Origin of the sequence: Sporolactobacillus sp. STSJ-5 (genome assembly GCF_024385605.1) — a bacterium.
GTDB lineage: Bacteria > Bacillota > Bacilli > Bacillales > Sporolactobacillaceae > Sporolactobacillus.
In genome coordinates this window covers 1-57,671 of the sequence record NZ_JANFOJ010000013.1, presented here as the reverse complement: position 1 = coordinate 57,671, position 57,671 = coordinate 1, and the positions used below count along the sequence as shown (strand labels likewise).

The 57,671-nt window shown below is 44.9% G+C and carries 58 protein-coding genes; 12 read left to right on the top strand and 46 right to left on the bottom strand.

Going from position 1 to position 57,671, the window contains the following annotated elements:
• Positions 1–142: 142 nt before the first annotated feature.
• The 28 genes from murA to rpoE all read right to left on the bottom strand — a co-directional run bounded on the left by murA (position 143) and on the right by rpoE (position 26,515).
• Entirely contained in the window at positions 143–1,474 is a 1,332-nt protein-coding gene (gene murA / locus NOM01_RS12395; RefSeq protein WP_255748799.1) for a UDP-N-acetylglucosamine 1-carboxyvinyltransferase, read from the bottom strand.
• A gap of 110 nt (positions 1,475–1,584) precedes the next feature.
• The gene (locus NOM01_RS12390; protein WP_255748798.1) at positions 1,585–2,352 is read right to left on the bottom strand and encodes a YwmB family TATA-box binding protein; all 768 of its coding nucleotides are present in this window, start codon (positions 2,350–2,352) and stop codon (positions 1,585–1,587) included.
• 100 nt (positions 2,353–2,452) lie between these two features.
• Positions 2,453–2,689, bottom strand: a complete 237-nt coding sequence (locus NOM01_RS12385; protein WP_255748797.1) for a DUF1146 family protein — start codon at positions 2,687–2,689, stop codon at positions 2,453–2,455.
• Between the two features lie 695 nt (positions 2,690–3,384).
• Positions 3,385–3,813, bottom strand: coding sequence for a F0F1 ATP synthase subunit epsilon (locus tag NOM01_RS12380; RefSeq protein ID WP_255748796.1), 429 nt, complete (start codon positions 3,811–3,813; stop codon positions 3,385–3,387).
• A 45-nt stretch (positions 3,814–3,858) separates the two neighbouring features.
• Positions 3,859–5,268, bottom strand: coding sequence for a F0F1 ATP synthase subunit beta (gene atpD / locus NOM01_RS12375; RefSeq protein ID WP_255748795.1), 1,410 nt, complete (start codon positions 5,266–5,268; stop codon positions 3,859–3,861).
• 35 nt (positions 5,269–5,303) lie between these two features.
• Entirely contained in the window at positions 5,304–6,173 is an 870-nt protein-coding gene (gene atpG, locus NOM01_RS12370; RefSeq protein WP_255748794.1) for an ATP synthase F1 subunit gamma, read from the bottom strand.
• A gap of 127 nt (positions 6,174–6,300) precedes the next feature.
• Positions 6,301–7,815 carry a F0F1 ATP synthase subunit alpha gene (gene atpA / locus NOM01_RS12365; RefSeq protein ID WP_255748793.1) on the bottom strand — a complete coding sequence of 505 codons (1,515 nt, stop codon included), beginning with the start codon at positions 7,813–7,815 and terminating at the stop codon, positions 6,301–6,303.
• 7 nt (positions 7,816–7,822) lie between these two features.
• Positions 7,823–8,368: a F0F1 ATP synthase subunit delta gene (locus NOM01_RS12360; protein ID WP_255748792.1), complete on the bottom strand. Its 546-nt coding sequence runs from the start codon at positions 8,366–8,368 to the stop codon at positions 7,823–7,825.
• The gene (gene atpF / locus NOM01_RS12355) at positions 8,365–8,853 is read right to left on the bottom strand and encodes a F0F1 ATP synthase subunit B (protein ID WP_255748791.1); all 489 of its coding nucleotides are present in this window, start codon (positions 8,851–8,853) and stop codon (positions 8,365–8,367) included. Before atpF ends, NOM01_RS12360 begins: the two co-directional genes overlap by 4 nt.
• 66 nt (positions 8,854–8,919) lie before the next feature.
• Complete coding sequence (atpE, locus tag NOM01_RS12350; RefSeq protein ID WP_255748790.1) at positions 8,920–9,147, bottom strand: F0F1 ATP synthase subunit C; 228 nt, start codon at positions 9,145–9,147, stop codon at positions 8,920–8,922.
• Positions 9,148–9,220: 73 nt separating this feature from the next.
• The gene (gene atpB, locus NOM01_RS12345; protein ID WP_255748789.1) at positions 9,221–9,961 is read right to left on the bottom strand and encodes a F0F1 ATP synthase subunit A; all 741 of its coding nucleotides are present in this window, start codon (positions 9,959–9,961) and stop codon (positions 9,221–9,223) included.
• Positions 9,918–10,370, bottom strand: coding sequence for an ATP synthase subunit I (locus NOM01_RS12340; RefSeq protein ID WP_255748788.1), 453 nt, complete (start codon positions 10,368–10,370; stop codon positions 9,918–9,920). The genes atpB and NOM01_RS12340 overlap by 44 nt, the downstream gene beginning before the upstream one ends.
• A gap of 6 nt (positions 10,371–10,376) precedes the next feature.
• Positions 10,377–10,598 (bottom strand): AtpZ/AtpI family protein, encoded by a 222-nt coding sequence (locus tag NOM01_RS12335; RefSeq protein ID WP_255748787.1) that lies wholly within the window; start codon positions 10,596–10,598, stop codon positions 10,377–10,379.
• 446 nt (positions 10,599–11,044) lie between these two features.
• Positions 11,045–11,674 (bottom strand): uracil phosphoribosyltransferase, encoded by a 630-nt coding sequence (gene upp / locus NOM01_RS12330; RefSeq protein ID WP_255748786.1) that lies wholly within the window; start codon positions 11,672–11,674, stop codon positions 11,045–11,047.
• Between the two features lie 99 nt (positions 11,675–11,773).
• Complete coding sequence (locus tag NOM01_RS12325; RefSeq protein ID WP_255748785.1) at positions 11,774–13,030, bottom strand: serine hydroxymethyltransferase; 1,257 nt, start codon at positions 13,028–13,030, stop codon at positions 11,774–11,776.
• 324 nt (positions 13,031–13,354) lie between these two features.
• A complete protein-coding gene (locus tag NOM01_RS12320; protein WP_255748784.1) occupies positions 13,355–13,915 on the bottom strand; it encodes a TIGR01440 family protein in 561 nt (186 codons plus the stop codon).
• Positions 13,916–14,080: 165 nt separating this feature from the next.
• A complete protein-coding gene (locus NOM01_RS12315; RefSeq protein WP_255748783.1) occupies positions 14,081–14,650 on the bottom strand; it encodes a manganese efflux pump MntP in 570 nt (189 codons plus the stop codon).
• 259 nt (positions 14,651–14,909) lie between these two features.
• The gene (locus NOM01_RS12310) at positions 14,910–15,953 is read right to left on the bottom strand and encodes an L-threonylcarbamoyladenylate synthase (protein ID WP_255748781.1); all 1,044 of its coding nucleotides are present in this window, start codon (positions 15,951–15,953) and stop codon (positions 14,910–14,912) included.
• Positions 15,954–16,095: 142 nt separating this feature from the next.
• A complete protein-coding gene (spoIIR, locus tag NOM01_RS12305; protein ID WP_255748780.1) occupies positions 16,096–16,848 on the bottom strand; it encodes a stage II sporulation protein R in 753 nt (250 codons plus the stop codon).
• 64 nt (positions 16,849–16,912) lie between these two features.
• Positions 16,913–17,797: a peptide chain release factor N(5)-glutamine methyltransferase gene (prmC, locus tag NOM01_RS12300; RefSeq protein ID WP_255748779.1), complete on the bottom strand. Its 885-nt coding sequence runs from the start codon at positions 17,795–17,797 to the stop codon at positions 16,913–16,915.
• Positions 17,794–18,867 carry a peptide chain release factor 1 gene (gene prfA, locus NOM01_RS12295; RefSeq protein ID WP_255748778.1) on the bottom strand — a complete coding sequence of 358 codons (1,074 nt, stop codon included), beginning with the start codon at positions 18,865–18,867 and terminating at the stop codon, positions 17,794–17,796. The genes prmC and prfA overlap by 4 nt, the downstream gene beginning before the upstream one ends.
• Positions 18,868–19,060: 193 nt before the next feature.
• A complete protein-coding gene (locus NOM01_RS12290) occupies positions 19,061–19,636 on the bottom strand; it encodes a thymidine kinase (RefSeq protein ID WP_255748777.1) in 576 nt (191 codons plus the stop codon).
• 176 nt (positions 19,637–19,812) lie between these two features.
• Positions 19,813–20,058, bottom strand: a complete 246-nt coding sequence (locus tag NOM01_RS12285) for a type B 50S ribosomal protein L31 (protein WP_255748776.1) — start codon at positions 20,056–20,058, stop codon at positions 19,813–19,815.
• 186 nt (positions 20,059–20,244) lie between these two features.
• Entirely contained in the window at positions 20,245–21,516 is a 1,272-nt protein-coding gene (gene rho, locus NOM01_RS12280; protein ID WP_255748775.1) for a transcription termination factor Rho, read from the bottom strand.
• Between the two features lie 505 nt (positions 21,517–22,021).
• Positions 22,022–23,317, bottom strand: a complete 1,296-nt coding sequence (locus NOM01_RS12275) for a UDP-N-acetylglucosamine 1-carboxyvinyltransferase (protein ID WP_255748774.1) — start codon at positions 23,315–23,317, stop codon at positions 22,022–22,024.
• Positions 23,318–23,564: 247 nt separating this feature from the next.
• The gene (locus tag NOM01_RS12270; protein ID WP_255748773.1) at positions 23,565–23,966 is read right to left on the bottom strand and encodes a response regulator; all 402 of its coding nucleotides are present in this window, start codon (positions 23,964–23,966) and stop codon (positions 23,565–23,567) included.
• A 188-nt stretch (positions 23,967–24,154) separates the two neighbouring features.
• Positions 24,155–25,756 (bottom strand): CTP synthase, encoded by a 1,602-nt coding sequence (locus NOM01_RS12265; RefSeq protein WP_255748772.1) that lies wholly within the window; start codon positions 25,754–25,756, stop codon positions 24,155–24,157.
• 300 nt (positions 25,757–26,056) lie between these two features.
• A complete protein-coding gene (gene rpoE / locus NOM01_RS12260) occupies positions 26,057–26,515 on the bottom strand; it encodes a DNA-directed RNA polymerase subunit delta (protein WP_255748771.1) in 459 nt (152 codons plus the stop codon).
• 329 nt (positions 26,516–26,844) lie between these two features.
• Here rpoE and NOM01_RS12255 point away from each other — a divergent pair, with 329 nt between their 5' ends.
• Entirely contained in the window at positions 26,845–28,059 is a 1,215-nt protein-coding gene (locus NOM01_RS12255) for a phospholipase D-like domain-containing protein (protein ID WP_255748770.1), read from the top strand.
• A gap of 197 nt (positions 28,060–28,256) precedes the next feature.
• On the opposite strand, the gene argS is transcribed toward NOM01_RS12255, so the two are convergent.
• Positions 28,257–29,927, bottom strand: a complete 1,671-nt coding sequence (gene argS / locus NOM01_RS12250) for an arginine--tRNA ligase (protein WP_255748769.1) — start codon at positions 29,925–29,927, stop codon at positions 28,257–28,259.
• A gap of 88 nt (positions 29,928–30,015) precedes the next feature.
• A complete protein-coding gene (locus NOM01_RS12245) occupies positions 30,016–30,471 on the bottom strand; it encodes a YwiB family protein (RefSeq protein WP_255748768.1) in 456 nt (151 codons plus the stop codon).
• 233 nt (positions 30,472–30,704) lie between these two features.
• Here NOM01_RS12245 and NOM01_RS12240 point away from each other — a divergent pair, with 233 nt between their 5' ends.
• The 3 genes from NOM01_RS12240 (at position 30,705) to NOM01_RS12230 (ending at position 33,942) form a co-directional block, all read left to right on the top strand.
• Positions 30,705–32,747 (top strand): transglycosylase domain-containing protein, encoded by a 2,043-nt coding sequence (locus NOM01_RS12240; RefSeq protein WP_255748767.1) that lies wholly within the window; start codon positions 30,705–30,707, stop codon positions 32,745–32,747.
• A gap of 208 nt (positions 32,748–32,955) precedes the next feature.
• A complete protein-coding gene (locus NOM01_RS12235; RefSeq protein ID WP_255748766.1) occupies positions 32,956–33,405 on the top strand; it encodes a DMT family transporter in 450 nt (149 codons plus the stop codon).
• Between the two features lie 69 nt (positions 33,406–33,474).
• Positions 33,475–33,942, top strand: a complete 468-nt coding sequence (locus NOM01_RS12230; protein ID WP_255748832.1) for a DMT family transporter — start codon at positions 33,475–33,477, stop codon at positions 33,940–33,942.
• Positions 33,943–33,954: 12 nt separating this feature from the next.
• On the opposite strand, the gene NOM01_RS12225 is transcribed toward NOM01_RS12230, so the two are convergent.
• The gene (locus NOM01_RS12225; RefSeq protein ID WP_255748765.1) at positions 33,955–34,485 is read right to left on the bottom strand and encodes a YwhD family protein; all 531 of its coding nucleotides are present in this window, start codon (positions 34,483–34,485) and stop codon (positions 33,955–33,957) included.
• 250 nt (positions 34,486–34,735) lie between these two features.
• Here NOM01_RS12225 and NOM01_RS12220 point away from each other — a divergent pair, with 250 nt between their 5' ends.
• The 3 genes from NOM01_RS12220 to NOM01_RS12210 all read left to right on the top strand — a co-directional run bounded on the left by NOM01_RS12220 (position 34,736) and on the right by NOM01_RS12210 (position 36,629).
• Positions 34,736–35,935, top strand: coding sequence for a glutathione synthase (locus NOM01_RS12220; RefSeq protein WP_255748764.1), 1,200 nt, complete (start codon positions 34,736–34,738; stop codon positions 35,933–35,935).
• A gap of 183 nt (positions 35,936–36,118) precedes the next feature.
• Positions 36,119–36,349 carry a hypothetical protein gene (locus NOM01_RS12215; RefSeq protein WP_255748763.1) on the top strand — a complete coding sequence of 77 codons (231 nt, stop codon included), beginning with the start codon at positions 36,119–36,121 and terminating at the stop codon, positions 36,347–36,349.
• A 52-nt stretch (positions 36,350–36,401) separates the two neighbouring features.
• On the top strand, positions 36,402–36,629 hold the full coding sequence (locus NOM01_RS12210; RefSeq protein ID WP_255748762.1) for a YdbC family protein: 228 nt from the start codon (positions 36,402–36,404) through the stop codon (positions 36,627–36,629).
• A 94-nt stretch (positions 36,630–36,723) separates the two neighbouring features.
• On the opposite strand, the gene NOM01_RS12205 is transcribed toward NOM01_RS12210, so the two are convergent.
• The 4 genes from NOM01_RS12205 to NOM01_RS12190 form a co-directional block, all read right to left on the bottom strand.
• Positions 36,724–37,245, bottom strand: coding sequence for a YwgA family protein (locus NOM01_RS12205; protein WP_255748761.1), 522 nt, complete (start codon positions 37,243–37,245; stop codon positions 36,724–36,726).
• A gap of 62 nt (positions 37,246–37,307) precedes the next feature.
• On the bottom strand, positions 37,308–38,606 hold the full coding sequence (locus tag NOM01_RS12200; RefSeq protein ID WP_255748831.1) for an HD domain-containing protein: 1,299 nt from the start codon (positions 38,604–38,606) through the stop codon (positions 37,308–37,310).
• Positions 38,607–38,728: 122 nt separating this feature from the next.
• Complete coding sequence (locus NOM01_RS12195; RefSeq protein ID WP_255748760.1) at positions 38,729–39,520, bottom strand: PHP domain-containing protein; 792 nt, start codon at positions 39,518–39,520, stop codon at positions 38,729–38,731.
• Complete coding sequence (locus NOM01_RS12190) at positions 39,510–40,193, bottom strand: YczE/YyaS/YitT family protein (protein WP_255748759.1); 684 nt, start codon at positions 40,191–40,193, stop codon at positions 39,510–39,512. The genes NOM01_RS12195 and NOM01_RS12190 overlap by 11 nt, the downstream gene beginning before the upstream one ends.
• A gap of 516 nt (positions 40,194–40,709) precedes the next feature.
• Between NOM01_RS12190 and ilvD the strand changes: the two genes are divergently transcribed.
• The 3 genes from ilvD to NOM01_RS12175 all read left to right on the top strand — a co-directional run bounded on the left by ilvD (position 40,710) and on the right by NOM01_RS12175 (position 44,867).
• Positions 40,710–42,437: a dihydroxy-acid dehydratase gene (gene ilvD / locus NOM01_RS12185; RefSeq protein WP_255748758.1), complete on the top strand. Its 1,728-nt coding sequence runs from the start codon at positions 40,710–40,712 to the stop codon at positions 42,435–42,437.
• A gap of 85 nt (positions 42,438–42,522) precedes the next feature.
• Entirely contained in the window at positions 42,523–43,500 is a 978-nt protein-coding gene (locus NOM01_RS12180; protein WP_255748757.1) for a bile acid:sodium symporter family protein, read from the top strand.
• A 395-nt stretch (positions 43,501–43,895) separates the two neighbouring features.
• Positions 43,896–44,867, top strand: a complete 972-nt coding sequence (locus tag NOM01_RS12175) for a bile acid:sodium symporter family protein (protein ID WP_255748756.1) — start codon at positions 43,896–43,898, stop codon at positions 44,865–44,867.
• 63 nt (positions 44,868–44,930) lie between these two features.
• On the opposite strand, the gene NOM01_RS12170 is transcribed toward NOM01_RS12175, so the two are convergent.
• The 10 genes from NOM01_RS12170 to NOM01_RS12125 all read right to left on the bottom strand — a co-directional run bounded on the left by NOM01_RS12170 (position 44,931) and on the right by NOM01_RS12125 (position 55,433).
• Positions 44,931–46,904, bottom strand: a complete 1,974-nt coding sequence (locus tag NOM01_RS12170) for a beta-glucoside-specific PTS transporter subunit IIABC (protein WP_255748755.1) — start codon at positions 46,902–46,904, stop codon at positions 44,931–44,933.
• A gap of 307 nt (positions 46,905–47,211) precedes the next feature.
• Positions 47,212–48,216, bottom strand: coding sequence for an NAD(P)/FAD-dependent oxidoreductase (locus tag NOM01_RS12165; RefSeq protein WP_255748754.1), 1,005 nt, complete (start codon positions 48,214–48,216; stop codon positions 47,212–47,214).
• Entirely contained in the window at positions 48,213–49,025 is an 813-nt protein-coding gene (locus NOM01_RS12160) for an ABC transporter ATP-binding protein (protein ID WP_255748753.1), read from the bottom strand. Before NOM01_RS12160 ends, NOM01_RS12165 begins: the two co-directional genes overlap by 4 nt.
• 340 nt (positions 49,026–49,365) lie before the next feature.
• Positions 49,366–50,157 carry a GNAT family N-acetyltransferase gene (locus tag NOM01_RS12155; protein WP_255748752.1) on the bottom strand — a complete coding sequence of 264 codons (792 nt, stop codon included), beginning with the start codon at positions 50,155–50,157 and terminating at the stop codon, positions 49,366–49,368.
• A gap of 577 nt (positions 50,158–50,734) precedes the next feature.
• On the bottom strand, positions 50,735–51,400 hold the full coding sequence (locus NOM01_RS12150; protein ID WP_255748751.1) for a DNA-binding response regulator: 666 nt from the start codon (positions 51,398–51,400) through the stop codon (positions 50,735–50,737).
• Positions 51,401–52,071: 671 nt separating this feature from the next.
• Positions 52,072–52,761, bottom strand: coding sequence for a 7-cyano-7-deazaguanine synthase QueC (gene queC, locus NOM01_RS12145; protein ID WP_255748750.1), 690 nt, complete (start codon positions 52,759–52,761; stop codon positions 52,072–52,074).
• 30 nt (positions 52,762–52,791) lie between these two features.
• Positions 52,792–53,280 carry a preQ(1) synthase gene (queF, locus tag NOM01_RS12140; RefSeq protein ID WP_255748748.1) on the bottom strand — a complete coding sequence of 163 codons (489 nt, stop codon included), beginning with the start codon at positions 53,278–53,280 and terminating at the stop codon, positions 52,792–52,794.
• A gap of 12 nt (positions 53,281–53,292) precedes the next feature.
• The gene (locus NOM01_RS12135) at positions 53,293–53,964 is read right to left on the bottom strand and encodes a queuosine precursor transporter (RefSeq protein ID WP_255748747.1); all 672 of its coding nucleotides are present in this window, start codon (positions 53,962–53,964) and stop codon (positions 53,293–53,295) included.
• A 139-nt stretch (positions 53,965–54,103) separates the two neighbouring features.
• The gene (locus tag NOM01_RS12130; protein WP_255748746.1) at positions 54,104–54,730 is read right to left on the bottom strand and encodes an NUDIX hydrolase; all 627 of its coding nucleotides are present in this window, start codon (positions 54,728–54,730) and stop codon (positions 54,104–54,106) included.
• Positions 54,723–55,433 carry an HD domain-containing protein gene (locus NOM01_RS12125; RefSeq protein ID WP_255748745.1) on the bottom strand — a complete coding sequence of 237 codons (711 nt, stop codon included), beginning with the start codon at positions 55,431–55,433 and terminating at the stop codon, positions 54,723–54,725. Before NOM01_RS12125 ends, NOM01_RS12130 begins: the two co-directional genes overlap by 8 nt.
• A 245-nt stretch (positions 55,434–55,678) precedes the next feature.
• On the opposite strand from NOM01_RS12125, the gene NOM01_RS12120 reads away from it, so the two are divergent.
• Together NOM01_RS12120 and NOM01_RS12115 are read left to right on the top strand one after the other, a co-directional pair.
• Positions 55,679–56,509, top strand: coding sequence for a lipoate--protein ligase family protein (locus NOM01_RS12120; protein WP_255748744.1), 831 nt, complete (start codon positions 55,679–55,681; stop codon positions 56,507–56,509).
• A 120-nt stretch (positions 56,510–56,629) separates the two neighbouring features.
• Entirely contained in the window at positions 56,630–57,208 is a 579-nt protein-coding gene (locus NOM01_RS12115; RefSeq protein WP_370646103.1) for a L,D-transpeptidase, read from the top strand.
• A 67-nt stretch (positions 57,209–57,275) separates the two neighbouring features.
• Here NOM01_RS12115 and NOM01_RS12110 read toward each other — a convergent pair whose 3' ends face one another.
• Positions 57,276–57,527 carry a hypothetical protein gene (locus NOM01_RS12110; protein WP_255748742.1) on the bottom strand — a complete coding sequence of 84 codons (252 nt, stop codon included), beginning with the start codon at positions 57,525–57,527 and terminating at the stop codon, positions 57,276–57,278.
• Positions 57,528–57,671 lie beyond the last annotated feature (144 nt).

The window sequence follows — 57,671 nt, the reverse complement described above, 5'->3', positions numbered from 1 at the left end:
TAGATTTGGCCAATGGGCATATAATTTTTTTAAAGACTTTTGTATCACTTTATTTATCAGAAGATTTAAAATGATACATTTAATTACAAATTAAAATAACTCGGTCAACGGACCGAGTTATAGGTAAAGTCTTATTATTAAATTAGGCGAACTTAGGATTGATGCTCAAAGCACCGCGCAGATCATCAGCAGCGGCAACAGGTTGTTCCTCCTCGTTGCTGCTCACGCGTTCAATATCAGCACCGAGCGCCCGCAATTTGCCTGCAAGATCTACATAACCGCGATCAATATGATGCAGACGGTTGATTTTCGTATACCCCTTAGCCACGAGTCCGGCAATAACAAGTGCAGCCCCCGCTCGAAGATCTGTAGCAGCCACTTCTGCGCCTTGCAAGTCACATGGTCCGCTGATAATTGCTGAACGTCCGTCAATTTTGATCATCGCGTTCATTCTGCGAAATTCTTCAACATGCATGAAACGATTTTCAAATACTGTCTCCGTAATGACAGAGGTACCCTTGGCTTTAAGCAATAGTGCCATCATTTGTGCCTGAAGATCTGTTGGGAAGCCGGGATGCGGCATTGTCTTAACATCGACCGCTTGCATGTGATCGGTTCCGATGACACGAACTCCGTCTGCTTCTTCTTCAATGATGACACCCATATCACGCATTTTGGCAATTAAGGGGCGAAGATCTTCAATATCCGCATCTTCAATCAGCACATTACCTCCCGTAATGGCTGCAGCAATCATATAGGTTCCTGCTTCAATCCGATCGGGAAGGATGGAGTGTTCCGCACCGTGCAACTTTTCAACACCTTCAATTGTGATTCTGCCGGTTCCGGCACCACTGATCTTTGCACCCATCGCATTGAGATATTGCGCCAAGTTTACGATCTCCGGTTCACAAGCCGCATTTTCAAGTACGGTCTCGCCTTCAGCAAGCGAAGCAGCCATGATTATATTTTCCGTTGCGCCAACGCTCGGAAAATCTAAATAAATGACTGTCCCCTTCAATTTTCCATCGACACTTGCTTCAATGGATCCATTGCCGATCGTGACTTTTGCACCCATTGCTTCGAAACCCTTAAGATGCTGATCGATAGGACGGGATCCAATCGCACAGCCGCCGGGAAGCGCAATCTTCGCATGCCCGACACGAGCCAAGAGCGGGCCCATGACTAAAAATGACGCACGCATTTTCCTAACGTATTCAAATGGCGCCTCCGTAAACAAATCGGCCACCGCATTAACCATGATGGTTTTATTTTCATAATTCACCGATGTATTTAAATAACGCAAGACTTCGTTAATCGTGTATACATCTGCCAATTCCGGTACATTATATATTTTGCTCGTACCTTCAGAGGCAAGCATTGATGCGGCAATAACAGGAAGAACAGCGTTCTTTGCACCTTCAATCTTCACAGAGCCCGAAAGCCGTTTCCCTCCATGAACGATAATTTTTTCCAAACTTTTCCCCTCCGCGTCCATTTATCTCTTCGCTCGATCCGGAACATTCTTCCGTGCCGCGTTTTTTGCTAAGTTAAACCACAACGGAGGCATACGAGGCTTCACACCCGTTAGTATTCCACCGTAATGATCGGTGAGCCAAGGACAATAATGGTCCGGTCCCCATCATTTCTCAAGGCTGCCTGAATATTCATCTTTTTGTTCGCTGTATAAATGGCATTGTTCCATGTCTTAGTATATGCGGAAATTGATACAAAGGTTTTTTCTTGGAGTCGTTCAACAGGAGTCGCCGAAAAAAGCTTCAGATATCGCATTCCTTCGTCAATTAAGGCAAGTTTCATTTTAGCACTGTGATAAGCTTTTACACAAGTGTATATGTGCTCTTCTCCGTTGAAAATTCTTTTCATTTCCGCACGAATATACTTTTTGTTTTGGGACCATTGAATCTGCTTAAAGGATTCGCCGTTTACACGATATAGTGTGACGGTCTGGAAATGTTTCCCACGCGGATAAGCCATATAATTTATGCTCATTTGCACGTTCCCAGAGTGTATCTTTTTTGTACCCTCCCAGCCGATTGCACCTTCATTTGGCTCCAAGGATCGCCACTCATAGTCGCTGAACTTCTTTTTGACCTGATTCGCTGTCCTATCAAAATTCTTACGCGTAACACCCGATGATTGGATCTCACGTGCATACACCGACCAGCTCGATACATGTGCCTGGTTATCTTTAAGCGTATGGGCAAAAAGTCCGATTTGATTAAGTTCATCAAATTGATCAGTCACATGCTCTGCAGAAGCTTGGTTTTGATTTAGTCCTGTAAACAATTGGAATGCTGCAAAAAAAATGCAAATAAGATATAAACTCCGTTTCATTTCCGTCCGCCCCTCTCTTGTTTTCAGTATTGCCTAAACCAAGAGGGAGAAATACGTGGAACTTTTCGTCAAAAACAGACCTCATTTGCGCTATTGAAGATCATTCGTAAATCTGTGGCAGCATCAGAGACCAAACCACATAATCGAGAAAAAACTTCGCTACCGGATAGCTGATAGCTATAGCCAGAATGACATAAAAAGCTCTCGCTTGTATGCTCTTTGGATGACGAAACGCAGCTTCTAATTTTACGCTTTGCAGCGCCCACCAAGTAAGCGCTAAAAAGGAAATATGAACGAAAATGTTGATCATTGCCTGAAAACCCGAATTAATGATCAATAAATGCCACCGCCTGTTTGTTTTCTGATCGCGTTTACGAACGGTCGAGCCGTTCCATAGTTTTTATGTACCGCTCTTTTATCTTAAGCCCTTTTTGCCTAACAAGAAATAATTCGTAGAGCATTAAGAAGTAATGTATCCATCTCCTTGTTTGTAATAAAACAGTAATGTATTTTTAATGTAACTATAACAATTAGTTGCCTGTGATCATTTTATCGCGGATTATGAAAAATAACCACTTTTTTTCATAATTTTTTTCCGTGAATAATAACATAAGCAGAACATCCTGCCTTTTACTTATTTACGCATTTAAAAAGTATACTGAAATAATCTGAACATTTTTTGAACATGACGATTTTTAGAAATAAAAAAAACCGGGCAAAAAACGTCCGGTCCTAACATACGAAAGTTCTTACATCTCGCCTCATTCTGATCTTCATTAAGTAACGAGTAAAATAAGCGGAACTTTTCCGGTTATATGCATCATGGCACTTGTTTCGCCGGTAATAAGGGTAATTTTTCCGCCTATTTATCAGAATTGGGCGCTTACCTGATCGCCCATCCGATAAATGCGGATTGGGCATCAGCGACGTATAACCTTATCGTCGTACCAGCGGGGCAAAATCTTATATTTTCTTATCTTGTGAAAAAAGACCGTTCCTATTTGGAACGGTCGATAAATAGTTTACTTACTATTACGCTTCTGGAACTGCATCAGCTATAGCCGCTGTGTTTAATCGAAGTTCTGAACGCTTCAGCTTCAGCATTGCCTCTGCATAGCCTTCGGAAGTTTCATGAAGTGTGCTCAGCTGCTCTTCAGCTTCCGCTTTTGCTTTCTTAGCGCGTTCAACATCAATATCGGCTTTCTTCTCAGCAGCCTCCGATAAAATCGTAATGCTTGTTCGGCCCACCTGAATGAAACCGCCATGAACAGCCACATAATCAACAATTTTTTCGTCTTCATGTTTCAATCGGACAAGCGCAATGTCTAGTGGAGCAACAATCGGCAAGTGATGCGGCAGAATACCCAATTCTCCGCTTTTGGAGCGTACACATACCATATGGACGTCTCCCTCATATACTTTGCCTGCAGGTGTGACAATATCCGTATGCACCGTACTCATCAGCCAGCCCCCTTCATTAGGTCTAAGCGGTCCATGCACCGCTCATTAAACCAGTTGCTTTGCTCTCTCCAGTACATCGTCAATCGTTCCTGTGTTACGGAATGCTTCTTCAGGAACATCGTCATACTTACCATCAAGAATACCCTTGAATCCTTTAATCGTTTCTTCAACAGAAACATAGGATCCGGGAACGCCTGTAAATTGTTCGGCAACGTGGAAATTCTGACCTAAGAAGAACTGGATGCGGCGAGCACGGCTTACCGTCAGTTTATCTTCATCAGAAAGTTCATCCATACCAAGGATGGCGATGATATCCTGTAATTCACGATATTTTTGAAGCGTCATCTGAACTCTTTCTGCAACTTCGTAGTGTTCTTCACCAATAATATCAGGAGAGAGAGCACGTGAAGTCGAAGCAAGCGGATCAACAGCAGGGTAAATACCGATCTGAGTCAATGAACGCTCAAGGTTAGTCGTCGCGTCCAAGTGAGAGAATGTTGTCGCCGGAGCCGGGTCAGTATAATCGTCGGCAGGCACATAAACAGCCTGGATCGATGTAACAGATCCCTTTTTCGTAGACGTGATTCGTTCCTGCAGACGGCCCATTTCTGTTGCCAGTGTCGGCTGATAACCAACGGCAGACGGCAGACGGCCGAGCAACGCGGACACTTCAGAGCCTGCTTGTGTAAAGCGGAAAATATTATCAATAAAGAGCAGAACGTCCTGTCCGTCCACATCACGGAAATATTCAGCCATTGTCAATCCGGAAAGTGCCACGCGCATACGCGCACCCGGTGGCTCGTTCATCTGACCGAACACCATGGCGGTCTTCTTGATAACTCCTGAGTCCGTCATTTCATAGTAAAGGTCGTTGCCTTCACGTGTTCGTTCACCTACACCCGCAAACACAGACACACCACCGTGTTCCTCAGCGATGTTGTGGATCAGTTCCTGAATCAAGACGGTCTTGCCTACGCCGGCGCCGCCGAACAGGCCGATCTTTCCACCCTTAATATAAGGAGTCAGAAGATCAATAACCTTGATACCTGTTTCAAGAACCTCCGTTTTCGTTGATAACTCCGCGAATTTCGGTGGATCTCTGTGGATCGCGTGTTTTTCAACTTCAGGTGCAACTGGTTTGCCATCAATAGCTTCTCCAAGTACGTTGAATACACGTCCAAGTGTTGCTTCACCAACAGGCACCGAAATTGGTGCACCGGTATCTTCTACTTCCAAGCCCCGGACAAGTCCGTCGGTTGAGTCCATAGCGATCGTGCGCACGGAGTCGTCGCCGAGGTGTAGCGCGACCTCAAGAGTCAGATGAATGTCCGCTTCATTGGAGGACTGAGCTTTATAATTTACGGTCAGAGCGTTGTATATTTCAGGAAGATGGCCGCGTTCAAACTTAACATCAACAACGGCGCCCATGACCTGAGTTACATACCCTTTGTTCATGAAACTACCTCCTATCAGCATTTTCTAACAATCGGTTATTCGAGAGCGGCTGCGCCGCCGACAATTTCAGTAATTTCCTGAGTAATGGCAGCCTGACGCGCACGGTTATAAGAAAGAGACAAATGATCGATAATATCGCTTGCGTTATCCGAAGCGCTTCTCATCGCAGTCATGCGGGCTGCCTGTTCTGCTGCCTTTGCGTCAAGCAAAGCACCATAGATTTGACCTTCTGCATAAAGAGGCAGCAAGCTCTCAAGCACTTCATCTTCATCTGGTTCATAGACATAACGGACCTTTTCCTTCGGTTTGCTTTCAAGATCCGTCAAAGGCAACAGCTGGTTATCCACCAAGGTTTGCGAGATTGCATTGACAAAGTGATTATAAATCAAGTGCAGTTCATCAATTTTTTTGGTGTCGTATAAGCTGATTGCCTGCTTAGCGAAATCCAATACATCATCGAAAGCAATTGTATCCGGAACATCTGTTTTGCTAAGAGCGACAGGATAGCCGCGCTTTTCAAAGAAATTCAATCCCACTTTGCCAGTCACAAGGATTAAATATTCATCTTTGGACTCATGTTTTTCCCGAATTAAATTTTGCGTATATTTTAATACGGTACTGTCATAAGCGCCTGCAAGTCCTCGGTTTTCAGTAATGACCAGATACGCGGTTTTCTTTACCGGCCTGCTGGCAAGCATCGGATGCTTGCTGTTTCCGCCTTTCGGCAAGGTGCTCGCGATACTTGCCACAACTTCGCGCAGTTTATCCGCATATGCCGAATAGTCCTGTGCTGTTGCCTGCGCGCGATTCAATTTTGCTGCCGCAACCATTTGCATTGCTTTGGTAATTTTTCGCATCTGTTTTGTAGAAGCGATTTTTTCTTTTATATCACGCATTGAAGGCATGTTCGTTCACCACCCTTGAAAGCCCGTCTGATCTTAATTATGTAGCATCCATAACCAATCGGATCAGGCCAATCTTCAGAAGAATGTGCGTCTTTCAAAATAGTGTATATGCGATATTCCTATGGGCTTATTCGGCCTTAGAAGGAACAAAAGTCTTTTTGAATGCGGTAATCGCATCAGCAAATGCCTGATCATTCGGAAGCTGCTTTGTTTCACGAATTTTATCAAGAATGCCGTTGCCGTTTTGTTCAAGATAGGCAAGCAGTTCTTTTTCAAAACGTTTAACGTCAGCAATCGCGATATCATCAACATAGCCTTTCGTCAAAGCATACAGAATTGCAACTTGTTTTTCGACTGGGTACGGTTTGTGAAGATCCTGTTTAAGAATTTCAACCGTACGTGCACCACGATCCAACTTCGCTTTCGTAGCCTTGTCAAGATCAGATCCAAATTGCGAAAATGCTTCAAGTTCACGATACGAAGCCAAATCAAGCTTCAAGGTACCGGCAACTTTCTTCATTGCTTTGATCTGTGCAGCACCACCAACACGGGATACGGAAGTACCGGCATCAACTGCAGGACGAATACCTGAATAGAAAAGATTCGATTCAAGGAAAATTTGTCCGTCAGTAATCGAAATAACGTTGGTTGGAATGTAGGCTGAAATATCCCCGGCCTGCGTTTCAATAATCGGCAACGCGGTAATTGAACCGCCACCTAATTCGTCACTCAATTTTGCCGCACGTTCCAGCAGTCTCGAGTGCAGGTAGAAAACGTCGCCCGGGAATGCTTCACGACCCGGCGGACGGCGAAGCAGCAAGGAAAGTTCACGGTATGCCGCTGCCTGTTTGGACAAATCATCGTAAATAATTAACACATGTTTACCGTTGTACATGAACTCTTCGCCCATTGTAACTCCGGCATATGGAGCCAAATAAAGTAACGGAGCCGGCTCGGATGCTCCGGCAGAGACGACAATCGTCTTATCCATACATCCGTATTCTTTTAACGTGTTTACAACACCCGCAACCGTTGACTCTTTTTGACCGATTGCAACGTAAATACTGATAACGTCTTGATCTTTTTGGTTAATAATCGTGTCGATCGCAATTGATGTTTTACCGGTCTGGCGATCGCCGATAATCAATTCACGCTGGCCACGGCCAATCGGAATCATTGCGTCAATTGCTTTAATACCGGTTTGCATCGGTTCGAACACTGATTTTCGATCCATAACGCCTGGTGCTTTCTTTTCAACCGGACGCGATTTATCTGTTACAATCGGTCCCTTTCCATCAATCGGCTGTCCCAGCGGATTGACTACACGACCAAGCAGTGTTTCGCCTACAGGCACTTGCATGATGCGTCCAGTTCGTTTTACCGGGTCACCTTCATGAATATCTGTAAAAGGGCCGAGAATGACGATACCGACGTTGTCCTCTTCAAGGTTTTGGGCCATGCCGAGGACGCCGTTGGAAAATTCGACAAGCTCGCCCGACATAACACTGTCAAGACCGTGGACGCGGGCGATTCCGTCGCCGACAGTGATGACAGTGCCGACTTCGCTCACTTCAACAGTGGATTGATAATTTTCAATCTGCTGTTTAATCAATGAGCTGATTTCTTCCGCTTTAATGCTCACGATATTTTCACCCCTGTCTCCCTACTTTAATCTCCTGTTTGAAGCCTGCAAGCTTACCTGCGATTGATCCGTCGAAAAGGCGATCGCCGATACGAAGCAGGATACCTCCAATAATTGCCTTGTCAACATTAGCGTGGATGCTCAACTTCTTGTCAAGCGCCTTGCCCAGACGTTCAGCAAGATCTTTCTTTTCTTGCTCGTCCAAAGCAGCAGCGGTTGTGATCGTTACGTCGAGTATACCGCGTTTTTTGTTCGCCATGTGCGTGTAGGCTTCAAGCACTTCATCGATTATGGCTTCACGCTTGCGGTCGATGAGCAATTTCAGCAGATTAAGGACTTCAACACCTGCCTGTTTTTCAAACAGCTTGTTTACAAGTTCTTTTTTATTGTCACTGCTTACTTGAGGATGCATCAGAACTCGACGCAGATCTTCATGTTCATAAAGACCCTCGGCTACACTATGCAGTTGAGACTCAATCGCATCGATGGAGTCTCGCTCCTCTGCAACCTCGAAAAGCGCCTTAGCATAACGGTTCGCTACGATTTCGCTCATCGCTGATTCCCCACTTGTTTAATCAACTGGTCAATCTCATTTGAATAATCCTTAGGATTAATTTCCTTTTCAAGCACCTTAGATGCGAGCAGAACCGACAGGTCGGCGACTTCATCGCGGATTGCGGCAATTGCCTTCTCTTTCTCAAGGCCAATTTCTTCATTCGCGTCTTTAATCATCAGATCCGAACGGTTTTTCGCTGCTTCAATAATTGCTTTCGCTTCAGCACTTGCCTGACTCTTTGCTTGTTCAAGAATGCCATGGGCTTCATTGCGAATCCGTTCGATTTCCGATTTCTGTTCAGCCAAATAGGATTCAGCATCCTGACTTTTCTTTTCAGCGTCGTCAATTTGACTGTTAATGTATTTTTTTCGCTTTTCCATAATCGCTACAACCGGTCGTACGCCGACAACTGCGACGAAGATCATCAACAAGATCATGACGACTAATTGGAAAATGATACTTCCTAAAGAAAATGACAGCACAGCTCTTGCCACTCCTTTCGATCTAAAGATTTTCTCAATGATTCATTGCCGAAAAATTCGGCTGGATCATCCGATGATACCGAAAAGCACCAAAATACCAAAAGCGATTGAAATGACAGGTAATGCTTCAACAAGACCAAGAGCGATCATTGATTGTCCGAATAAAGTACCTTGAGCTTCCGGCTGACGGGCAATTCCTTCCAAATAGCGGCTGAAAAGTACACCGTTGCCAATACCTGCTGCAAGCGCACCGAATGCGATCATGATACCACCAGCTAGAACTGCTAAACTCATAACAAGATTCCTCCTAATTTGTCTATGTTTTTTACCATCGCTTGCGGAAGAGCGTCCCATTTAGAAACAGGCATTATTCCTCTCCCACCTTTTGAGCGATATACACCATTGCCAGCACTGTAAAAATATACGCCTGGATGCATCCGACGAAAATGGAGAAAGCCATCCAAACAAAGAGCGGCACTCCGGTGAAATAAAAGGCGCCTTCGCGAAGAATGATAATGAGCACTTCACCAGCGAAAATATTCGCCCAAAGTCGTAATGCGTGTGTTGCCGGTTTCGATACTTCGTCAATAATGTGAATCGGAAGCATCCACCAAAACGGTTTTACATAGTGCTGCAGATAGCCAAGCGGACTTTTGGCAATACCTGCGAAATGCGAATAGAGAAAGATTGCAGCAGCCATTGCTACCGTAACATTGATGTCAGACGTCGGTGATTTGAACCAGCTGACCGAATCCGTCATTTTCAAATCAGCTGCTGTAATGCCTAGCGATGGCAGCGAACCATGAGCAGTGGCCGTTACCATGACGATAACGCCAAGCAAATTGGCAATTAAAATGAAAAGAAAGGTGGTCAGTGCAAAGCTTAAATATTTGGCTGATTCTTTCTTTTCAAGCATCATACCCGTAATGCCGCTGATAAAATCAATGATGTACTCCATCACATTTTGTCGTCCATTCGGACGTACGGTAAGCCGACGACTTAACAAGAATACAATCAGCATGACGATTAGTGCGGAAACCACTGATCCAATCATCAACGTGACATCAAATGTCATTCCGAGAAATTTCACTTTCGGAGTCAGATCCATGAGTCTCCCCCCCTTCATCCGAAGAAGTCGTGCCATTGCCTTTCAAATAATAATAACTCATCACCGTCACAAGCATTAGATAGCCAAACAACAGCGACAGCACAAAAGATCGATAATCAATACGGGTTGGAAAACGATAAACCATCAGCACACCAAAAACAATGGTTGCTATGCGTACGGTCATATGTAATCCCGCTAAATGGCGGGCACCTGATTGAACCCGAAGTCCGGCTATCCTTAAGCGAAACGACAAATGAAAAACATTATATAAACTGATTAATCCGCCGAGGAGAAAGCCGCTGGCCAGCGCTCTCGCCGGTATCAAAAACCAGATTAACCCAAATACACTTGTATAGATAATCGCAACAATCATTAAAACACGTGAAAACCATTCCATGACCGGTTTCATCGCTTGTCATTCCTTCATTAAGGATTTCAAGGTATAGAAGCAGCTGAACAGTCCCAGAAAGAAACCGGCAACTGCACAAATGGGCAGCCACAGATGTCCCGTTCCATATCGTCCATCAAGATAGTCCCCGCCCAGCGCTCCAATGATGATAAAAGCGAAAACCTCAAATCCCATCGCACTTACCGTTGCAGCAATCTGCAACGAATTCGGTTTTTTATTCTGCTTCATAAGGCCTCCTCAGCAGTGATGATTCAGTTGTTCTGTTCAGACATGGCTTAACCGAGAGAAAAATACATTATAAAGTTTTCGAAAATGGTCGGCCAAAACTGTAGTCAGACATAAATCGTTCACAGGCTCTTTTGCCTATTGTCGAAGAAATTCCTTATATAATCATCTTTAGAAACTGTTCATTAAAATGACTTTTCTTTAATATTTTAACGAAAGCGCTATCTTTATGCAATAATTAGCGAAATAATTGTGACTTTAATCATTGCGGTTGGCATATTAAATTATTATTGCTTTTTTGATATATATTTCTTTATATCTAGAATTCTAATCACTTTTTCCTTAGTCAGCACAATAAAAATGTGACAAATCACCAACAATGAAAATATTCCTCACATATTATGTCAGGAAAAGAAAATGTTTTTCATGGATGGCACACGATTTGACCATTATTTTGTACCAAACAACCGATCCCCGGCATCCCCCAGACCTGGGACAATGTAGCCATGCTCATTCAATTTTTCATCAAGAGCTGCTAGATAAATGTCTACATCAGGATGTTCTTTTTGCACTTCTTTAACACCCTCCGGAGCTCCGATCAAGCACATCAGCTTAATGTTGACTCCGCCGCGCTCCTTTAGTGAAGTAATCGCCGCCGCTGCTGAACCGCCGGTTGCCAGCATTGGATCTACAATAATTAAATCGCGCTCCGAAATATCGGCAGGCAGTTTAACATAATATTCAACAGGTTTCAGCGTTTCGGGATCGCGATAGAGCCCAACATGACCCACTTTAGCGGCAGGAATTAAATTCAGAACTCCATTAACCATGCCCAAGCCCGCACGAAGAATTGGAATGATACCTAGTTTCTTCCCGGCAATTTTATACGCTTTTGCTTTTGCGACCGGCGTCTGTACATCCACTTCTTCCAAAGCAAGATCGCGAGTAATTTCAAAGGCCATCAAAGTAGCAACCTCGTCCACCAATTCGCGGAAAGCCTTAGTGCCTGTTTTATGATCTCGTATCATCGTCAATTTATGTTGAATTAATGGATGATTAAGTACTACCAATTTACCCATTTTATTCCTCCGTCCTCGATCATCTTCAGCGGATAACCGGAAATTTTAATCATATTAAAAGGGAGAAATAAATTCTCCCAAAGCAGTCCGTTTTAGCAATCAGGCAAAAGCGCCGGTTCCTTGAGGATACAACGGATGTTTCTCAGTCAGTGCGTGCACACGCTGTGCTGCTTCTTCCAAAGTCTGTTCATCGTCTGGATTCTTGAGTGCCAGCGCAATGATTAAAGCGACTTCTTTCATATCCTCTTCTTTAAATCCTCGTGTTGTTACCGCCGGCGTGCCCATACGTACCCCGCTCGTCACAAACGGCTTTTCCGGATCAAACGGAATCGCATTCTTATTCGTTGTGATTCCAACAGCGTCAAGAACAGCTTCCGCTTTCTTTCCTGTAATGCCAAGGTTGCGCACATCGGCAAGTACAAGATGATTGTCCGTTCCTCCTGAAACAAGATCGATACCCTGTTCCTGAAGAGTCGCTGCAAACGCCTTGCTGTTCGCAATGATCTGGGCTGCGTAAATTTTAAATTCAGGTTTAAGTGCTTCACCTAAGGCAACTGCCTTCGCAGCAATAATATGCATCAGCGGGCCGCCTTGAATTCCCGGGAAGATCGCTTTATCGAGTTTTTTCGCAAACTCTTGCTTACAAATAATCATGCCGCCGCGCGGGCCGCGCAACGTCTTATGTGTGGTTGTCGTAACGAAATCCGCATAAGGTACTGGGCTCGGATGAAGTCCGGCGGCAACAAGTCCCGCAATATGTGCCATATCAACCATGAGATATGCTCCAATACTGTCAGCAATCTCGCGGAACTTTTTAAAGTCGATGATGCGCGGATAAGCACTTGCTCCGGCCACAATAAGTTTCGGTTTATGTTCTTTTGCCTGACGAGCGACTTCGTCATAATCAATCGTTTGTGTTTCCTTTGTCACACCATAATCCACAAAGTTATAGAGCTGCCCGCTGAAGTTGACCGGGCTGCCATGTGTCAGATGCCCGCCATGTGCCAATCTCATGCCCAACACTGTATCGCCAGGTTTTAATATGGTTTCATATACAGCCATGTTCGCTTGAGCACCTGAATGAGGCTGCACATTCACATGATCGCCGCCGAACAGCTTAAGTGCCCGACTTCGAGCAAGATCTTCGACGATATCGACATACTCACAGCCGCCATAGTAGCGATGTCCCGGATAGCCTTCCGCATATTTATTGGTTAGAACTGAGCCCGCCGCTTCAAGCACCGATGTACTGACAAAATTTTCCGATGCAATCAGTTCAATTTTATTCCTCTGTCTACCTAATTCTTTCTCAATTGCTTGATACAGTTCAGGATCGTTCGCTTTAATACCCTTCATGAAGGTGTGCCACTCCTCTCGAGTCTAATTCAAGTAAAGTTTATCACATTTTATCCTTTAACAGTGAATAAAATCAGATCCACGGCCATTTTGGCTATGATTTCCGCATGCTTTCTGTTTGGGCCTTTTCCCGATCACAACTGATATTTTCAGCAGTATCCTGAGACTAGTTCACCCATAATTTACAAAATTTTGGAAAAGCATGATTGTTATTAAAGATCAGTAAAAAAATGCTATTAAGACTTCAGCCGTATGACGGAAACAAAGAAAAAAGGCGGTAAACAACCGTCCTCATTAGTTACCGTTCATTCATATTGAGCCGACTCACCGAATTTTTTCCGGATAGACAGCACGTTCACCGCCGATTAACTTGGGGCGTGTCCGTGCCATAACAAGATGGGCATGTCCTATTTCGTTTCGCTGACTGCGCACAGGAACAGCAACGTGCTTCAGATGCATACCGATCAGTGTATCACCGATATCAAGGCCTCCATCCGCACGAATGAATTCGACCATCACAGGATTCGTCATGTGCTCAAATGCATAGGTAGCCATTGATCCTCCGGCATGGCGAATCGGCCGAACAGTCACTTCGTCATAAAAGCGCTGCCGCGCAACCTCTTGATCAATGACCAGTGCGCGATTGAGATGCTCACAGCATTGAAAAGCGAAACGAGCCCCTGTTCGATTATGACATTTTTGAACAGCAAGAAATAGTGAAGCTGCCACTTCCAAAGATCCCGCTGTACCAATATGTTTTCCTGCAACCTCGCTTGTACTGCATCCGATAACCAACAGTGTCCGTTCACTAAAAGGCATCGCCGCTTCCAAATCGGCAAGTGCCTGAGTCACCGCTTCACTAATTGACTCGTCGATTACTTCCATCTTTTAAACCTTCCTCTACAAGGAACTATTTATCATCCATTAACACTCGTTATTATAGCAGGTTGCACTGTTGATCGGTAAATGATACGCAATGTTCGACATCGTTCAGTGTTGATGTGATTGCCTGGGAAATAAATTGACGAATTCAAGGGAAAGTTGCTGGTATTAAATATGGAAATGCAAAAGAAGTTTCAGTCCGAGAACAAATAGAATAATGCCTCCGAGTGCTTCGCCATATCGTCCAAAATACTTTCCGGTTTTTCGCCCAATATAAAAGCCAGTCCATGCCATAGCCATGCTCGTTAAACCGAACATAATAACTGCCGCAAGTACCTCAGCTCCGAATAATCCCATGCTCAACCCTACCGAAAAACTGTCGATGCTGACGCTCAGTGCAAACAGAAGCAGGCTGGCATCTGATGTATAGGCGAATCCTGATTGTGTTTCATTTCTTCTTGCCAAAGAAAGGATCATTTGAAGACCAATCAACAGCAAGAGCAAGCCACCTGCCATTTCTGTGATTGCTCCAAATCGAGCAGAAAGTAATCGGCCCAGTGTCATGCCTATGAGCGGCATGAGCATATGAAAAAGACCAATCCAAATGCCGGCCCAAGCTGCCTTTCTTAATCGGAATACCGTCATGCCCATGCCTACACAAACAGAAAAAGCATCCATGCCTAATGCAACAGACATTACGCACAACGCCAATCCCTGATTGATCAGATTCGCAGCCATGTCCGTTCCCCCCTCTTGTCCATACGAACACTCTATGCATGTCCCTAAAAAAATAGAATCTCGAATCCCCTTGATTTAGGAAAAAACGATAAGAGAATGTACAGCCAAACATGGACTGCGGAGCATAAAACGTAAAAGTGAAACCGTAAAAAGTTAAAGTAAGTTGCCAAAATTAAAGTCAACAACAAAAAAGAGCAAGACTCAATATCCTGCTCTTTTTCATATTTATAACCATAGCAGTTTTTCCATTTTGAACCGATCAATCGATGACCCTGCCACCTGCTGCCTTAGACAGCCGATTCATAATTGCTTTGCCGATTCCGGCTTCTGAAAATGTTTCACTATAGATGACATCAACATTTTTTTGGTCAAAGCTGCGCAGTACGTCAAACAAATGATGCGCCACTGTTTCCGGCTCGCTCCGTTTGCCGCAAACAAGAACAGTGTCTGCCTCAGAGTAGCTGTCCCTATTCTCCTCGGTTGTCAGTACACCGATCGTACGGCCGCTGTTTTTTTCTGCAGCAATGAGTTCATGAATTCTGTCCTTGCCTGCCGGTACCAAATACATAACTGCTTCCGGAGCATAGTGTTTATATTTCATGCCGGGTGCCTTAGGTGTCTGGTCTGACCGAGTCAGACCGGGATCATCTGCCACCGCGCCAACTACTTCTATTAATTGTTCTTTTGATATACCGCCTGGGCGAAGAATTGTAACCGGGGTTGTTGTACAGTCGACAACCGTAGATTCAACTCCAACACCTGTCTCTCCTCCGTCCAGGATACCTGCAATTTTCCCATCTAAGTCGTGAAACACATGATCTGCTCGAGTCGGACTCGGTCTTCCGGAACTATTGGCCGACGGCGCAGCAATCGGCAAGTCGGAGGCAAGAATCAATGCACGCGCGACCGGATGGCTTGGCATACGTACTGCGACTGTTGATAAACCTGCCGTAACCGCATTAGAAACCTCTCCCCGCGATGGCAATACCAGCGTCAGCGGCCCCGGCCAAAACGTATCAATTAATTTTTTGGCAATTGGATGAATTTCGGTACATATAGCGCGCACCTGTTCCAGATTAGCTACATGCACAATTAACGGATTATCGCTCGGTCTCCCTTTTGCTTCATAGATTTTGTGTACGGAATCCCGTAATTTTGCATTCCCGCCAAGCCCATAAACGGTCTCAGTCGGAAAGGCAACGATTTCACCTTGGGCAAGTTTTTCCGCTGCCGCTTTGATCTGAGGTGTATGTTCAAGATCAGGAGCATTGGGATCTACTCGCCACACTTGCGTTTCTATCATATTCGTTTCCCCTTTTTCCATTAGCTATGCTCTATCAAACTACTTTCTTTTCTGCGTCAAATAAGGCCGGAGTATCTCCGACCTTACGTTGTTTCCGTATACACCATACCATTCGAACAGGCCGTGTGCAATGCTAATGCTTTTACCCAGCAATTGAATGCCAAACCTTGGCGAAAAAATCAACAACAAACGAGTGTACTTCAACTTGATCCGCTTGTTTTTCAGGAGTTTCGGCTGCCGGATCTTCACTTTGCTTTGACTGCATTTCTGGAGATGCGGTAACCGAATCTTTGCTCTGTTCAGGCTGCTTCGCCAGCTGCGCTTTTGATTCTTTTGCAGGTTCCGAAGTACTTTGCGTACTTGCTTTTTCCTGAGCAGCAGCTTTAGGATTTGCGACCGCTTCACTGTTTGAAAAATCTAAGAAGCAGAGCGGCGGGAAGAGCACACACCACCAGTTAGCCCCCTTGCCATCACCCAAGGTTACAACTAGGGCATCATATTTCCCTGCCGGATAGACAAAGTTGCCATACATTTTCGTAGGAAAATCAGCCTGGCCTAATTTTATTTTATAAGTGCTGTCCGCATGTGCTTGTTTCAGCGTCCGTTCAACCGTAGCCCTCAGCTCCGGCATATGTGCACGAATGACTTGTTTTGCTTGATTCGATGTTTTTAGATCCTGAACCCACTGCGTAATGTTTTTATTTACTGCATCGCGAACCTGGCGCTTTACTGCCTGATCTGCCGGAGAGTCGCTATTTGCAAGAATACGCAGTCGAATCGCATTTTGCGGAATCGGCCCTTTTTGATCTGCTTTCGTTGTGCTGTATTGCCAGAAAAAGAATACAAGTACTAGATTAATAGTTAATAAGAGCATGAAGCCAAATGATTTTTTCACGTTTCCCGCCTCCTCACCAAACAGTGTGGACACGGAAATGGGAATTTAAACACAGGTACTCAATTTATTCATGCGACAAATTTTTCAGGGCTGCCATGACATTGCGTTCACATCCGGCAATATCCTTTTCTACTGACAGTGCCTCAATTTGATCAGAAAATTTATGACGAATCAGATCAGCGACAGCCTGACCTTGAGTGGCACCAATTTCAAAGGCCGTGATAAAAGTATGGGCATGTCCGAAAACCGAGGGCAGTGCATCAATAATTTGCCGGTAAAAATCTAAGCCGTCTTCCCCGCCGAACAACGCTAAATGCGGTTCATAGTCCCCTACAGTGTCATCCAGTTCACTCATTTCCTGCTGAGTAATATACGGCGGATTAGAAACCAGAAAATCGAATGATTCCCCCTGCAACGGACTAAGCAGATTTCCGTGTCTGAACTCTACATGTGCGCCTAGCGCAGCCGCATTTTCTCTTGCAACATTCAAAGCCTTCTCTGAAATATCAACGGCAGAAACATGCCAATCCGGATGCTCAAGTGCCAGCGTAATCGCAATTGCACCGCTTCCGGTACCGATATCACAAACGGACGGCTGTCTCAAATCTGCTGCATAGCGATTCGCCCATTGGCCGACACGCCAAATCAGTTCCTCAGTCTCCTGGCGTGGAATCAGCACATCCGGTGTGACTTTAAATGTTCGGCCATAGAAAGGCGCTGATCCAATCATGTATTGGACGGGGGTCCCATGCAGCACATGATCTTCGACCCTGCTTCGGATCCACGCTGCATCCTCGTTAGCGACATTTTCCCTTGCATCCGCAATAAGGTCCGTTCTTGAAAGACCAAGGCGTGCGCAGAGCAGTATTTCTCCTATATTTTCATCTCGGTGGTGTGCATTCAAATAAGAGGATGCCCACTTCAGCAGTTCGTATCTTTTTTCAGTCACCCGGCATCCGCCTGTTCCATTTTCTTTTCCTGATCATTCAAGATCAGCGCATGAATGATATCATCGAGTTTGCCGTTTAACACTTGGTCCAGCTGATGGATCGTCAAACCGATGCGGTGATCCGTCACACGATTCTGTGAAAAATTGTAGGTACGAATCCGTTCCGAACGATCCCCGGTTCCGACAGCAGACCTTCTTGTTGAATCGTATTCCGCCTGTGCTTCTTTTTGATACTTGTCATAAACACGTGCGCGCAGCACTTTCATTGCTTTTTCTTTATTTTTAATCTGAGACCGTTCCTCCTGACAAGAGACAACAATACCGGTTGGTATATGTGTCAGACGGATTGCCGACATCGTTGTGTTGACACTTTGCCCGCCCGGCCCGCTTGAAGCAAATCGATCAACGCGAATATCCTTATCATTCAATTCAACTTCGACCTCTTGAGCTTCCGGTAAAACGGCTACTGTCGCCGTCGACGTATGAATTCGTCCACCCGATTCAGTTTCCGGAACGCGCTGCACGCGCTGCGCTCCATTCTCATACTTCAGTTTCGAAAAAGCTCCTTTTCCCGAGATCATACATACAATTTCTTTATACCCGCCAATTTCATTTGGACTAGCATCAATGACCTCGGTTTTCCAGCCTTGCTGTTCGGCATAACGTGAGTACATTCGGAACAAGTCACCGGCAAAAAGTGCAGCCTCATCGCCTCCAGCAGCAGCACGTATTTCAAGAATAACATTTCGGTCATCATTGGGATCCTTGGGAATGAGCTTCTGTTTTAACTCTTCCTGAAGATGTTCCTGATCCTGTTCAAGACGGCTGATCTCATCGTGAACCATGCCTTTCATGCTCTCATCCAATTGCTCTTCAAGCATCGATTTAGCATCCGCCAGCTCCGCAATCGTAGCTTTATATTTATGATAGACCGTAACAATGTCTTGTAAATCCGACTGCTCCTTAGAATACTTGCGTAATTTAGCTGGATCACCGATTACATTCGGATCAGCCAGCAGCTGATTTAACTTTTCATATCGGTCTTCCATGGACTGTAACCGTTCAAACATTTCATCCACCCCGCCATTTATGCGTCGCTCATATCCGTCCGTTTTTCTTTCCCTTATTATATTATCATAATACCTGAGTTTCAGTGATGGATCACAAGTCGACTGTACGGATCCATTAACATTCCCTTTAAACAAACCAAAAAGGACTGCGCCTGATAAACGTCAGATCATTGGAATCGGCAAAGGGTTCGGATCATATGATCGGAGGATGGCTGTAGCAATGGCGGCAAACCGGATAGTAGCTTTCATTACCGCCGATCTGGATCTGATCTCCTGTATAAACAGGCTTCCCTTCTCCGTCAATACGAAGATTCATGGTCGCCTTTCGTTCACAGAACCAGCAAATCGTTTTCATCTCTTCTATTTTATCCGCGTAAAGCAACATGTATTTGCTGCCTTCAAACAATTCATTACGGAAATCGTTTTTGAGTCCGAAGCCCATCACCGGGATATGTAATTGATCAACAATTTTTGCAAGCTGAAGCACATGCTCCTTAGACAAAAACTGGACCTCGTCAATAAGTACACAGTGAGGACGCGACTGATAGTCGCTCACTTCAGTAAAAACATTCGTGGTATTAAAAATGGGGATTGCACGTCTTTTAAAGCCGATTCGGCTTGAGATTGATCCCACCTCATCACGATTATCAACTCCGGAAGTAAACAACAAGACGGATTTGCCTTGTTCCTCATAGTTATGGGCAACCTTGATAATTTCAATTGATTTTCCACTGTTCATTGCACCGTATTTAAAGAAAAGTTGAGCCATGCCTTGTTCGTCCTTTCATAATTCCTATTGTTCATTAATGAAAAAAGCAGGCAGAATAACCCTGCCTGCCGCTGATCATGTATGATTAACTTGTCCAAAAAAACAAAAACGGCCAATTCCGCACCATTTGCATCGCATCGGAACATGCCGTTTTCTCTCTGGACTTCAAACGAATCTTATTTAAGATTATATTTCTGTTTAAACCGATCGACACGTCCGCCTTTGTCAGCGAATTTCTGACGGCCAGTGTAGAATGGATGCGAATCGGAACTGATTTCGACAGTAATCAATGGGTATTCGTTTCCGTCTTCCCATTTAACCGTTTGATTCGATTTCTTCGTTGAACCGCTCAAAAATTTAAAACCAGTACTTGCGTCCATAAATACAACCTTGTGATAGTCAGGATGGATGCCTGCTTTCATCTCATTCATCTCCTTTGCGCCCTGATTATTCTTTCAAACCAGAGTCTTATTGCGTTCAATAGCATAATGCACAACGAGTATTATAACAGGCGTATGCAGTGTTTGCAAGCCGAATTCTTGCAAGAGAGTGATGCTCCAAATGGGGTTTCAACAACAATTCAGAGGATCCAGTCTAAACAAATGTCCTTATTTAGACTGCAGACTGCCTTTTTTCTCTTTATCGAAAATATCGAAGAATTCCTGATTTGATTTCGTTTCACGGATTCTCTTGTAAAAATGTTCCACAAAATCGGAGGATTCATCCATTGTTTTGCGCATCGTCCAAAGTTTATCCAAATGATCGCGATCAACAAGCAGCTCTTCTTTACGTGTACTGGAACGACGAATATCAATAGCCGGGAAAATTCTTCGTTCGGCAAGACGCCGATCAAGATGCAGCTCCATGTTGCCCGTCCCTTTAAATTCCTCATAAATAACATCATCCATACGCGATCCTGTGTCGACTAACGCAGTAGCCAGAATGGTCAGGCTCCCGCCTTCTTCAATGTTCCGCGCAGCACCGAAAAATTTCTTTGGTTTGTGGAAAGCAGCCGGATCAATACCACCGGAAAGTGTTCGGCCGCTTGGCGGAATAACTAGGTTATACGCACGGGCGAGACGGGTCAGACTGTCCATCAAGATAACCACATCTCGTTTATGTTCCACCAACCGCATTGCCCGTTCAAGAACAAGCTCTGATACCTTCACATGGTTTTCCGGCACTTCGTCAAAGGTTGAGCTGACCACATCGCCTTTTACAGAACGTTCAATATCCGTTACTTCTTCCGGACGTTCATCAACGAGCAGAACAATGAGTTCGACTTCCGGGTAATTGACAGTAATACTGTTCGCAATTGATTTGAGCAATGTTGTCTTGCCGGCTTTCGGCGGTGCGACAATCATTCCTCGTTGCCCAAAGCCGACCGGGGAAATCATATCGATGATGCGCGTTGAAAAGTCTTCCTCTGTTGTCTCAAGCACCATATGCCGATTCGGATAGAGCGGTGTCAATGCTGGGAAGTGCACACGTTCCTTCGCGGTATCCGGATTTTCTCCATTAACTGCTTCAACCCTCAACAATCCGAAATAGCGTTCATTTTCTTTTGGAGGACGTACCTTGCCTGTGACTTTATCTCCATTACGCAAATCAAAACGTCTGATTTGCGAAGCTGAAATGTAAATATCCTCAGAGCTTGGCGAGTAATTAATCGGACGCAAAAAGCCGAAACCCTCAGTGGGAATAATTTCAAGAACACCCTCCATGAGAGACAAACCGTCTTTTTCTGCCTGTTTTTTTAAAATCGAGAAAATCAATTCTCTCTTATTCAATTTACTATAATAAGATACTTTAAACTCTTTCGCATGCTCATATAATTCTTTGAGTTTCATATTTTCTAATTCTGCTAATGTAATCGGCATTCTCACACCACGCTTTTTTAAAATTTATCCTCGCTATATCAAACGCAGAGCTCTATCTTGCGTTAATCATAAATGATCTTTCTTAAAAAAGAATTAATCCGAAAATTGCACAGAACTGTGCATCTAGAGGGGGGGAGGAATTTAGTATGAAACAGCTTGACACAGCCAGTTGAGCGATTTCAATCCTTCGCGAACAATAGCACAGTTTCCTTAAAATAGTGTAATTTTTCAAAAAAACTGGAAACAATATTTTTTTATTACCGTTATAAATTATTATAAAAATATTCTATCTCATTATTAACATATTATACCCTTTTTATCAACCATTAGTCGTGCATTTCATTAGAGGCTAACGAAAAAAAGTGACAAATCCGAGTTTTTTTAAAATGAGATAGGCCTAAACTTACAATTGTACCGCTGAGCATCTACTGGTTCCTATTTATGTAAAAAAGAAACCCGCAAGGCAAACGTATAAAGCTTCCCGTGCGGATCCTTTTGTTCACGGTTATTCTTGTTCCTTAAGACTTTCTCTCGCCTCGGCTTCGAGCAGAGGCTCCCGCCAAATATTTGCACCAATGCTGCGCAATTTCTCCACAATGTGATCGTAGCCCCGATCAATATGCTCCACGCCGACAATCTCCGTAATTCCTTTAGCCATTAGTCCGGCAATGACCAGAGATGCGCCTGCTCTCAAGTCGGTAGCGCGTACCTTAGCACCCTCGAGATCCGACGGACCGCTCAAAATGGCCGAGCGCCCTTCCACCTTAACATTGGCACCCATTCGCCGTAATTCGTCGATGTGTTTGAACCGCGCACCATAGATTGTATCCGTAATAATGCTGGTTCCTGCCGCCTGGGTCAGCAAGCTGGTCAGGGGCTGTTGCAGATCCGTAGGAAAGCCGGGATAGACCAGCGTTTTGACATCTGCATTCTTCAGGCGACTCTCGCTCCTCGAAATCAGAATTTGATCCTCTCCAACTTGAACCTCAACGCCCATTTCTCTCAGTTTCGCCGTGAGTGATTCAACATGCTGAGGGATAACATTATCGATCAACAAATGATCGGCCCCTGCAGCACCGATAATCATGAATGTCCCTGCTTCAATGCGATCCGGAATGATCATATGCCTACATCCATGCAGTTCCTGCACGCCTTCAACACGAATCACATCTGTGCCTGCCCCTTTGATTTTTGCACCCATGCTGGTCAGAAGCGTTGCTACATCAATAATTTCCGGTTCTTTTGCCGCATTCTCAATGATCGTCTGCCCTTCAGCCTTGACTGCGGCCAGCATAATATTGATCGTCGCACCGACACTGACAACATCAAGGTAGATACGCGCACCATGTAAGGATTCTGCACGCAAATAAATAGCACCGCGTTCGTTTGTTACCTTCGCTCCGAGCGCTTCAAATCCTTTAATATGCTGATCAATAGGACGCGGACCCAAATTGCATCCGCCGGGAAGACCGATCACCGCTTTGTGAAATCTGCCGAGCATGGCTCCCATCAAATAGTAAGAAGCACGTAATCGTTTTACCGAGCCGTTCGGCAACGGCATGTCCACCATCTTCCTCGGATCGACAGTAAACGTATGGTCTTCAAAGGATACCGTTCCGCCAATCTCACGCAAGAGCTTGCATAGCGTGCGCACATCAGAAATATCGGGAAGCTGGTCAATAGTGACCGGTGAATCAGCAAGAATGGTGGCCGGAATTAATGCGACAGCACTATTTTTTGCACCGCTTATTTGAACGGTTCCATTTAAACGTGTGCCGCCTTCAATAAGTAATTTATCCATGGTCAGAATACTTCCTTTTCCTTTTACATCATTTTAAAAAGTGCCTATTGGAAACTTATGCGTGAAAACAAACGGACAAAATCATTATATGTACAGAGTGAAAGAAATGATCTTTATTTAATAAAAAATAAAGTGAACAATGATGAGGATGCCGTTCGAAATAAACGATTCTGTTAGCATTATAGCATAACCAATCATTTATGTCTGTGTGTACGACTGTCTTGAGGGCTTGCCTGCTTCAGACTCCCTAATTGCGATTTGGACATTCTTTTTCAACCGTAGCGATAAGTTCATGGAGATCAAACGGTTTGGTAAAATGGGCGACTGCACCGCTCCTCAATGCCTCCTGAACCATCGTAATTTCGCCATAAGCAGTCATAATGATTACTTTCACTTCCGGTTTTAGATCCTTTATTTTGTGCAAAATTTCCAGGCCATTCATCTTCGGAATTTTCATGTCCAGCAAAACCAGCTGCAAATCCTCTTTTTTCAGTAGTTCCAGTGCCTGTTCGCCATTCGCCGCAGTCACAATTTGGTAGTCCGTTTGCTTAAATACTTCTCGCAGGAGCATTCGAATGCCTGGCTGATCATCAACAACCATAATTTCATTTACATTTTTTGAAGCGTATACTGCGTCTTGTTTACTCATTACAATGCCCTCCTTCGTTCATTCATTTCATTAACCGTTTTATATATCATTTCTTTATGAAACTGCTTTTTCCTTCTTTTAATTAGTCTTGATCCGTTTCGACCACATTGAAGCGGATTGCAACTGCATTTATGTAAAAAAGCTGCCCCGTTTTTTACGGGGCAGCCAATTTTTCATTTTATCTTATGTTATTTTTCATTTTCCAAAGAAGCCTTGATAAAGTCATGGAACAGCGGTTCCGGACGGGTCGGACGCGATTTGAATTCCGGATGGAATTGACATGCGACAAACCACGGATGATCCTTCAGTTCGATCATTTCAACAAGATGGTTATCCGGGCTTAGTCCGGAGAATACCATGCCTTGTTCCGCCATTTGTTCACGGTATTGGTTATTAAACTCATAACGATGGCGATGACGCTGATAAATGATTTCTTTATTGTAAGCCGTATAAACCTTTGTATCCTTGACAATTTTGCATGGATAAAGACCTAGACGCAGCGTGCCGCCCATATCCTCGATATCCTTTTGTTCCGGCAGAAGATCAATGATTGCCTCCTCGGCATCCTGATTGAATTCTGCAGAATCAGCACCGCTTAATTTCAGAACATGACGGGCAAATTCAATGGTTGCCAGCTGCATGCCGAGGCAGATTCCGAAGAACGGAACCTTGTGTTCACGTGCGTATTGAATCGCCAAAATTTTTCCTTCAATGCCGCGATCACCGAATCCGCCAGGCACGATAATGCCTTGGCAATCCTTCAATTGTTCCTCTACATTGTCCGGCAGCAAATCTTCGGAATTAATGTATTGAACCTTCACTTCAGTACCGAAGCTGTAGCCGCCGTGTTTAAGCGCCTCGACGACCGAAATATATGCATCCTGAAGCTCTACATATTTGCCGACCAATCCGATTTTCACATGTTTTTTCGGATGAAGGACCTTGTCCACAAGATCATGCCACTGACTCATATCCGCTTCGCCGTTCGGCAATTGCAATTTCTCGCAGACGATATCGTCCAAGTGCTGATCCTGCAACTGCAAAGGCACCTGATAAAGTGTTTCTGCATCCCTTGCTTCAATGACCGCATCTTTGTCAATATCGCAGAACAGTGCGAGCTTCGCCTTCATCTCTTCTGAGATCGGCAGTTCAGTTCGAACGACGATCACATTCGGCTGAATACCGAGACTGCGCAACTCTTTCACACTATGCTGTGTCGGCTTTGTTTTCATCTCGCCGGCTGCCTTTAGATAAGGGATCAGGGTGCAGTGAATATAGAGAACATTATCCACACCGACGTTGCTCTTGATTTGCCGGATCGCCTCAAGGAACGGCAAACTTTCAATGTCACCGACCGTACCGCCGATTTCAGTAATAACCACATCGGCTCCTGTCGTTTTGCCCGCACGGAAAACGCGATCTTTAATTTCATTTGTAATATGCGGAATGACTTGAACCGTTCCGCCCAAATAATCGCCTCGCCGCTCTCTTTTTAAAACCGTCGAGTAAATCTTTCCTGTCGTGACGTTGCTGTTTTTATTTAAATTGATATCAATGAACCGTTCATAGTGTCCAAGGTCCAGATCTGTTTCAGCTCCGTCATCAGTAACAAACACTTCACCATGCTGATACGGGCTCATTGTGCCGGGATCCACGTTAATATATGGATCAAATTTCTGAATGGTCACACTCAGTCCGCGATTTTTCAAAAGGCGCCCAAGCGAGGCTGCTGTAATTCCTTTTCCGAGAGACGAAACAACGCCTCCGGTCACAAAAATGTACTTCGTCATCCTTGATGATTTCCCCCTTATCAATAAAAAGCTTGGTAAAGTCCAGTGGCTCGTAAAGCGATGAGTCATTACGGCAAGGGGTCTTCATTACGATCACATTCGACCATTTTCGACCGGTTTTTCTTGCCTTTTTTTGTAAAAAAGCAAAAGCGGTACGCTCCCCTTTCGGAGGGCTCGCTTTTGCTTTAAAATTCGATTCTATTTGTCGCCCTTTGCAATTCTAACAAACTTAATCGGTCGAATCAAGGGTACGTTGCAGGAAAAAATGACCTGCATCCGGCGGTGTTAAAAAGCAGTCAATTATTCATCGTCTTCGTCAATAATTGCGTTCTTCTTAATGCGCTTTACATCGTCGTCTTCATAATCGTCGTCATCATCGGAATCATCGTCTGTGTCGTCCACATCCAAATCATCCTCGTCATCTTCATCATCATAATCGTCAAAGCCGTCTTCTGCTACCTTATGCTTTTCATGATGGCTGTCGCCAAGCGTTTTCGCAATATCATCTTCACGCTGTTCCAATGGATACCAATTGCGAAGTGCCCATAGATTGTGACCAACACTCAGAAAACGACCGTCGAGAATCAGAGTTGTGTAGAGACGTGCGAGTGACTCGCCGCCATCCGCCTCAATTTCGCCTTTTTTATAAACCAAGTCGGTCAGTTCATAGAAGGTTTTCGGTTCTTTGCCTTGTGCCAATATATTATAGAACTGATCAACCTTTGCTTTTTCAACCACGTGTTCTGTCAATGGAAACATCCTTTCCTTGTATCAATACTCGTCGATAACACAACATCCGCATGCTTAAAAAGATTCCGCAAATCTCTGTCCAAAAAAATCTATTTGGTGAGGCGCTTTAGCAAAACGCACACTGAGACTCATTATAAAGTTATACAATAAATACAATAGTCTGTTCCCCGATTAAAATCAAGTCTTGGCATAAAATTCATTGTGTATTCTCCATTTTATCATCTGTTTGCAACAAATCCTCCTAAATAGAGAATCCATCCGATACATCGGCAAATTTGGGATATATTATAAGTTAAGACCGACGCCAATTCGCGTCTCATTTGATCGGGGGATCCTGCATGTATTTTTTATCGGCAATGCTCATCATCATTCTTGTACTTGTTGTTCTCATTTCTGCCGCTATTTTGGTTGATATACGCATAGGATTAAAAGTAAAAAGGCCATTGATTTCCGAACGTAAGCCGATTGCAGGCTTCAACCAATTCCGTTATTTCACAAATGGTCACGAACTCTTTAGAGAAATGAAGCAAAGTATTGAAAGTGCCAAGCACCACATTCATCTCTCCTTTTTTATATTTATCGCCGATGAAGTGGGCAACGAATGGCTTGAGCTTTTAAAGAAGAAGGCTGAAGAAGGCGTCGAAGTGCGGTTACTTGTCGACGCACTGAGCAGCTTCGCGCTACGAAAAAAAAGAGCTGAGCTGGCTCATGCAGGTGTGCAGCTTGCCTTCTCAGAAAAGCCAGTGTTCCCTTTTACTTTTTACTTCTTGAATCGCCGCAATCACCGAAAATTGATGATCATTGACGGAAAGATCGGCTATTTTGGCGGTTTTAATGTCAGTCGCGATTATATCGGACGTAATCCGAAAATGGGACCATGGCATGATAATCACCTGAAAATAGAAGGCGAAAGCGTTTCTGTCCTTCAGCGCTTGTTTATTGAAGACTGGACACAAGCATCAAAGAAAGATCTTCAAAACAATGATGCTTATTTTCCAAACGTCACTAAAGGACCCAGTCCCTTGACTTTAATTGGAACGGACGGCAAACAGCTAGAAGATTGCTTTGCAAAAGAGCTAGGGAGTGCTCATACATCCATTCTTATCGCATCTCCTTATTTTGTGCCAAGCAAAAGACTGCTCAATGTGCTCCTTGATCGGATGAAAAATGGCGTAGCAGTGACGATTTTATTGCCACAGAAAAAAGATCACCCGCTTGTTCAACCAGCTTCATTTCTATATCTTGAACCACTTGTTCAAAGAGGCGCTAAACTTTACCATTTTTATCAAGGCTTTTACCATTCAAAGCTCTTTGTCATTGATCGTAATCGCTGCTATTTGGGTACTGCCAATTTCGATCGGAGAAGTCTTTTTTGGAATGGTGAACTTTCCGGATTTACAGATGATCCCAGTCTCGTCCATCATGTACTCCATAATGTTGAAAAAGAAATAGAAGATAAATCGATTGCCGTTACCTACGAACAAATAAGAAAACGATCCCCGCTCGCTAAACTTTCCTCATATTGCAGCGGCTGGCTCAGCTTCTTTTTGTGAACTACATTGGGGAATCATCGCTTCGGTTTCTCGCATCAACTGAGCGCGACCGCTGGCGTCTCGCACCTCCGCTTTGATTCTCGTCCAAGACACTGGTGATTAGTTTGAATACGGGTCAGAATCATATACTTTCTTAATTTATGTGAGAAAAAACAGCCCCCCGATTAAAACGGGAGGCTGTTTTCTCTATTTCGTCATTACATTTTTTCCGGAGCATGTACACCGATCAATTCCATTCCGTTCTTCAATGTCGTGCGAACGGCTTTCATTAAAGCAACTCTAGCCTTGCTGAGCGGCACATTATTTTCATCGAGCACCTTCTCTGCATTGTAGAAGCTGTGCAGATATGAAGCAAGTTCAAATAAGTAGGCAGGAATATGCTGGATTGACAATTTTTGCGCACTGTCCGCAACAACCGCAGGGAAATCGCCAAGTTTCTTCAACAGATCAATTTCTTTTTCACCTGAGAGCAGATTCAAGTCAAGTTCTGCGACATTGTCATGCTCAAAGTCTTCCGCACGTTTCAGCATACTCGTGATGCGTGCATAGGCGTACTGCACATAGTAAACCGGATTTTCATTTGAATGAGAAATAGCCAAATCAAGATCGAAATCAAGATGGCTGTCCGAGCTGCGCATAGCAAAGAAGTAGCGTGCGGCATCGACACCGACATCCTCCATCAGTTCGCGCATCGTCACTGCTTTGCCTGTACGCTTGCTCATTTTGACCTTTTCTCCGTCCTTAAATAAATTCACAAGCTGAATGATCTGGACGGTTAATTGATCCGGGTTGTAGCCAAGCGATTGAATGGCTGCCTTCAGACGCGGCACATAACCATGGTGATCTGCACCGAGTACATCAATCAGCTGTTCAAAGCCGCGATCAAGCTTATCTTTATGGTAGGCAATGTCCGGTGTAAAGTAAGTATAGCTGCCGTCCGATTTGACGAGTACGCGATCCTTGTCATCACCGTATTCAGTGGTTTTCAGCCACAAAGCGCCGTCCTTTTCATAAGTTTCGCCCTTATTTTTCAAATAATCGAGCACAGCTTCAACTTTATTATCCTCATACAAAGAACGTTCAGAAAACCATTTATCAAAATGGACACGGAAATCTGCAAGATCCTTTTTGATTCCGCCCATAAGATGTTCGACGCCGAAGTTGCGGAAGAAACGCATGCGCTCTTCCTCCGGTTTTGCTGATAATGAATCGCCGTATTCTTCGACGAGCCGTTTCGCCAAGTCAATAATGTCTTTACCGTGATAACCGTTTTCCGGGATTTCTGCACTCTGCCCCAATTGCTGGAGATACCGCGCTTCAAGTGAGACCGCCAAATTTGTGATTTGGTTGCCGCCGTCGTTGATGTAATATTCCGGTACCGCTTGATATCCGGCCTTGTTCAGCAGCTTGCATAACGCATCGCCGACTGCCGCACCTCGCCCATGTCCCAGATGAAGACTTCCGGTCGGATTGGCAGAAACAAATTCGACAAGAATCTTCTTTCCTGCACCGGTATTCGATGCACCGTACGCATCGCCTTCTTCAATAATTGTTGGAATTAAATCCGTCAAGTATTGATTATCAAGGAAGAAGTTGATGAAACCCGGTCCTGCAATTTCAATTTTGCGGATATGTCCCTTTTTCTTATCAAAACTTGCAATTAATTCTTCGGCAATCTTTCTCGGCGCCTTTTTCGCAATCCGCGCTAGCTGCATCGCCATATTCGTTGCGAAGTCCCCATGAGCTTTGTCTTTCGGTGCCTCAAGCACAACATCCGGTACCTGCTCTTGTGCAGCAAGCCCCGCCTTGACCACTGCTTCTATAATTTCTTCCTTTAACTGATTCTTGACTTGTTCCACGATCGTCATTCTCTATAACCTCCAAAATTGCGTCTGATGCATCACTTGCATTGTTTTCTATAGTTGCACAGGGCAAAAAAAGAAATTACCCTCGCGTTTATAAGCTGGCCCTATAATGATAGTCGAGCGTCATTCTCCCAACCGATTGTCCTTGAATGCTCAATGCATAGACAATCCGTACTGATCCCGAATCACCCGAAGAGTCAGTGATGGAATCAATGGTTTCGGCGGCAGCCTTTGTTTCCATGCGGCCATATTCCGTGTCGTATGTACCTGCTATGGTTTGCCCGACCATGAGCGGCTGCCTCATCGGCAAAGCACCTTTGCGCAAGATCAACGCTTCGCTGCCGCTGACTCGAATGGTATAGTCGGCCTGGCCAACGTCCGCGATCTTGGCACTGAAGACAAGATAAAGGCTGGATCCGCTTTCCCCAACCTTTCCCCGAACCACTGTGGTCGTTTTCTGCTGACGGTTCGATTCGCCCGGATCACTCATCCGGCTTGTAAAAACGATTTCAGCATTGCGCGTCTTCATGCGGCCGCCTTCCTTCATCCGTGCTCGTCTCCATACTTATACTACTATAAAAGATTGACTATCTGTGAGCAAGGTTAACCCGCTATTTTTCCCAGGATTCTATTTTTTTCTTGTATTTATACTCTAATTTGCACTTTATGCCACTCAATGTTTAGAATACAGCCGCTTTTTCCATAATGAGTACTAAAAATTGAAAGCACGCACGGCACCTCAAGGCTGCCTGCTTTTTCGGATTGAGGAGGTACTGATCGATGCACTTTGACATGAGGATCCGAAAAAGAAAGCATGTGATTACGCGATGGACGTTCTTAATCGCAGCACTTTGTCCCTTGCTCCTGCTGATTGGTTTCGTCGGGCTGCTCATATCTGCCAAGATTGCCGGGCCCATGGACATTCCCGTTGCCCGTCCCGCTGTTTTCTATGACCATAGCGGCCAATATATTGGAAAATGGGATACGACCAATAAGGAATGGATCGACAATGACAAGATGGCCCCATCGATTAAACTAGCGACACTCGCTATTGAGGACCGGCGTTTTTTCCGCCATCATGGATTCGATATCCGGCGAATCGCTCAATCCATTTTCATTGACATGCGCAGTTTCAGCAAAGCACAAGGGGCAAGTACAATCACGATGCAGTATGCGAAAAATGTTTTTTTAACCAATGATAAAACATGGCTGCGTAAATTCTCCGAAATGTTCTACACGGTTCGTCTGGAAATGAATGAATCGAAAAAAGACATTTTGGAGGGCTACTTAAACACGATCTATTATGGGCACGGTGCTTACGGAATTGAAGCCGCCTCGCAGATCTATTTTAATAAAAGCGCAAAGGATCTGTCCCTTGCCGAATCGAGTATGCTTGCGGGTATTCCGAATGGTCCCAGTCTTTATTCACCGTTTCAGAATTATAATCAGGCGAAAAGTCGGCAAAAGGTCGTCTTAAATGCAATGGTAAAGGCCGGATACTTGACAAAAAAGAGAGCGGAAATTGCCTTCCGATCGCCACTGCAGCTTGCGCAGAAGAAAAAAGCGAAGACCGTGGAGAAAGCACCCTATTTTCAGGATGCAGTACGGCATGAGCTGACCGAGCAGCTTCACATCAGTCGAAAAGAGCTGGCATCCGGAGGCCTCAAGGTCTACACAACATTGGATAACGAAACACAAGCAACAGCCGAGTTCTGGGTCAATCACACCATTCCGGACAAATCCAAACTTCAAACGGCTCTCGTCGCATTGGACCCTAAAACCGGAGGAGTTGTGGCAATGGTCGGTGGGCGCAACTATCAAAACAGTCCTTATAACCGGGCAACGAATGCAAAACGCGCACCCGGATCGGCATTCAAGCCTTTTCTGTATTACGCGGCTTTACGCAACGGCTTTACGCCTGCAACTCGTTTAAAAAGCGCGCCGACAGCGTTCACCTTTGACAACGGACATGCGAGCTACGCACCGAATAATTTCGGCGGTTATTACGCCAACAAGCCGATTACGATGGAACAAGCACTTGCCCTTTCCGACAATGTCTTCGCCGTTAAGACCCATTTAGCCATTGGCATGCAAAAAATGGTTGCGGCTGCTCGCCAGGCAGGCATTACAAGTGCACTCGCACCGATCCCGTCACTTGCGCTCGGTTCAAAACCGGTCAGTGTCCTGGAACTCGCCCGCGGTTATGCAACGCTCGCAAATCAAGGCGCACGTGTGAAGCCTTCGTTCATTACAAAGGTGACCGATGCCAATGGACGAACCCTGTATGAATCTGAGCCATCAAAAAAGCAGGTACTCAATCGGCAAACCACATTCGTTCTGTCCCAGATGATGACCGGCATTTTTGATCGTCGTTTAAATGGGTACACACATGTAACCGGGAGCCAAGTATCCGGATGGCTGACCCATAAAATGGCCGCGAAAACCGGTTCGACATCTACGGACAGCTGGATGGCAGGATTTACACCGGATCTGGTCTCCACCGTGTGGGTCGGCTATGATCAAGGCGAAACAATCAGTACATACCCGGACACAGGCTATGCGAAAACGATTTGGAGCCACTTTATGGAGACGGCGCTTGAGGGAAAGCCGAAGAACTCGTTCAGACCGCCCAAAGGCGTTGTAAGTGTCAGCATTGATCCGAAAAGCGGGCTGCGTGCCGGCAAGGGCTGTACCGGGCGGCCAACCTATTTTATAAAAGGAACCGAGCCCACTGCCTATTGCGGTCAGGCAAAATCAAAACCTGAACAAAAACAGAAGAAGCAGCGCAGCTTTCTAGACCGCTTGTTTCATTGGTGGAAATAAACACGGTCATGCGAGCTTTGAAATTATTTCAGTTCACTGGCAAGTAAACGGTTCCGATAAACCAACAGACCTTTTCGTTCAATCGCGAGAAGGTCTGTTTCTGTTTGAATTTGAAAATTTTTTTCAAATCATAATTCATTTTATTTCTCAATTGCGAAGATCTTCTCTTATACTTAGACCATTAAGCAAAAGATGAGAGGTCACAACAATGATCATTTTATTTTTAATTGGCGGTTTAATTGCCGGTGGCATTATACCCGTCCAGACGTCAATTAATTCTCGGCTTGGCAAAGAAGCCGGTTCGCCATTTCTCGCTTCGTTTATTTCTTTTTTCACCGGGACACTGACTTTAGTGATCCTATCACTTGCTATCGATCATCGTCTGACCTTCGCTGCGAAGTCTTTCCTCACTCACCCGTGGTGGATCTGGATTGGGGGCGGCATACTGGGCGTCTTCTATTTGACAACAAATATCCTGCTGCTTCCACGGCTTGGCGCAGCCTTGACTGTAGTCGCTACATTGGTGGGGCAAATGATTATGGCGATCGCCATTGATCAATTCGGCTGGTTCAACGTGCCTGTGCACGAATTGAATATTCCGCGCCTGATCGGTATTGCCTGTATGTTCGTCGGCGTGTTTTTAATCAAGAAATTCTAAGGAGACAGCATCATGAAACAACAAAACAATTCAAGTACGATGAGTCGCCTGCAAGATAATGGAGACAGCATGAAGCAAAGAAACTATTTGCTTGGTATCTTATTTCTCCTATGGGGAGTAGTTGCGGGAATGGCATCCCCTGTTCAGACATCAGTAAATACACAGGTCCGCTATGCCGTTCAATCGCCATTTATTGCCTCGCTTATTTCATTCACGATTGGGACATGTATTCTGGCATTGCTCACGCTGCTCGTCGATCACAGGATAAAAGTAGATCTGAAAATGATCCCGCGTGCACCGAAATGGATATGGACGGGCGGCATGCTCGGCGTCGTCTTTGTCACATCCAATATTCTGCTGCTTCCGGTACTCGGCTCCGCATTAACTGTGGTGTCGGTACTTTGCGGACAAATGATTCTCGCCATGATCGTCGACCACTTCGGCTGGTTCGGCGTCGCTGTGCACCGGTTGAACGGACCTCGTGCCGCCGGTCTCGTGTTGATGATCGTTGGGATTCTGCTGATTCAGCATTTTTAATCTTGACAGCCGTTATTCGGCATTAAGCTGAGCTTTCAGTTCAGGATTTGCCTGTTCCCATTGCTTCGGCGCGACACTGATTAAAAAGTCACGGAGTACTTTTTTCGATTGAGCATCCATCTCATCAAGGACAACTTTGCCTTTGAGCGCTTTATCCATTTTATTCACATGATCGGCGAGTACTTTATATCCGCGCTTAATTTCGCGGTGAATGATCATTTCGGCAGCTGCGGCGCCTGAGTAGCGTGGTCCGTCTTTTGTCACTTCCGTGTTCACCCAGACGAGCCAGTACTTTTTCCCGCCGCCTTGAAGATCTTCTTTATTTGCTGAAAAACGGATTCTCCGCTCAATATCACTGCGGGCATGAAGCGCTCCAATATCAACTTGGGCCGTACCTGCTTCGACATCAACGATAACGGGAGACATATTATCCAAGTTAATTAATCCGGCACCAAAACCGCCGTGTCCCTTCGTTGAATCGCCTTTAATTATATTAAAGCCTGATTTTTTACCATCTTGATGAAAAATATCCAAATGGTTCACCCTTTCTAAACGTGATTAATCTCACTGAGGTTATTTTATCATATTGGTGTCCTCAGCGCTCACTGAGTGAAATGCACCATGACCGGACACCTTTTTCACTGCTGAAGCATTATTTAAGATATATTATAAACTGGGTGTTGAGAAAGGTAGCGGCGCACCAATCGAAATTATTGAATCATGATGCCGCATCCTATAGACTCGAAAGTAGTATAACACCATAAAGGCTTACTAAAGAATGAGAGGGAATACTATGCGCATGAAAAGGCCATTCGCTATTGCTCAATTATCTGCCTGCGGACAATTCGGCTTGGAGCGCGAGAACTTGAGAATTGATAAAAGCGGCTCACTTGCGCTGACCCCGCATCCGCATGTGTTCGGCAGCAAGCTGACCAATTCTGAGATCACAACTGATTTTTCAGAGAGTCAAATTGAATTAGTCACGCCGGTTGCATCGTCCATTGAGGAAATGCTCGCCCTTGAAGAACGATTGACCAAAACGGTCTATGCAGGTATTGGTGATGAGCTGCTTTGGCCGCTGAGCGCTCCCCCTTCCCAGCTTCCACCCGAAGAGCAGATTCCGATCGCTGATTTCGGATCGGAAGGCAAGGATAAAACAGACTATCGGATCTATCTTTCAAAGAAATACGGACGCAAGAAACAACTCTATTGCGGTATTCATTTTAATTTTTCTTTTCCGGAACATCTATTTGCAGGTCCGGACGCTCGCAGCCGTTTCTATCTTAATCTTGTCGCCGCAGCGCTCCGTCATCGCTATTTTCTCGTCCATCTGCTTGCGGCGAGCCCAGAACAAATTGGGTCTGTCTGTTACCGATCGGTGAGACTAAGCGCACACGGCTACAAAAATATTGATCCTGTGTACCCTGATTATTCAAGTCCGGAGGCATACATTCAATCACTCCGGTCTGCTGTTGAACAAGGGCTGATTGAAAGTCCTCGCGAACTCTATCAACTCGTCCGGATTAAAGGAGATGGCTTTGAAGATCTTACGAACCGCCCAAACGCCAGCCGTGTCGAGTTACGGATTGCTGATCTCAACCCTCTTTATCGAACAGGCATTAATCCAAACGATCTTTATTTAATGCATCTTTATTTGCTTTGGTGTGCGCATCTTGACTATGACGCATTTACTATAGCCGATCAAAAAGATGCGGAAGCGTTATCGGATGAAGCAGCACACATCCACGTTTCCGGTCAATTTGCCAGCAGAATGGACGCCGTGTTTGACGCATTGCGAACGTTCATCAATGAACACAGCTTATTGCCCGTTTATGCAAAAGCACTTCACGATGCAGAAGCCCGCTGGAACAATGAACAGCTGAGTTATGCAGCACGCGTTCGTTCTGAATGTGCGAACGATTCGTCGGCACCCATGAGCTGGGCTAAGCGCATGAAAGACGCATACTTGAATCCTTCACGTTCATGCCGATAACTCACACGAACTCATTTACGATCAGATATCTCAGTCATTGCCAAATACGGATACAACCCTTATTCTAAATGAAGGAGTGTCCCGGAATGCGGAGAAGCCTTCTCATACTCAGGCGTTTTGCCGCAGTATGTTTGCCAGCTTATCGGGCATAGCTATGTTTGTTTTCTGGAGGATTCGTAAAGCATGATCTTGGTGAGATGCATCAAAAGTGTGTATGGAGAAACGGTTGAAGTACCCATTGATTTTTTTGAAACACGGCTGCTTTTTAAGGTAAATAATTTTTACATGGCTGAGCAAGACACCGAAGGCCATTTGATCACGCAAGACGAAGAGGGCGAGCCGCATATTATCGCCGACAGCAATGAACTTTTAAGCGGCGGGTCTTGGTTTCATGAGCATTTTATTCTTTTATAACAGCAGCACTCTGTCTGCCTGATTGAACCATTACGCGTTGGGGGATATGGAAATGAGCAGCATCCAGTTTGAAATCGTTAAGAAGATCGGACAATTGACCGAATCATCAAGCGGTTGGTCGAAACAGCTGAACATGATCAGTTGGAACGGACGCGCACCAAAATACGACTTGCGCGATTGGGCTCCGGACGGAGAGAAAATGGGCAAAGGTATTACACTGAATGTAGAGGATCTTAAAGCACTCAAGCAGCTACTGAATCAACTCGACGAACTGAATTAACCTAAACAGGCGGATGGCTTTTTGCCATCCGCCTGTATTTAATCGAGTTTCTTTTTTCTCTGTATTTTCATGCCAAGCAAAAGTTGTCGCCGTTTTATTGTGAAACGGGCATTTCAATAGATTGGAGCATGTGAAGTTCATCAATGAAGGCAAGCACATGCTCCAAATTTTCCCCCACTGATTCATTATTCAATGCCTTTGCTTTTTCGATAGCCTCAATTCGAGGCAGATAATCGAAGTAAAGCAGAATGGCAACCGCTTCAAGGAACCAAGTATTTTGGTTCATGACTTGCTCCGTGAGCCTGCGCACAGTCGGCAGAACATTTTTATAATGAGTCAAAAACCCTTCACCGGCTTCTGAGAGCCGATAAAAGCACGTCTCTTCCTCTTCGTTACGATCCTCTCGATCTTCGATTAAAAATCCGAAATCACATAATTCCTCAAGCTGAATCGACAATTCTTCTGAATAAGGTCCGCTGAAGTGAAAGTGAAAAATCTGCTGAAAAGGATAGCCAAGCCTTTGAAAGATATAGACCGCTTTTTGAAGTTTTTTACGTCCGGAGATTCCACCTGTTTGATTAATTAATGCAGCAATTTTTGCGTGGTCTTCCAACATGTTTCATTTTCCCCCATGTAACATGATCTCTTTTTTTAACACATGACCTTGTATGCAGCTTCTTAGATGCCTAAAATTTCTTGTATCCGTTCTCTATATGGCGAGTGCTCCGGCAAATCAAACACTCGATCCTTCGGATAATACAATTTGACGTCGGTACGCCGCTTGCCGGTAATTGATCCGACAACATCGGATTCTTGAGACAGTTCATGAAGTGTTCCGTCCGGCATGAGCAATTGAATCGGCTGACGCTCCCCTTCTTCACCCGGCCGATAGAGATCATAAGGTGAATTCGACGATGAATCAATCTCCAAATAGTAGTCTGGATCAATTCCTGCGTCTCGAAAAGCTCCTGCAAGCTGATCCTTAGATTCGATCAATGAAGGTGTAAACTCTACATATTTAAACAATCGGCGATTCATGAAACGGAAGCACAAATCGCTGAGAATCGGATCTTTCTCCTCCTGCCAAGCCTGAAAAAAGTAAAGGATCACAGACTCATCCAGTTTCAGATAGTCTTTGAGCGTCATTTCCCCTTTAAAGATCTTTATCAACGGATACGGCGCATATTTAAAACGAAATCCCTCATGATACAGCACTTTTGCTCGGTGGAGAATTTGTGTGAGAATAACTTCTGCGCTGCGCGTCACCGGATGGAAATAGACCTGCCAATACATCTGGTAACGACTCATGATATAATCTTCTACTGCATGCATCCCCGAAAATTTAAAAACAATTTGGTCATCCTGCGTGCGCATCACGCGCCAAATACGTTCCATGTCAAAATGGCCGTAGCTCACACCGGTGAAATAGGCATCACGAAGCAGATAGTCCATACGGTCAGCATCAATCTGACTGGAAATCAAACTGACAACGAGTCGATTGGGATACGTTTTGCCAATCACATCGGCAACTTTTTCAGCAAAGCCTTCGCCCTGCTCTTCTAGCAAACGATGTATTTCCGTATCGCCCAGGATTATTTTTTGCGTGTATTCTTCATGGTTCGTTCCAAACACTTTCTCAAAGGAATGGGAAAAAGGCCCATGGCCCACATCATGAAGAAGCGCCGCGCAAAGAGCGATCATCGTCTCCGAATCATCCCAATGATTCCTGTATTTAAAAATATCGATGACACGTCTCGCAATTTCATAAACGCCCAGTGAATGACCGAAACGACTGTGTTCTGCTCCGTGAAACGTCAGAAATGTCGTACCGAGCTGTCGAATTCGCCTTAAGCGTTGAAATTCCGGTGTTCCGATCAGATCCCAAATCAATCGATCACGAACATGAATATAGCGATGTACGGGATCCTTAAACACCTTTTCTTCATTCAATTTCTGAAATGAGCGGGTCAACACCATCACGTCCTATTTGCAGCTCGTGCAGACAGGATCCTCGTCCCAGTCAATCACGATGTACTGCGATCATTATAACTTGATTGGACAGAAAATGAAAACAGAGTATTCACCGAAGCACTTCATAATCAGCTCATCGGTTCATCGACCATTCGTTTCCTGTTTTTAAAATAAACAGGGGTCAGACTATATTCTTTTGCCATCGCTGCGCCAAGCGGGTACTTGATGCCAATGGTGTCCGGAGAATGGTTGTCGCCGCCAATGGTTACATACTGGCCACCTAATTCTCGATAGCGGCGGACGATGCTTTCGAGCCCCTCACGAAAACCGCTCTGATCAATCAGACGAAGATTGATTTCAAGACAAATATCGTTTTCAATCAGCGTGCTGAGAAAATTATCGATTAAAAGCGGGAAATCTTCATAACGAAGCACATTGTCGGAATAATTCAGGTAGCGGCACGGGTAATCAATATGAGCAAATGTATCGATATATGGATTGCGATGGATCGTGTGCTCGGCATAGATCAGATACTGCGTAAAGAAGTCCTGTTTGCTTAGAAAATTCTTCGCGCGGTCCGTATAAAGGTCAAAGTCCTGCAGATTATGCACGGACCCGATAACCATATCAAACGGATGAGCTTCGATAATTGCACGATTGCGTGCGACATAGTCGGGACGATTGTCCAAACCAAGCTCAATGCCCAGTAGAAGATGCTCGCCTCTGTAAGCGGAGTAGGTATCGAAATATTGCTTAATCTCAAAATCAACCGGAGTGCCATCATCCTGGCGTTCATTTAAATCATAGTGTTCTGTAACTACCAAATTCATAGCATAGCGGGAAGCTTTCTTGAGCGCTTCCTCAATATCCATTTCCGCGTCAAATGAAAAACGGGTATGATTGTGTGTATCAAAGACCATGTTGATTTGTTCCTCCATTCATCGGTTCTTTTTTGCTGAAAATTCTGGTGAACATGTGGCGATCCAAATAGATATGATGAACATTTTTCACGTCAAATCGGAAGAGCTTGAAGGTCGCCTGTACAAAAATACCGATCAGTGACACCATGACCACTGTACCGATACCAACAGAACCGCCAAGCAGCCAGCCGATAATCAGCGCCACCCCTTCATTCACCGTTCGAATCAAACGCACGGATTGATGTGTTTTGCGAGCCACAACAACCATAAGACCATCTCTTGGCCCAGCACCAAACCCTGCGCTTATGTACAAATAGGTTCCTAAGCTGATAATGGCCAAACCGATAAGAACCATCAACAGCTGCTCGACAAAATGAGAGGCAGTTGGAACGAGGTGGCCGAGCATCAGCATATCCATAAATAATCCGATGAACAGCATGTTCGCCAATGTACCGAAACCGATTTTTTCTCCGAGTATTCTGTTCAAGATGACAATAATAAAGGCTACGAAAATATTGGCCAAGCCGATTGTTATGGGAAAGGTTCTTGAAAGTCCTTGATGGAGCACGTCCCATGGCTGCAGACCTAAATTAGCGTTAATGGTACATACCGCCCCAAGTGCGAATAAAAAAAGGCCAGCAAATAATTTTATTAGATTAACGATTAGTTTCAAGAAACAGCCTCCCGCCGTCCACCATTTTGCCCGAACAGATTATATGCTCATCAGTACTGCTTATATCTTTCCAGTATAAAAGTAAATAGAATTTGAAACAACGAAAGTGAAAAATTAATTCGTCTAAGATGTGCCTTACCTGCAAAAAAATTGCATCTATTTTGATCAGTTTCGTTCCTCCATCAGCACCTATCCCGTTCATCCTTTCAACAATTATTGTCCGAATTCCCCTTGCATATGAAAAGCAGTTTCAACAAAAATGATGTTGACGGATCATTTTGCTAGTGTTATATTTTGTTGTACAAAATTTCTTAATATTTAAGAGGTTGATCACTATGTCATTTCTATCCTACCTACGAGTCTTGATTATTACCTAGGGCCTTGGCAATCGTTGAAAAAATTCAATCGATTGTCCGGGTCCTCCTTGGCGTAGGTGGGAGTCGGACAGAACTCCCATTCATCTTGAATGGGAGTTTTTTATTCGGCAATTTTCAAAAACAGAAAGGATGAGAGAGATTGAGAAGCGATGAAATCAAGAAAGGCGTGGATCGTGCTCCTGCAAGAAGCCTGCTCAGGGCTACAGGCGTCGTAAGGAATGAAGAGGATATGCACAAACCCTTTATTGCGGTATGCAATTCCTATGTGGATATCGTTCCGGGGCATGTCCATCTTCGCGAACTTGCCGATGTAGCAAAAGAAGCCATTCGAGAAGCAGGCGGAATTCCATTTGAATTTAATACCATCGGTGTCGATGACGGCATCGCCATGGGCCATATCGGCATGCGCTACTCGCTCCCCAGTCGCGAACTAATTGCAGATGCGGCAGAAACAATGATCAACGCTCACTGGTTTGACGGTGTGTTCTACATCCCTAACTGTGACAAAATCACACCAGGCATGATGCTGGCGGCTGTTCGCACCAATGTACCATCAATTTTCTGTTCCGGCGGGCCCATGAAGGCGGGACTGTCTGCTCAAGGCAAGGCACTGACTTTATCCTCGGTCTTCGAAAGCGTTGGCGCATTTAAAGAGGGACAGATAACAAAGGATCAATTCTTAGATATCGAAGCCTCTGCCTGTCCGACCTGCGGATCGTGCGCCGGCATGTTTACGGCCAATTCCATGAACTGCCTGATGGAAATGGTCGGCGTCGCGCTTCCCGGCAACGGAACCGCTCTCGCCGTTTCTGAGGAAAGGCGCGACTTAATTCGTCAATCCGCGTCCAAGCTCATGGAGCTCATAAAAAAAGACATTCGTCCGCGTGACATCATTACCCCGGAAGCAATCGACGATGCTTTTGCCCTTGATATGGCTATGGGCGGATCGACAAATACCGTCCTCCACATGCTTGCCGTAGCCTCTGAATCAGGTATCGATTATGACCTCAATCGAATCAACGAGGTTGCAAAAAAGGTTCCGTACTTGGCGAAAATTGCCCCGAGCTCAGCGTTCTCAATGCAGGATGTGCATGAAGCCGGAGGCATCTCGGCTATCATCAAGACACTGGTTGATATGGGCCATGTTATCCATCCCGACCGCATCACAGTATCCGGTCAAACGCTCAGAGAAAATGTGGCTGAGGCAAAAATCAAGAATCCTAAGGTCATTCATCCGCTGGAAGATGCCTACAGCAAAAACGGCGGCCTGTCCGTTCTCTTTGGCAATGTCGCGCCAAAAGGCGCCGTGATCAAAGTCGGCGGTGTTGACCCTTCTGTAAAAACGTTCACAGGAAAAGCAATCTGCTTTAATTCCCACGATGAGGCCGTCGAAGCGATTGACAACCACACCGTGCGCAAAGGTCATGTTGTCGTCATCCGTTATGAAGGACCAAAAGGCGGTCCGGGCATGCCTGAGATGCTGGCACCGACCTCATCAATTGTCGGACGCGGTCTTGGAAAAGATGTCGCTTTACTAACCGACGGACGTTTTTCCGGTGCAACGCGCGGTATTTCCGTCGGTCATGTATCTCCGGAAGCTGCATCCGGCGGGCCAATTGCTCTTGTCAAGGACGGCGACACCATTACGATCGATCTGACCAACCGCACGGTACATCTTGATGTGACCGATGAAGAACTGGCAGAGCGTCGCCAAACATTAAAGCCGTTTGTTCCTAAGGTCCGTTCCGGTTATCTTGCACGTTACGCTGCACTCGTCACCTCTGCGCATACCGGCGGCGTGATGCGACTGCCTGAAGCTTGGTCTGAAGCCGGTACAACAGAAAAAGAAAAACAACCGGTCAAATAAACAGAAGCGATAATCTTAAAAAAAACAGAGGATTATCAGCTAAAAAATATAAAGGATGCACGAAAACAGAGAGGATGTTTTAATAATGAAGGCTATTGTCGCTACAGGACAATTTTTAGGTAAATATTTTTCACTATTCGTATTAGCTGCCGCAGCTGTCAGCTATTTTCAGCCAGGCGTCATCACATGGGTGCTCCCATATGTCAATTACCTACTCGGCATCATCATGTTCGGGATGGGCATGACTCTGAAAAGATCCGATTTTGCCGCTGTATTTAAGCGTCCAAAGGATGTCATCATCGGTGTCTGTGCACACTACTTAATCATGCCGCTCATTGCCTTTGCACTTTGCTTTGCATTTCAACTGCCGCCCGCGGTCGCTGTTGGCGTAATCCTTGTCGGCTGCTGTCCAAGCGGAACGGCGTCCAACGTTATGTGTTTCCTTGCAAAGGGTGATGTCGCGCTTGGTGTCTCAATTGGCGCAGTGTCCACATTAATTGCGCCGGTCATGCTGCCTTTTATTCTTTGGCTGCTTGCAGGACATTGGGTTAAAATCCCGACCACCTCGCTTTTCGTAAGCGTCGTTGAAATCGTCATCGTGCCGATCGTTCTCGGCGTTCTTGTCAATACCTTCTTTGGCAAAAAAGTACACAAGGTAACAGAAGCGTTACCGCTCGTATCAACGGTTGCTATTATTCTGATCGCAGGCGGCGTGGTTGCAGCTTCAAATAAAAACGGCGATTTGCTGACCGCCGGTACATTAATCATTATACCTGTTGTCATGCTTCATAATCTGCTTGGCTACGCATTAGGCTTCTTCTTCAGCCGCCTGCTCGGCATGAATCACCAGAAAAGCCGGGCAATTACATTTGAAGTCGGTATGCAGAATTCAGCACTTGGTGTCGCTCTTGCCATGGCGTTCTTCTCGCCTGCCGCCGCAATACCTGCAACACTGTTCAGTATCTGGCACAACATGTCTGGTTCTCTGCTCGCTTCTTATTGGGCCGGAAAACAAAAGGCTGAGAAGACAGCACCAAAGGTTGATGCTGTCACAACACAATAATCGGTGTAATGAAACGCCCTATAATTTTGATGGCCTAGCAAGGATAAAGACAGTTTGTTCAGAATATGCTAAATTGCGTTGACTTTGTCTTTCGCAAATGCTATATTCCTAGCACCAAATTTATTCTTTAAAAGTTTTACCGGATCCGCCCAATCAGATACAAGCCAAAATTGTTTGATTCCCTAAGAATCAAGGCATTCGTTGACTAAATTACGTATGACTGGGTTTTCATCGCAATAAGGGGTTCGGAAAAAGTCCCCGTTCACAGCAAACGGGGACTTTTTTAGCAAAGGGAAAGGAGTGTCTGGGGACGATTTTGACGGAAAAAAGCAATTCTTGGTACGTAAGTTTCTGAGTGACCAAAAACAGACGAAAACAGAAGGGATGTATTTTCATTGAAGACAATCTCTAGAATCGGCGCCTTTTTAAGCGCTCAATTTATATGGTTTGTTCTCGCCGCTGCCACCATTGCCTATTTTCACCCAAGTCTTGCCGCATGGGTCGTTCCTTATGTTCCTTACTTGCTTGGTGTTGTCATGTTCGGGATGGGTATGACACTTAAACGATCCGATTTCTCAGGCGTGTTCAAGGCGCCGAAAGAAGTAACTCTTGGCGTCATCGCTCACTATCTGATCATGCCTGTCTGCTCATTTGCTGTTTGCGCCATTTTTCAGCTGCCCGATGCGGTCGCAGCCGGAGTTATTCTCGTCGGCTGCTGTCCAAGCGGAACGGCTGCGAATGTCATGTGCTACCTATCCAAAGGAGATGTCGCACTTGGTGTTTCAATCGGTACAATGACAACATTCATCGCTCCGGTACTGCTCCCTGTTCTTCTGCTCTTACTAGCAGGACATTGGGTGAGCATCCCTGTTCTCTCATTGTTTATTAACGTGCTTGAAGTTGTTGTTCTGCCGGTCGTTCTCGGCCTTGCCGTAAATGCCTTTCTGGGAGAAAGAATTGCAAAAGCAACTGCCGCTCTTCCGCTTGTCTCAACATCAGCCATTCTTCTGATCATTGGTGGTGTTGTAGCGGCAAACAGTGCGCGTCTGTTTGCACCGGAAATGCTCGTCCTGATCCCGGTTGTTATACTCATTAATGTGCTTGGCACAGCGCTCGGCTTTCTTGTCGGCAAACTGTTCGGCGTCAACCAGGTCAAAAAACAGGCGATTACCTTTGAGGTTTCTACTCAAAATTCCGCACTCGGTCTTTCGCTTGCTCTGCTCTTCTTCTCTCCGGCTGCAGCCGTGCCCGGCACTCTGTTCAGTGTTTGGCAAAATATTGCCGGGCCCATGCTTGCCTCTTATTGGGCAGGAAAAACGGCTAAAGATGAGGCTTTAAAATCCGGACCAGCACCGGATCCGGCTTGAAAATAAATAGAATACAAAACCCGTGAACCGATTTGGCTCACGGGTTTTGTTTGCTTTTATTACTTATTTATAGATCCGAATCAACGCTTCTTCTGAAGACGCTGGTTTTCTCGTTTCAGGAACAACAGCTTCATACTCATTTGTATTGGTAACCAAAATCATGGTCGTCGTATCATAACCGGCTTCTTTAATTTTGTCCGGATCAAAGACTACCAGAACATCGCCTTTTTTTACCTTTGCCCCAGCTTCAACCTTTGGAGCAAAATGTTCACCTTTGAGTTCAACCGTATTAATGCCAATGTGGATCAGAAGCTCTGCACCAGATTCGGCTTTAATTCCGTAAGCGTGCCCTGTTGGAAACGCCACGGTCACTTCACCGTCGACCGGAGATACGCATGTGCCGTTTGCCGGAATCACTCCGATTCCCGCACCCATCGCTCCGGAACTGAAAACCGGATCATTGACCTTCGCAAGCGGTACCGGTTGACCCACAATTGGACTGAAGACCGTATCAACTAAGGTTAATTTTGATGTATCGATCTCTGGACCTGCTGATTCAACGGCAGCAGCCGCCTCATCCTGATCGTCCAATCCGAGTTTAGCCGTTTTTTTCTCAGTAAGACTCTTCTTTCCGGAAGTCACCTTCGCAAATAATTTCTCCGTGTTGTTCTCGTTAAATCCAAAGATGAGGACAAGCAGAAATGAACTGAGCAGAGCAACAACAAAGCCGATGCTTGCCCAAACAATACTCGAATTTTTACCAATGAAAAGCGGCATCTCAAAAATGTTCATAATCGGTGTATAGCTAAAACATTTCACACCGGCCGCACTGACTACGGCACCGCCAAGCGCACCGCCGACAAGCCCGAAAATAAAGCCTTTTTTATATTTTAAGTTAATGCCGTAGATGGCCGGTTCAGTAATTCCGAAAAATCCGCTGATTGCGGCCGAAATGGCAATTTCTCTGTTCTTCATTTTTTTCGCCTTAAAGATCGATCCGGCAACCGCACCGAACTGTCCGGCGACGGCAACCAGCATAACTGCAAGCAGCGTATCGTAACCATACGTTTGAACATTGATCATCGATATCGGCAAAATGCCCCAGTGCAAGCCGAAAATAACAAAGATCTGGAAGGTTGCACCCAGAATACCTCCGGCAATCAGCGGGCTTAATTCATATAGAAATTTATAGCCGTATGCTAAACCCGTTCCAAGAGCTGTCCCGAGCGGGCCGATCACTAAGAATGTCAGCAGGCCGGCAACAATCAACGTGAGAAAAGGAACGAAGACGAGCTGCATCACTGCAGGCAAATGTTTTTTAAACCAGCGCTCAACATGACTTTCCAGCCAAATGGCAAGAATCGTCGGAATAACTGCTCCGCCATAAGTCTTAAAGTTAACCGCGTAGTCCCATAGATGAGCCACCTTAGGAATTTGACTGTCCGTAAGCGGATAAATCATCGCGGCCGCAAGAGCAACGGCAATATATCTATTTGTGTTGAACTTATCTGCAGCAGTGATCGCAATAAAAATCGGCAGCAAGGTGAACACGCCGCTTGCTAATGTGTTGATAATAAGAAAAATCGGTGAGTTTGCCGGAAGCCAATGAAATGTCGCAATGAGAATCGCGACACCCTTCAATACGCCGACACCTGCGAGAACGGAAATAAATGGTGTAAAAATACCGGAAATAACAGCAACAAAACGCTCAAACCAGTTTTCCGATTGAGCAGGCTCTTCGTCGTCGGATTGATCCGCGGAAGATTTACTGTCCACCGCACTAAAACCGTATTTTTCCATGATCGCTTCATAGACAGGCACTACTTCGTCGCCAATAACAACCTGATACTGGCCGCCGGCACTGACTGCTGTGAGTACATTGGGCAGATCTTCAAGGATTTCCTTATTGGCCTTGCTTTGATCGTTAAGCCTAAAACGCAGCCGTGTCGCACAATGGATCAAGGACTTGACGTTCTCCTTGCCCCCGACATTAGCGACAATATCCATCGCTAATTGGCTGTAATCCTTCTTACCCATTTAAGAGGCCCCCTATTAACCGTTTTCATTAATGAGTGATAAAAAAAGATCCGCTCATATCATCTTTGTTTTAACTAGAAGTTCATGAATCAATAAATGTGCCCAAATGGCTGTTCAGGTGATTAATTGAGCGAGTTCAGTGTAAAATAAAAACGCTTTCGTGTCAAATTAATTTTCATGAAAATTATTTTTTTATTATCATTTTCAACAGATTCTTGAACAAGCAGTTTCCGAGAAAAACAGTCCACAAGTACCAATTAAAAAAATCACCGGTCTCCCGATGATCTGAACTAACCATGTGATTGATTTATGCCTTTTCAGTGAAAAAATGATGGTGGGTGCTGACCATCGCCTGCGAAGGCGCGTCAGGATCCAGGTCATGCTTCACACTGTTGACTGCTGTCGGACCTTCCACAAATCCGGCTGCTATTAAGTATAGCTTCTGCGGATATAAAGCGGCATTGCCGATCGCAAAAATGCCTTTAATCGAGGTTTCCATTCGCTGATCAACCAGAATTCCGTTATTTTCAATAGCCATGCCCCATTGTTCAAGCTCTCCAAGACCGAATTGAAAACCGTGGTTCACAATCAACGCATCTGCTTCGATTTGTTGCGTTTGATCTGCCGCATCACGCACTGTTATTCTTCGTAATTGGCCGTTTTCACCGGAAAGTCCTGTTACTTCACAGGCAAAGTTCACTTGAACCGCGTATTGATTCATTCGTTCAATATTGTGCTCAAGTGCATGTGTGAACTTTTCGCCTCGGTACACAACAGTGACCTGTTTACATATCGGTGCGAGCTCTGCCGCCCAGTCAAGTGCCCCGTTGCCTCCGCCTGAGATGACAACATTTTTCCCGGTAAATTGCTGTGGATGACGTACTGCATAAAACAGACTGGTTTCTTCGTAATCAGCAGCTTCCTCTAATTGAAGTTTATTCACTTCAAATGTCCCGCTTCCGACTGCCAGAATGATCCTGCGTGTATAATGAAGATCGCCGTTTGTACTGGTCAGCTTAAACGTTCCGTCCGTTTGTTTCTCCATTCGTGCAATGGTCTGATTTTTGACGATTCTCGGTTGGAATGTTTCGGCCTGTGTTTGCAGCTGACTCACCAATGCTTCTCCTTTAATTCCGGGAATGCCGCCGAGATCATAGATCGTCTTTTCAGGATAAAAATGTGTGACCACGCCGCCCAAGTCATTCCTAGCTTCAATAAGTTTTGTCTTGAGTGACCGCATGCCGCTGTAGAAGGCGGTATAAAGACCGGCCGGTCCCCCACCGATAATGGTTACATCATATAAATCGATCATTGATAAACTCCTTTATTTGAATGATTATGAACAGTATCATAGGGAATGCAAAGTGGCAGATTGGTTCTCTGATCAATAATAATGTCTGCTTTGACGCCAAAGACATGTTCAAGCATAGACTCGGTTATTATTGTTCGCGGCTCACCTTCACAGACGACAGTTCCGGATTTAATGGCAATCATGTAATCTGCAAAGCGCGCCGCATGATTTAAATCGTGAACGACCATGACTACCGACCGGCCTTCCTCACGATTAAGCTTTGAAATCAGTTTTAAAACATCAAGCTGATAGGTCATATCGAGAAAAGTCGTCGGCTCATCCAGGAAAAGCCAGCTGGTTTCCTGTGCCAGAGCCATGGCGATCCATGCGCGCTGCCTTTGACCGCCTGACAGGTTATCGACCTCCTGGTCCGCGAGTTCAGAAAGTCCTGTGGCCTCAACCGCCCAGTCGATCACCTGACGATCCGTATCATCGATTCGTCGCATTCCCTGCTGATGGGGGTAGCGTCCGTAAGCTACTAATTCGCTAACCGTTACACCCTCAGGCGTCAGCGGATGTTGCGGCAGGATTGCCAGTTGTTTGGCAACTTGCTTGGTCGGCTGTTTGTGAATATTTTTTCCATCTAAGAAAACGCTGCCGCCTGACGGACGCATTAATCGTGCCATTGTGCGAAGAATTGTTGATTTTCCCGAACCGTTCGCACCAACCAGCGCCGTGATTTTGCCAAATGGAATGTCAAGATTCATCTGATCAACAATCTTCTTCTCGCCGTAAGCAATATCCAATTTTTCCGTTCTCAGCAGCCCCATCAAGTCTCGCTCCCTCCACTGGCGTTAATTTAAATTAATCTGCGTGTTTATTGCCGGACCTGAATAGCGTCAGCTTTTGTTTGCTTCGTATTCATTCGTAGGCATGGTGATTTTTAACAGCGGGCATGTTCTTCCTTAGCGGATCAATGTTGCTGTTTACTGCTTCTTCTATGTAAATAATCCTTTCACTTAACAAATGCTCATGTACTTTTTTATGATAACGATATTCATTATCAATTACAACACTATTAACATATTTTTATTAGTGAATCATTTAATTTTAGTTGAAATTAAAAAGGCTGTCGGCAGTTTGCCGAACAGCTTTAACAGTGCACATAGATCAATACTTGATCATCATCCATTTTTCAATTGGTACAAAACCAAGCCTTTCATAAATTCGTCCTGCCGCCGGATTATCGTAAAACAGGCAGGGCTGTTTATGTTCTGCAGTAAGTGCGCTGATCGTTTTAATCAGACAGCTTGTTGCAAAGCCTTGATGTTCATACTCCTTTTTCGTGCAGACGCCAACGATCATCGCCGCACCCGCTGTCTCGGCCACTGTTGAAACACTGCTGACCGGCTCATTATTTCTTTCAATATAATAAGTTCGTGAAATACCCTTGTCCATATTCTTCTGCAATGTTGATGGCGTCTCGGAATAGTTTGTAAATATTGAATTTCGAAGCGCAACGACTTTCTCAGCTTCTTCAGGGAAAAGCATCTTCACATCTTTGCGTATGAGCGTCTTATCAATTGGAAGCCGGGTATCCCGTTTCGCATAATGGCATAACTGTTTTTTTAAAATCGGCACGTCAATATGCGGCATGATTTTTTCAACTAAATTCTGCAGTCCGGAAAAGTTCTTCAATTGGCCGCTCTCCACGATCACTTTTGCCCACTCTCGGCCATCCAAAAGTTCAGGATCACGCGCATAGGGGATAAAATTACCTAGATAACGCAGCAAAATGCTAATCAGTTCCCCCTGTTCATTAAAATCGCCCCACAAAGTGATTGCATCGCCTTCCATACCGAAGGCTTCAATATCTCCAAGTATAAATAAGTTTTCTGCCGGCCGATTACCAGCGAATGTTATAACTAGCTCTCTGTCTTTCTCTGTGAGTCGCCGAATCATACGCGCGAGCCCCCCTCTATACTCAATTTTCTGCACTAAAGATACAACACATTTTCAATAATTCCATCATTATGTCAATGATTACATCCATGCAGCTGTCGCATCCAACCGCATTGTGCGGACAAATGTTTGCCTTACATTTTAATTCATTTACGAATAAATAGTTGTGACCGGCAGCACATTTAAGAATCGAATTTTGTGACCGGGCAAATCATTGCGGCATGGTCGCGATTATCTATAAGGAAAACAGGGAAAAAAGCGCCTAGTTCTTACTTCCGCAGGATGCGGTGGCTTTCGCGTTGCATACAGGACCTATGTATGTAGCGAAAGTTCCTGCATCATCACCTCTGTTTCATTAAGCATTCTGTTCCTTAATTAAGTAACGAGGAAATAAGCGGAGATATTCCGGTTATTTGCATCATCGTGCGTGTTCCGCCGGAAAATAAGGGTAATTTTTCCGCTTATGCAAAGCAAAACCCTCCATTTTCACGTTTTTCGATTCGATAAGAGGAATTTCTCCATCTATTTAAGGTCTTTTTCCGTTCGTTTTCTAAATAAGGGTAATTTTTCCGTCTATTTATCGGATTTGACGCTTAACCTGATCGCCCAAACGGTACGATCGGACCCTCTTGATCCCAGATGCGGGAAACAGCATCTTTTTATCGACGAGTTGAGAAAGTACTTTTTTTACCGTCTTGTTACTTAGCTTCAAATACTTCTCGACTTCTTTAGGGGCTATGGCTTCTCCTTTTCGAATCGCTAGTCGGAGTACTTCCTTTTCGGCAATGGACAAAGCGGTCTGGCCCAGTTCATCACCCAACCATTGGCCAATCACTTGCTGAACAATCTGTTGGCATCGACGAGGCTGCTCTTTAACTTGGTCATAAGAAAAGCGGATCACAGTCCAACCGTCAATGATTAACTGGTTTTGACGTTCCAGGTTGTCAGAAAATTGCCATCTGCTTATATTCTTTAGATGAGGGCCATACCCGTCGATCTCAAGACAGATCCGGATGCCTGGACGAATATAAGCAAAATCCAAATATCTTTTGCCATCTTTGAAATCATCGACTTCATATTCTGGATGAAGGTACCTGAAGTGAAAAAATAGTGGCCACCACACTTGCTTTAAAAACAACAGCTCAGCCGCATTGTGACCTTCTTGTAAGCGCCGCAACCTTTCTCCGGTTCTTGCATCTGAGTGAGCACTCAAAAAGGCCTGGTATTCTTCTTCAAATCCCATAGGATTCCCCCTCTACCAACGTTTGGTGCATATTCATTTGAACTTCTGACAGATTTTAATATTAATGATGTTCATGCGCGTGAAAAAAGAGAGTGATTGTGGTTTAAAATTGTAGAAAATAAAAAAGCGGAGGAGCAAGGTTAAAAAGAATCAGAGATTAGAACTAATTTTAGTTTAATAAAATTCTTACCTTTGTCAATCCGTTTTCTTTATCTTTCCTCTATTTGTGATACGATTCTGCGTCACGTATCCAAATGAAGGGTTCTTTGAAGAAGAGAATGGTGCTCATACGACTTATTAGACTTTAATAAAATTTGGCGAGAGGAAATAAGCGGAGATATTCCGGTTATTTGCATCATCGTGCGTGTTCCGCCGGAAAATAAGGGTAATTTTTCCGCTTATGCAAAGCAAAACCCTCCATTTTCACGTTTTTCGATTCGATAAGAGGAATTTCTCCATCTATTTAAGGTCTTTTTCCGTTCGTTTTCTAAATAAGGGTAATTTTTCCGTCTATTTATCGGATTTGACGCTTAACCTGATCGCCCAAACCGATAAGTCCGGATTGGAAAGCAGCTTCTTATGACCCTATCATCGTGCGAACAGGACAAAGCGCTAAACTTTACCTTGTAAAAAAAGAGCAGAATCTGCTTCTGCTCCCCACCATTTCTATGTTATTTCGTCCAGTCAATTGCAATTTGATAAGGAATCGGATCAATCAATCCTGCTTCTTTAAAACCTTTGATCCGCAACCGGCAGCTGTCACATGTCCCGCATGCTTCCTCCCCGCCATTGTAGCAGGAGGTCGTCAGTTGGTACGGTGCACCGAGATCCATTCCTAAACGGACGGTTTCTGCTTTTGTCAGGTGCATCAATGGTGTTTTGATCGTCAAATGATGCGCACTGACACCTGTTTTTGTCGCCAGATTAATCGTCTGATTCATACTTTGAATAAATTCAGGCCGGCAATCCGGATATCCGCTGTAGTCAACCGAGGAGACACCGGTGAAAATTGTTTCCGCACCGATGACCTCGGCATAAGCCGTCGCAAGTGATAAGAAAATCATATTTCGTGCAGGGACATAGGTCACCGGTATCCCCTTCTCCGTTCCTTCTTCAGGAACATCAATCGAGACATCGGTCAAAGCACTACCGCCAAGCTGTTTGAAAAAGTCGAGATCGACAATACGATGTTCCCCAACCTCGTAGAACGCAGCAATTTTCTTCGCCTGCTCAACTTCGCGCTGATGGCGCTGACCATAGCGGAATGTGATCGGGCAGAGAACATAGCCCTCGCTTTTGGCAATGCTCATACAGGTTGTGCTGTCGAGCCCGCCACTGAGTACAATAACTGCTTTTTTCACAACTGATTGCTCCTTCATATTAAGCTGTCCTTAGCGATTATCAATGTGTTCCGGATACAGATCATGCTTGCTCAGTCTGTCAAAAGCGACCTGCTCCCAGCGTGTGCCTTTTTTACCGTAATTAACGTACGGATCAATGCTGATGCCACCGCGAGGCAGAAATTTTCCCCAGACCTCTAAGTACTTCGGATCCATAAGCTGAATCAGATCATCTGCTATGTTATTGACACAATCCTCGTGAAAATCGCCATGATTACGAAAGCTGAATAAATAGAGTTTAAGCGATTTGCTCTCAACCATGCGTTCCGCAGGGACATAACTGATATGCAGTGTTGCGAAATCCGGTTGATGGGTGATTGGGCAAAGACTCGTAAACTCCGGAAAGTTAAATTTAACAAAATAGTCACGCTCCGGGTGCTGATTTTGAAACGTCTCCAGCAGGTTCGGATCATAATCAAACGTGTAGGTAGTCCCTTTATTCCCAAGCAGGGTTAATCCTTCATTTTTTCGATCGCTCATCACAAACACCTCTTAGTCCTGATTTAGTATTGTGTTCACTCGAACGTTCTTCTGCATGCGAATCCAGTGCACGATCAAATAGATCACCGGCACTCCGATGACCGCATAGGAAAATTTAAGTACATATTCAGTGCCAATTGTTGTCAAGATGGCACTTACCGGCAGAATGCCTGCAAATCCGACAAACATGAATACTGTCGAATCAGCAAGCTGGCTGATTGCTGTACTTGCCAGACTGCGCAGCCAGAGCATCTTTCCCTTCGTCCGTTTCTTTAGTCCGACGAATAAAGCGATATCAAGTGTTTGGGATAGGCTGTACCCGCAAAGAGAGGCGGCAACGATACGCGGCATCGCGCCGAGTGTTCCGGCAAAAGCCTCCTGCCCCTTCCAAAAAGGCGCCGCAGGTAAATGAATCGCTGCCTGAAGAAGCAGGGTAAACAGAACATTTGCGAGCAAACCGATCCATACGATCTTCTGGGCGACCGGTTTGCCCCAGCATTCGGTAATACTGTCCAGTACAAGAAAAGTGAGTGGATAAATGATGATGCCCGACGTCATGGAGTAACCGCCGATGGAGAAAAGCTTTGACGCAACTAAATTTGCGGCAATGAGGCAGGTCATAAAGACCATTGATAAGAAAACGAGTTTGAAAGGAATGTTCACTTTCAATTGCTGTTGATTCATTTTGATCACTCCCGTAGTTTTTTTGGTACGGCAGAGGAGGGTTTCGAACTCTGCCAAGTTTGCAACTTCTTGATTATAGATTTGCTTTGCCGGATTGACAAGAAGATAAAGTATCTTTTTTGCGAGTTTCGGACTCGTTTCACTGAAAAAGCGGAAGCTGACTCAGCTTATTTATCAAGCTATTGTAATAGTTTGAACTGTGAGGCACGCACTGCTCCCGATCTATGATTTGTTCCCGCCAAATGCGTGCTCCATTCGACTCGTCAAAACCTGCTAGATTCAATTCTTGTATTGTGCCTTGGACAAATGCTGCAAAATCCGGATAAGCGGCTTTATACATTCCGGCAACCTCTTCCTTTTGAAGCTTGAATGCACTCATTTTATAGTAATTGGCACATAGAAAGACATGACACCGTTCGCGATCAATAAAATCACCTCGCACAATTTCATCTCGAATCACGCCGAGCGGCATCAGTGCTTCCATTTGAACCGGCACACCGAGTTCTTCATGAATCTCGCGAATGGCATCCGAAACTGTTTCATCCGCCTTGATATGCCCGGCTGCTGTGATGTCGTATAAGTCGGGAAAATCCTTTTTCTCATGGCAACGCTGCTGCAAGTAAATCATGCTGCCCGAGTCACTTTTTTCCACAAACCAGCAATGAAAGGTCTCATGCCAATAACCTTTTCTATGGGCTTCATCACGCGATTTTATTCCAATCGGTGTTCCCTGTTCATCGAAAATCCGAATCTGCTCCTCATTCATCTGCTCTTCCTCCGTTATCAAACAGTGTGTTAAGTATTTGTGCGTGCTTTGCATTTGTTTCATGAGACTCTTCAAAAAAACGATTCAGAAATTGGATCATAAAAAGATGGCGCTGCTCTGCAAGTTTTTTCCCGGTTTCTGTGTTCATACGATCCCGCAGGAGCAGCAGTTTTTCATAAAAGTGATTAACCGTTGTCGACTGCTGCGCCTTATAGTGTTCCGCCGTTTGGTGCAAGACCGGCAGAATAGTCGGATTGAACATTTCTCTCTTTTTATAACCGCCATAGGCAAAGGCACGAGCGATGCCGACTGCTCCAATCGCATCAAGCCGATCAGCATCTTGTACAATTTTACCCTCCATGCTCGACATCGGCGTCCGCACACCGGCACCCTTGAATGAAAGCTCACGAATGATGGTGCATACTGCTTCAATGACGGAGGCGTCAGCATTTTGTGAATGAAGCCACTCTGCTGCTGCGAGCGGTCCCGCCCCATCATCACCGCCATTGAACTTCCAATCCGCAATATCATGAAGTAAAGCAGCAAGTGCGACGACATCCGCTCTAATGTTCTTCACAGCTTCACTTTCCATAATTTGTATACTCGTCTCGTAAACGCGATGTATATGCCACCAGTCATGACCGCTGCCCTCACCAGACAATTTTTCTTGTATATAATTTGCCGTACGTGTTACAAGATCCATTTCATCCATCCTTTTCACCGTCCGCTATTTTTTAATTATACCTTGTCAATTGAAACAAGAAAGGTGCCACCAGATACATGGAAACACTATTTTTATCATCGTTAATTAAAGTTTTCATGAACCTTATCCGGAAACCTGATTAAAGTCAATGCACATGCAACTCGCACAGCATTTCTTAATCAGCAGTTTCCTCAATGCCTGCTATAATAGACGTAGATATTGCAGTTTCGAAGGAGGTTTTCCTTGTGTCGCTACTTGACCAGCCACTTTGGCGTGTGATTGATCAATCAACGCTTGGCAGCGGATTCGACGGCAGGCAGTCATTCGCTATTGATGATGCAATCTGCGAAGCAGTGGGTTCAGGCGAGTCACCGTGTACCGCCAGACTGTGGGTACATCATCAAACGGTGATGCTTGGCATTCAGGACACGAAACTCCCGCACATCCAGGACGGATTGACAGTTCTGCGCGATTATGGATTTACCTATATCGTGCGTAATTCCGGCGGTCTCGCTGTCGTTCTTGATGAAGGAGTCCTTAATCTTTCTCTGATCTTTTCTGAAAAGGAACACTCACTTTCTATAGATGACGCATTTCAAGCGATGGTTGATTTCATCCGAAAAATGTTGTCGCCACTCGGCATTTCTTTCGAAAGCGGTGAGATCACCCGATCCTATTGCCCCGGAAGATATGATCTCAGCGTTCGCGGCAAAAAATTTGCAGGCATTTCGCAGCGTCGTGTCAAACAAGGCGTCGCTGTGCAAATCTATCTCTGCGTCTCCGGCAGCGGATCTGCTCGTGCACGCATCATTCGCAACTTTTACCTGCATGGATTGAAAAAGGCAACAACACGTTTTGCTTATCCGGACATCGATCCGGACGTGATGGCCTCCCTTGAAGAAATAACAGGGAAGTCATGCACCACACCGGAGATTGCAGGTGCCTGCCTCCGAACCTTGCAATCGATTGCGCCGATTCGCTCATCTGCTTCACTTTCAGATGAAGAAATTCGCTATTTTGGGCAATACTATGATCGCATGATTCGCAGAAACGAAAAAATCCTTGGTGCAAATTGAATGAATTGCCCCACCTAGGGCAACACCCTTCGAAAAATATTACTGGCAGAACAACATGATTGAAGAAGAAAGAGGGTAACGATGAACGTGTTGATTAAGGGATGTGGCATCATTGCTGCTCTGTTTCTGTCCTTGACGTTAACTTCCTATATGCCCTCTTTTCAGGCAAACAGTGCTTCGGGTCATACAGATAAAGTTAATGTCGGCCGTTCAGAGCAAGAAAATGGCCAAACATCCAAGCAAGAAGCGATCCCAGTCAATTGGGACAAGCCCTCAGGCGGAAGTTATCCCGTTCTGACACAAAATGAACCCGTTTGGATTGATGTTTCGATAAAAAATCAAAGAGTGTATATAAAGAAAGGTTCGCAAACCTTGTACACGATGATTGCTTCAACGGGAAAAGACACCGAACCGGATATGACGACTCCGACGGGCACTTACTACATTCAAGCTGAGCGCGGCAAATGGTTCTATTCACCAAAGTACAAAGAAGGCGCGAAGTATTGGGTCTCATGGAAAAACCATGGTGAATTCTTGTTCCACAGCGTGCCGATGGATGAAAACAAGCGTATACTGACAGCGGATGCACAGAGATTGGGCGAGAAAGATTCGCACGGATGCATTCATCTGACTGTCCCCGACGCAAAATGGATTTATGAGCATATCCCATACAATACAAAAGTTGTTATTCACAGTTGAATCTAAAAATAAGCAGCCGATGCTCCAATCAGAGCCGGCTGCTTATTTTTTACTTTTTACGAACGGTTCAGGCCATTGAAAAGGAGTTTCTCAATTGACTGACTCTGCTGCCTTCCACAACAACCAGACATTCTTCGCCAAGAGACAAATTCTCGATCAAAACTGTTAGCCAATCCGACATCTTGTGTATTTGCTTGACTTGGTTTTTTCCATAAATGTATACATCTTGACCTAACTTTTCACAGTGTTTGTAAAATCGAATCATTTGCTTAACGCGAAATGCGGCAGCATAGACTTTAAAAGAAAAGATATTCTTCATGATTCGTTCTCCTCCTTGAATCTTTCGTAAGCCTTTTCTTTGAATACTTAAAGCTTACATTCTCATTATGAATATTTTATTAACGAAAGGGGGAGCATGAGAGAATTTCACCACTCATGAAAATTTTCCCATAAGAAAAACCGG

Coding starts and splice junctions, on each gene's coding strand:
- NOM01_RS12390 (WP_255748798.1), bottom strand. CDS start 2,352: ATGAAACGGAGTTTATATCTTATTTGCATTTTTTTTGCAGCATTCCAA.
- NOM01_RS12380 (WP_255748796.1), bottom strand. CDS start 3,813: ATGAGTACGGTGCATACGGATATTGTCACACCTGCAGGCAAAGTATAT.
- atpD (WP_255748795.1), bottom strand. CDS start 5,268: ATGAACAAAGGGTATGTAACTCAGGTCATGGGCGCCGTTGTTGATGTT.
- atpG (WP_255748794.1), bottom strand. CDS start 6,173: ATGCCTTCAATGCGTGATATAAAAGAAAAAATCGCTTCTACAAAACAG.
- NOM01_RS12360 (WP_255748792.1), bottom strand. CDS start 8,368: ATGAGCGAAATCGTAGCGAACCGTTATGCTAAGGCGCTTTTCGAGGTT.
- atpE (WP_255748790.1), bottom strand. CDS start 9,147: ATGAGTTTAGCAGTTCTAGCTGGTGGTATCATGATCGCATTCGGTGCG.
- atpB (WP_255748789.1), bottom strand. CDS start 9,961: ATGGATCTGACTCCGAAAGTGAAATTTCTCGGAATGACATTTGATGTC.
- NOM01_RS12340 (WP_255748788.1), bottom strand. CDS start 10,370: ATGAAACCGGTCATGGAATGGTTTTCACGTGTTTTAATGATTGTTGCG.
- NOM01_RS12335 (WP_255748787.1), bottom strand. CDS start 10,598: ATGAAGCAGAATAAAAAACCGAATTCGTTGCAGATTGCTGCAACGGTA.
- upp (WP_255748786.1), bottom strand. CDS start 11,674: ATGGGTAAATTGGTAGTACTTAATCATCCATTAATTCAACATAAATTG.
- NOM01_RS12325 (WP_255748785.1), bottom strand. CDS start 13,030: ATGAAGGGTATTAAAGCGAACGATCCTGAACTGTATCAAGCAATTGAG.
- NOM01_RS12320 (WP_255748784.1), bottom strand. CDS start 13,915: ATGGAAGTAATCGACGAGTCAATTAGTGAAGCGGTGACTCAGGCACTT.
- NOM01_RS12315 (WP_255748783.1), bottom strand. CDS start 14,650: ATGGCTGCGAATCTGATCAATCAGGGATTGGCGTTGTGCGTAATGTCT.
- NOM01_RS12310 (WP_255748781.1), bottom strand. CDS start 15,953: ATGATAGAAACGCAAGTGTGGCGAGTAGATCCCAATGCTCCTGATCTT.
- prfA (WP_255748778.1), bottom strand. CDS start 18,867: ATGTTTGAACGGTTACAGTCCATGGAAGACCGATATGAAAAGTTAAAT.
- NOM01_RS12290 (WP_255748777.1), bottom strand. CDS start 19,636: ATGGCTCAACTTTTCTTTAAATACGGTGCAATGAACAGTGGAAAATCA.
- NOM01_RS12285 (WP_255748776.1), bottom strand. CDS start 20,058: ATGAAAGCAGGCATCCATCCTGACTATCACAAGGTTGTATTTATGGAC.
- rho (WP_255748775.1), bottom strand. CDS start 21,516: ATGCCGATTACATTAGCAGAATTAGAAAATATGAAACTCAAAGAATTA.
- NOM01_RS12275 (WP_255748774.1), bottom strand. CDS start 23,317: ATGGATAAATTACTTATTGAAGGCGGCACACGTTTAAATGGAACCGTT.
- NOM01_RS12270 (WP_255748773.1), bottom strand. CDS start 23,966: ATGAGTAAACAAGACGCAGTATACGCTTCAAAAAATGTAAATGAAATT.
- NOM01_RS12265 (WP_255748772.1), bottom strand. CDS start 25,756: ATGACGAAGTACATTTTTGTGACCGGAGGCGTTGTTTCGTCTCTCGGA.
- rpoE (WP_255748771.1), bottom strand. CDS start 26,515: ATGTTTCCATTGACAGAACACGTGGTTGAAAAAGCAAAGGTTGATCAG.
- NOM01_RS12255 (WP_255748770.1), top strand. CDS start 26,845: ATGTATTTTTTATCGGCAATGCTCATCATCATTCTTGTACTTGTTGTT.
- argS (WP_255748769.1), bottom strand. CDS start 29,927: ATGACGATCGTGGAACAAGTCAAGAATCAGTTAAAGGAAGAAATTATA.
- NOM01_RS12245 (WP_255748768.1), bottom strand. CDS start 30,471: ATGAAGGAAGGCGGCCGCATGAAGACGCGCAATGCTGAAATCGTTTTT.
- NOM01_RS12240 (WP_255748767.1), top strand. CDS start 30,705: ATGCACTTTGACATGAGGATCCGAAAAAGAAAGCATGTGATTACGCGA.
- NOM01_RS12235 (WP_255748766.1), top strand. CDS start 32,956: ATGATCATTTTATTTTTAATTGGCGGTTTAATTGCCGGTGGCATTATA.
- NOM01_RS12230 (WP_255748832.1), top strand. CDS start 33,475: ATGAAGCAAAGAAACTATTTGCTTGGTATCTTATTTCTCCTATGGGGA.
- NOM01_RS12220 (WP_255748764.1), top strand. CDS start 34,736: ATGCGCATGAAAAGGCCATTCGCTATTGCTCAATTATCTGCCTGCGGA.
- NOM01_RS12215 (WP_255748763.1), top strand. CDS start 36,119: ATGATCTTGGTGAGATGCATCAAAAGTGTGTATGGAGAAACGGTTGAA.
- NOM01_RS12210 (WP_255748762.1), top strand. CDS start 36,402: ATGAGCAGCATCCAGTTTGAAATCGTTAAGAAGATCGGACAATTGACC.
- NOM01_RS12205 (WP_255748761.1), bottom strand. CDS start 37,245: ATGTTGGAAGACCACGCAAAAATTGCTGCATTAATTAATCAAACAGGT.
- NOM01_RS12200 (WP_255748831.1), bottom strand. CDS start 38,606: ATGGTGTTGACCCGCTCATTTCAGAAATTGAATGAAGAAAAGGTGTTT.
- NOM01_RS12195 (WP_255748760.1), bottom strand. CDS start 39,520: ATGGTCTTTGATACACACAATCATACCCGTTTTTCATTTGACGCGGAA.
- NOM01_RS12180 (WP_255748757.1), top strand. CDS start 42,523: ATGAAGGCTATTGTCGCTACAGGACAATTTTTAGGTAAATATTTTTCA.
- NOM01_RS12170 (WP_255748755.1), bottom strand. CDS start 46,904: ATGGGTAAGAAGGATTACAGCCAATTAGCGATGGATATTGTCGCTAAT.
- NOM01_RS12165 (WP_255748754.1), bottom strand. CDS start 48,216: ATGATCGATTTATATGATGTAACCATTATCGGTGGGGGACCGGCCGGT.
- NOM01_RS12160 (WP_255748753.1), bottom strand. CDS start 49,025: ATGGGGCTGCTGAGAACGGAAAAATTGGATATTGCTTACGGCGAGAAG.
- NOM01_RS12155 (WP_255748752.1), bottom strand. CDS start 50,157: ATGATTCGGCGACTCACAGAGAAAGACAGAGAGCTAGTTATAACATTC.
- NOM01_RS12150 (WP_255748751.1), bottom strand. CDS start 51,400: ATGGGATTTGAAGAAGAATACCAGGCCTTTTTGAGTGCTCACTCAGAT.
- queF (WP_255748748.1), bottom strand. CDS start 53,280: ATGAGCGATCGAAAAAATGAAGGATTAACCCTGCTTGGGAATAAAGGG.
- NOM01_RS12135 (WP_255748747.1), bottom strand. CDS start 53,964: ATGAATCAACAGCAATTGAAAGTGAACATTCCTTTCAAACTCGTTTTC.
- NOM01_RS12130 (WP_255748746.1), bottom strand. CDS start 54,730: ATGAATGAGGAGCAGATTCGGATTTTCGATGAACAGGGAACACCGATT.
- NOM01_RS12125 (WP_255748745.1), bottom strand. CDS start 55,433: ATGGATCTTGTAACACGTACGGCAAATTATATACAAGAAAAATTGTCT.
- NOM01_RS12110 (WP_255748742.1), bottom strand. CDS start 57,527: ATGAAGAATATCTTTTCTTTTAAAGTCTATGCTGCCGCATTTCGCGTT.